Here is a 57671-nt window from a genome sequence, read left to right as displayed (position 1 = left end):
CGAATCAAACACCAGCACACTGGGGAGCGACGCTTCGTTCACCGATTCGCCCCGCCCGCAATGTCCGCCAGAATTTCCTCAGCCATATCATGAATCAACTGCCCGGAAATAGTGGTTAATGGCGGTATTGGCGGCGTGTGATCTGGCACAAACCAGCCTGCGTCTGCCAACTCATCCTGCTGCAAAACCAGCTCGCCACTTTCATAGTCAGCAAAAAACCCGGCCATCAGCTGATGGGGAAACGGCCAGGACTGTGACAACCGATAGCGTATATTGGACACCTGCAAACCGGTCTCTTCCTTAACCTCGCGGGCCACCGCTTGCTCCAGGCTTTCGCCGGGCTCAACGAAGCCCGCAATCAGGCTGTACATGGGCCTGCGCGTGCGGGACGAACGCGCCAGCAGCATGCGCTCGCCGCGGCGAATAACCACAATCACGCAGGGAGCAACCCGCGGATACCAGGGTATTTCACAAGTTTGGCACCAGCATGCGCGCTCGCGGGCGTGAATGACGGTGGCCGTGCCACAGCGTCCGCAGAACCGTTGGTCGCGCCACCAATGCGCTAGCTGCACCGCGATGCTGACCAGCGCTACCGGGGCGTCATCGGTGTGCAAAATCACGTCGCGCAGCAACAATGGCTCCAGGCCTGCCAGGGCGCCGTCTGTCTGATTGACCACAAACAGCGGCCGATCCTGGAACTGGCCCAACGAAACCGCACTGGCGGACAGCGAAGCCACCTCATCGGCGGCCACCGTCTGCAACCAACCGTTGGCGGGTTTCAGCACCATATCGCCGCTTACTCGCAACACCCAGTCACCAGTTTGCAACGGTTGTGGCGCCCAACCGGCAACCCAATTTGCTTCAAGCTCGCGACCGCTTTGATAGGGTGGAACGTTTCTCTTAGACATGATGACAACCCGATCCTGATATAACACCGGTGCATGCTGTTTGCGCCGGCCCTGAAATTGTTGGCTTTAATGTATCATAGCGCCTGCGGCCAAAGCACAGACAGCGTCCGCACCGTCAGCACAGAATGACGGGCCGCTTTGCCGCCGCGCGCCGAGCCGGTAAACTCGACAGCTGAATTTCTACGGAGCAACACCCCCCATGGCATTTTTCCAGGGCATTCGCCGCCTGATTCTCGCCATTTTTCGAAAAATCCTGTTTCTTTGGGTGCGCACCCAGGTTGCCGGTGCCACGCCCGAAGCCCTGGGCCTGAACCCAAAGCAGCCAGTGTGTTACGTATTGCAATACAGCTCGCTGTCCAGTTGCCTGGTGTTAGAGCAAGAAGTTCTGCGCGCAGGTTTGCCCCACAATACCCGCAAGAAAACGCCGAAGTCTGCTGCCGTGCCCTGGTTTGTTTTTCTGTACCACCGCGTGGGCAGGCTTCTTCGGGGCGGGCGCCAAACGCTGGTAGGCACTGATAACTTCAAGGCGGTGGTTCGGCACGCTATCAAAAACCCCGATCAAGATTGGCATATTGTTCCGGTATCGCTGTTCTGGGGGCGCTCGCCGGACAAAGAAAAGTCACTATTCAAACTTTTGCTATCAGACACCTGGTCGGTGGTGGGCCGCTTGCAAAAATTTTTAATCATTCTGGTGAACGGCCGCAACACTTACGTACAGTTCGACAAAGCGCTGCGCCTACAGCCGCTGTTGGAGGAATATCGCGACAGCGAAGAACTGGCCAGCCGCAAGCTAGCGCGGCTGCTGCGCACTCACTTTCGCCGGGTTCGCCAGGCCGTATTAGGACCAGACCTGTCGCACCGCCGCACACTGGTCGAAGATCTGTTGCGCACACAGGCCGTAAAGCAGGCCGTCCGTGACATCGCCGCGCAGCAAAACATGGCCGAAGACAAAGCACAGCTTAAAGCCTACAAATACGCCGACGAAATCGCCGCCAACATGTCGGTAGCGACCGTCCGCGTTATGGACGTATTACTAACCTGGCTGTGGAATCGCATTTATAACGGCGTTTCGGTGAATAATATTCAAGTAGTCAGAGACGTTGCCCGCGACAACGCGGTTATCTACGTACCCTGCCACCGCTCCCACATTGACTACCTGCTGCTGTCATATGTGCTTTACCAGAACGGCCTGGTACCACCGCACATAGCGGCGGGTATCAACCTGAACATGCCGCTAGTAGGCTCCATACTGCGCCGCGGCGGCGCCTTTTTTATGCGCCGCAGCTTTCGCGACAACCCGCTGTACGCCACTGTGTTCAACGAATACATGCACGTTATGCTAACCCGCGGCTACTCCGTGGAATACTTCGTTGAGGGCGGGCGCAGTCGCACCGGCCGCATGCTGCAGCCACGGCTCGGCATGCTGGCGATGACGGTGCGCAGCTTTTTGCGCAATCACCAGAAGCCTATTGTGTTTGTGCCGGTTTACGTGGGCTATGAAAAAGTGATGGAAGGCCGTTCCTATTTGGGCGAGCTACGGGGCAAGAAAAAACAGAAAGAAAGCGTATTTGGCCTCGCCAAAACCGTACGCAAACTCAATAATTCCTTCGGCCGGGTTGCCCTTAATTTCGGCGACGCCATCCCCTTGACCGAGGTGCTGGACCACACTCAGAGCGACTGGCGCGAACTATCCTATGGCACCGATTACCGGCCACCCTGGCTGAACCAGGCCGTCAGCGCGCTGTCTGCGCGAGTCGCGCAGAACATCAATGCGGCGGTCGCGGTCAATCCCATTGGCATGACCGCGACCGTGCTGCTGGGCAACGAGCGCCCGGCCATGGGTGAAACCCAGCTGGTTCGGTTGATGGACCAGTGCGCAGACCTTCTGCGAGCCTGCCCCTACGCCGACACGGTAACCCTGCCCGACGGCAGCGGCAGCGACTGGCTGGCGTATTCCGAAGCCATGGGGCTGGTGGGCCGTCAGCCGCAAAAGCTGGGGGACATTATCGTTCTGCAAGGCAGTAACGCAATCCTGATGACCTATTATCGCAACAACATTCAGCACCTGTTTGCCCTGCCCTCACTGATTGCCTGCCTGTTCGAAAATCGCCACTCACTGGTGCGGAAAAACATCGTGTTTCTGGCCAGCATTGCCTATCCCTATTTGCAGAGCGAGCTGTTCCTGAAGTACCAAGGCGATGAGCAGGTCACCCATATCATTAACCGCTGGCTGGACGTCCTGATCGCCCAGGGGCTGTTGCTAAAGCAAGAAGATGGACGGATTGCACGACCGGTTGACGGCACTGATGCCATGGTGCGACTCCGCTTACTGTCGCGGTTTATCATCCAGACGCTGGAGCGCTATCACATTGTGGTGGGCATATTACGCCGCTACGGCTCAGGTAAAATCACCACAGAGGCACTGGAGGAGCAAAGCACTCTTCTAGCCGAGCGCATGTCCATTCTGTTTGGTCTGAATGCGCCAGAGTTTTTTGACAAAAACCTGTTTCGCCACTTTATTACCGCATTGCAGAGCAACGACGTGGTTAACACTGACGAACACGGGGTGATTTATTACGACGACAGTCTGGACAAAGTCGCCAAAGATGCGCGATTGGTGCTCAGCGTAGAAAAACAGCAGGCCATTGAAAACGTAACCCGCATGGGGATTTGAAGGCAGATATTCAGGGTAAAGCTCGTAGACTGTAAATATCGTAACGACTGCTCTTGCCTTCTACCCGGGTGGTGGGTGTGACGCCATCTATAGCCGGAGCTTTGCGCGGGCGCTTGACCACCACACGGTAGCGCGCGGCGTTTAGCGCCAGCTGAAGCAACTGTGGCGTATCTTCATCTTGCCCGACGAGGTGGCGGAACACCTGCATTTCCTTTTTCACCAGAGCGGTTTTGTCCTGGTGGGGAAACATTGGGTCCAGATAAATGACATCCGCCAACGCATGTTCCGGCTCGCCGGATTCGGCCTGGCTTAGAAAATCCAGACTGCTGCCGGCACGCAGGTCCATGCGCGCAATTACCGGCGCGCACTCAACGTTGAGTGCCGCGCGGGCCAAGCCGTCTTGCAGCAAGGCGTGAATAACGGGGTGGCGTTCAAACAGAGTCAACCGGCAGCCCAGGCCCGCCAGAATAAACGCGTCCTGGCCCAGGCCTGCAGTGGCATCCAGCACGTGCAAAGGGGTGCGGGTTTTATGCAGACCCACCGCCCGCGCCACCAGTTGCCCGGTGCCACCGCCGTGTTCGCGACGAAAGCCCATTTTACCGCTAACGAATTCGGCCCGAACAGGGCCTGGCGCGCCCTTCCCCGTTAACTGCAAGGCCAGCCCTTGCTCATCCAGGGTCAACAGCAAAGGGACACTTGTCACGCGGCGCGGATCTGTGGCGGCCACCATAGACACACCTAGCTCTGTGGCCAACTCCTGTGCACGGTGCTTGTCGCCTAGCGCAGAACAGGCTACGGCCAGAGAATCCTGCATTATTCGCGGCCGGGCAGTTTTTGCCAGGTTACTTCGTCGCGCAGGTACACAGGCTGGGCCTGCTCTGCCGAAACACCGGCACCCGCGGCAAACTGTTTGGCAGCCAGGCGGGCAACGCACGCAGCTCTTGGCACCAAATCAATGCTGGGCAAGGCCGCCAACGCAGAGGTCACAGCCACGGGCATCTGTTCGCTCAACGCCCAACCGGAACCTGCGCCAAGCCAATCGGCGTTGTCGGCTCTGGCATGGGCACCTCCAACGTCGCCGGCAGAGCTTTCTGCTGCTGGCATTGCCAGCGCGGCTGGTGCGCAAACCCGCTCTTTTCCGAGCAGTACCGGTGCGCCATCAAGCAGCTGATAACAGCCCCAGTACACTTCGCCCATACGTGCGTCAAAGGCCACCGCCACGCGCTGGCCGTGAGCGGCACCTGCCTGGGTAAGAGCATCCAAAGCCACAGCCGCCAATGATGAAACCGATATTACCGGTATATTCAGGCCCCATGCCAGGCCTTGCACTACGCCGGTGGCAATACGCAACCCGGCAAACGAACCCGGCCCGCAGGCGAAAGCGACTACATCAAGGTCAGCAGGCTCCAGCCCGTGTTCCTGCAACAGGCTGCGAACCATAGGCATCAGCAAGCGAGTATGGCCCCGTGGGGCAATTTCAAAACGCTCGTGGGCTAAACCCGCCTCTGCACTGCCCAGCCAGAGCGCCGCCGAGCAGCCTGCGGACGAAGTGTCCAGTGCCAGTAATTTCATTGGTTTACCTCAGCTTGGCGCTGATCTGGGCGCGAATATCGTCCAGACTGCCAATGCCTTCAACTTGAACATAACGTGGCGCGCTGTCCGCATCTTTGGCAACCCAATCCTTGTAGTAACCTATAAGTGGAGCGGTTTGCTGGTGATAAATACCCAGGCGTTTACGCACGGTTTCTTCACTATCGTCTTCACGCTGAATCAACGCTTCGCCAGTTTCGTTGTCTTTGTCTTCCACTTTTGGTGGATCGTATTTGACGTGGTAGATGCGGCCACTGCTTTCGTGCACGCGCCGGCCTGACAGGCGGCTGACAATTTCTTCATCGGCGACGGTGATCTCAACCACGTAATCGATAGCGATGCCCTGGTTTTTCAGCTCTTCAGCCTGAGGAATGGTGCGCGGAAAGCCGTCGAGCAGAAAGCCGTTTTTGCAATCCGCTTTCTGGATGCGCTCGTCAATCAAAGCGATGATAATGTCGTCTGACACCAAACCACCCGAGGCCATCACTTCCTTGACCTTACTTCCCAGATCCGACTCGGCCTTGACCGCGGCGCGCAACATGTCGCCGGTGGAGATCTGAGGAATATCGAACCGCTCTGTCATGAACTGAGCCTGTGTACCCTTCCCGGCGCCCGGGGCGCCCAACATGATGATGCGCATAATTTATGCTCCTGAAATGATGACTAAATTGAAAAAGCTATGGCAAAAACAGGTGCCTTTGCCACAGCCTCTCGACTTTTTTTACCCGAGTTAAAGGTTTAGGGTGGCGCATTATACGAAGTCGAGCCGGCAAGCGAAAGCCGACCTCAGTATCATGCCCGTTTGTATACCGTGGAATACCGAAATGAAGTCTGCCTTGGCCCTGTAGTGATGAAAAAAGCATTAATAGATGATAAGAAGAGCGATAAAGAATAATAAAGATTAGTCAGGAGCAGTCAACCGTGGTTCGCGCTGTTAACTTAGCGCCGCCGCCATAGCGTCGAGATCATCGGCCACATAGGCAATTTCCCCACGGGCCTGTTCCAGATCGCTCTGTTTCAAGCCCAGCCTAGCGGCCAGAGCGTCAGTATCGTCGGGGACAAATTCATCACCAATACCGATGTCTTTAAGAAGGGCGTTTGCCAGCATCACTGCATTCACATAAAGCTGATGCTCGCCGCTGTATTCGCCGCACTGGTGCATGGCTGCCGCCTTTATGACCGGCCCGGGCAAGTTCCACAGCCGATGCAGAACACCACCGATGGTGCCGTGGCCCACAGCCATCATGGATTGGTCAGCGCCGCCGAATATCTCCTGCTCCAACTGCTGCATACTGGCTTCTGGTTCGGCGTCACGCAACTCGCTGAGGCGAGCGTACTCTGCCGGAAACAGATGCCCAATAAGAAGCAGCCCGAAATTATGCAAAAGCCCACACATATAGGCCATACCGGATTCGGCACCGCAGCGGCGGGCCAAGCCTGCGCTCAGAAAAGCACAATACAACGAATGGCGCCAGAATTGATCGACCCCTAACGGCCCCTCACGGGGCACATCAAAGGATTTTACTGCGGCAATACCCATAGCCACATGAGCGACCCGCTCAAATCCCAACACGCGTGCAACCGCGTCTTGCACCGAATTGATCTGGCCGCGATAGCCGAACAGCGCCGAGCGGGCGTAACGCAGCAGCTGCGCAGTCATGCTTGGATCTAGCTCAATCACCTCGGCCAACTGTTTTGCAGTCGCCTCTGGCTTGGCCGTCAGTTCCAGAATCCGGAAAGCCAGAGCCGGCATCGGCGGCAGTCGATACAGCTTTTGCAGCCTGGCAGCAATCTCATCCAGCGTTAGCTGGCTTGTGCTGACATCAGGCGCCAGCTCTGTCGCCAGCGGCCCTTTGCGGGCGCCAGCCAAAGCCAGGCGCAGGCCACGCCCCTCCAGCACCAAAAGCCGGCAATTGGAGCCACTGGTGAAGATCGCCTGGGGCAAGTCGTCCACCTGGCTGTCTGCCAGCATAGGCAAATCGTAAGCAGCACCCAGCGGCGGCAGAAAACCCGAATCGCAGTCGTCAAACAGACGGGCAACCTGGCGTTCGGTCAGCACCTGCATCTGACGCCCCGTCAGCCGGTATACCGCGGCTAGATTTACCTCGCCGTGCAGGCGGTGGGTGACCATTAGTGCACCCTTGCTGTCAATCAGCACCGTGCCAGTAATGACCGTCGACAGCGACTGACCGGCGGCGCTGACGGCCGTCTCCAACGTGGTCGCCGGCAACAAGTCAAGCGTCTGAAACGCAATTGCCTTGCGGGCCAGAAACAGCTCAATTCGCGTTGCAGATTGCAAAATTCAACTCCAGCGATGTGCGTTACAAAAACGGCGGAGGTATTTTCGACACCTTAACCGGTGTTGCGCATACCCGCTGAGATCCCTGCCATGGTGACCTTTAGAGCCCTCTCAACCAGTTCCGGCACCTTCCCGTTACGGTCGCCATTATGGCCGCCCTTGCCTTCACTTTGGCGCTCGCGCCGCAGCAGTTCTGCCTGCAGATAATGCAATGGATCGGTGTACGGATTGCGCACATTCATGGAATGAGCAAATACTGGCTCGTCTGCCAGCAGGTGATCCTGCTGTTTCAATTCCAGCACCCGATGAATGCAGCGGCTCAAGCGCTGGCGCAGATTTTCACCCAGGGCCCGCAACGCCGGGTCGTCCACCAAGGTCTGCTCGTAATAGCTGGCGATGCGCAGGTCGGCCTTTGCCAAAACCATCTCCAGCATATCGATGTAAGTGCGGAAAAACGGCCAACCCGCCATCATTTCCCGCAACTGGTCTATACGCTGATCTTCGGCGGCTGCTTCCAGAGCTACGTCGCTGCCCAGCCAAGCCGGCAGCATCAGGCGCATTTGAGTCCAGGCAAATATCCAGGGTATGGCTCTTAGGCTTTCAACGCCACCACCGGCTTTGCGCCGCGCCGGGCGACTGCCCAAGGCCAGCTTGCCCAGCGCCTGCTCCGGGGTAACTTGGCGGAAATAAAGCACAAATTGCGGGTCGTCCCGTACCACGTCGCGATAAGCCTTTAACGAGCGTTCAGTCAACCAGTTCATGGTTTCTCGCCAACTGTCTTCGGGCTGGGGCGGCGGCGCCAGTGTGGCCTCGATGACTGCGGTGGTGTAAAGCGTCAGACTTTGCACGGCAAGATCCGGCATACCGAATTTGAAGCGAATCATCTCGCCCTGCTCGGTAATGCGGAAGCTGCCGTTGACCGATCCCGGCGGCTGCGACAGGATAGCCCGGTTAGCCGGGCCGCCTCCACGACCAACCGTGCCGCCACGGCCATGGAACAAGGTCAAGCGCATATCGTATTCTGCGGCCACTTTTGTCAGCGCTTCCTGGGCTTGGTACTGGGCCCATGCAGCCATCATCTGGCCGGCATCTTTCGACGAATCGGAATAGCCGATCATGACTTCCTGCTTGCCGTCGCAGTATTCGCGATACCAGTCAATCTGATAAAGCTCGGTCATGCTTTGCGGCGCACCGCTCAGGTCATTCAATGTTTCAAATAGCGGTACAACCGCCATCGGATACTGCATGCCCGCCTCGCGCAGCAGCAGAATAACGCTCAGCACATCGGACGGCTTACTGGCCATGGAAATCACATAAGAGCCCAACGCCTGCGGCGTTTGCTCGGCCACCACCTTGCAGGTGGCCAGCACTTCCTCCACTGCTTCACTGGGCTGCCAGTTACGCGGAATCAGCGGGCGACGGCCTTTAAGCTCGCGCACCAGAAACGCCTGCCGTTCTACTTCTGACCAGGCCTGATAATCCCCAAGCCCCAAATAACCCACAATTTCGGCCACAGCCTCAGCGTGACGGGCCGCTTCCTGGCGAATATCGAGACGGCTCAATGGCAAGCCAAAGGTATGGGCACGGCGAATAGTGTCCAGCAGAGGTCCATTGGCGATGTACTCAAGACCACACTCAACCAGTGAGCGGTAGCACAGTTCCAGGGGTTCGGTGAACTCACTGTTGGCGAACAATATGCCGTTGCTGTCGGCGGCAGCGCCGCTAATACTGGCTTCGGCCCAGTCACGGGTGCGGCTGAGCTGGTCGCGTAGCTCGCCCAGAATCTGGCGATAAGGTTCACGGGTATCGCCTACCTTTGATCGCAGCTCATCGCTGGCCTGCCACATAGACAGTTCGGCGCGCAGCGCTGTGATGTCTTTCATGTACAGATCCGCAGCCATCCAGCGGCCCAGCAAAAACACCTTGCGCGTAACCCGGTGGGTGACGTTAGGGTTGCCGTCACGGTCACCGCCCATCCAGGACGCTACCCGCACTGGAGTGGCTTGCAGCGGAAGGCCTTTGCCGGTGGCTTCCAACAGAGCGGTATCCAGGCTTTCGAGGAATCTCGGTAACGCTGACCACAGGCTATTTTCGATCACCGCAAAGCCCCATTTGGCTTCGTCTACCGCGGTGGGGCGATCGTAACGAATTTCATCGGTGTGCCAGGCCTCGGCAATCAGCCGGGTCAAACGGCGCACGATTCCGTCGCGCTCGCTGGGCATCAGATCCTGGTGGTCCAGCTGCTCCAGGCAGTCAGACATGTCGTCGTACTTCATAATCAGTGTGCGGCGGGTCACTTCTGTTGGGTGAGCTGTCAGCACAAACTCGACCCGCAAATTGACCACCTGACGGTGCAGTTCGTCAGCTCTTATGCCGCCAGCTAGCAGACGCTGGAACACCTCGGAGAATGATTCCACCATCAGATCAGCGCTGTGACCGCGATTGCGACGGATGCCATGATATTGCTCGGCCAGGTTGGCCAGGTTCAGAAATTGGTTAAAGGCGCGGGTCACCGGCAGGATTTCATCGTCGCCCAGCTGGCCCAACAAATTCACCAGGCGTTGACCCGAGCCACTTTCCTGAAGCCGGTCTGCTTTGGCGGCAGCTCGCACTTGTTCAATTGTGTCAAAGCACTGCTGCCCGGGATGCTGGCGTATACTCTGCCCTAACAGCTCTCCCAGCATCCTCACGTTTTCCCGCAAATCCGGATGTAATTCAGTCACATTGGCATCCTTTTGTCCTGTTTAGGGCAGCATCAGACTGGTTCCTCGTTAAGATACTAAGGAACCACTGCCGAAGTCTACGCGGCTTGACCGTCTCAGCGCTGACGCTCCACACCTTTCACTGACTGCCAGATGGCGTCCAGCGCCTCTAGGGTTTCGCTGTCCATATCACGACCCTGAGCCACAAGCTCGGCCTCGATGGCGCGAAAACGCGCTTCAAATTTATGATTGGTGCGTTTCAAAGCCTGCTCCGGATTCACCTTCATAAAGCGCGCCAGATTCACGCACACGAACATCACGTCACCCAGCTCATCTTCCAGCGCATCGCGTTCGCCGCTGCCGTCATAGGCAGCCTGCCAGGCTTCTTTCAGCTCATCAATCTCTTCGTGCAGTTTGTCGAACACTGGGGCAATGTCGGGCCAGTCAAAGCCGTGGCGGGCAGCCCGATTTTGCAGCTTTTCAGCCCGCGCCATGGCTGGCAGAGTACGGGCAATAGCGTCCAGACGGCCCGCGGTTTCGGCGCTGTCAGGCGCAGGCTTTAGCGACCGTTCTTCCGCCTTGATGCGTTCCCAGCTCTGTTTGATCCAGTCTTCGCCTGGGCGATTGTGTGGGTCTATCCGGCTCGCCAGCGTGCCTTCGGGGAACACATGGGGGTGGCGGCGGATCAGTTTACGCACCAGATTGTCCACCACCGAATCAAAATCGAAATGCTGCGATTCCTGCCCGATCTGGCTGTAAAAAATGACCTGAAACAGTAGGTCACCCAACTCGTCTTCCAGGTGGGGATAATCCTCGCGTTCGATGGCGTCAGCCACTTCGTAGGCTTCCTCCAGGGTGTGGGGCACGATGGACGCAAACGTCTGGCGGGCATCCCAGGGGCAACCGGTGTCTGGATCGCGCAGGCGTGCCATCAGGATTTTCAAGTCGTCCAGCGAATAGCTCATCAGCGTTTTCTCTTAGCCTCAATGACGTTGGGCAGGTTGCGGATCTGGGACAGCAGTTTGGCCAGTTGTTCCAGATCGGAGATTTCTACAGTGACCGTCAGGTTGGCCGTGTTGTCGTCACGATTGCTCTGGGTGTTTAACGCCAGCACATCGCAGCGCGATGCCGACAGCACCTGGGTGATATCGCGCAAAAGGCCCGAACGGTCGTAGGCGTCAACGCTGATATCCACCGGGTATACCGAGGCCTGGCGCACGCCCCAGCTGACCTCGATAATGCGGTGTGGCTCTGTTTCCACCAGTCCCATGTAGGTGTTGCAGTCCTGCTGGTGAACGGTTACACCGCGGCCAACCGTAATGTAGCCGCCAATATCATCACCCGGTAGGGGCTTGCAGCATTTAGCCACCTGGGTTTTCAGCTGGCCCACACCCACAATGCGAATGTCAGATTCGGTATCGTAAACTTTGCTTTGCTTGCGCAGCTTCAGTTCGGGCTGTTCATGTTTTGGCTCCAGCATTTGCTGGGCCAAATTGGCCACTTGGGCCGGGCGCAGGTCGCCCGCGCCAATGGCCGCACACATGTCTTCAGCGCTGTGGTAATTCACCTTTTTGGCGAGCAGTTCCAGATTGCAGTCATGCAATGACAAACGCTTGAATTCGTCGTCCAGAATGGTACGGCCGTCGCTGATATTACGCCCGCGGTCCTGCTGTTTAAACCAGCTAATGACCTTGGCACGGGAGCGCGAACTCCGAATGTAGCCCAGGTTGGGGTTGAGCCAATCGCGGCTGGGTGTCGCACTTTTAGACGTCAGTATGAACACCTGATCGCCGGTTTTCAGCGGGTAGATCAAGGGCACGATACGCCCGTTGATGCGCGCGCCTCGGCAAGCGTGACCGACTTCTGTATGTACCCGGTAGGCGAAGTCTACGGCGGTGGAACCCTGGGGCAGATCAACCACGTGGCCCTCAGGCGTAAACACGTAAACCCGATCCGATGTCACCTCGGATTTCAGGTGCTCCGTCAAGCCGGACAGATCGCCCAGCTCTTCTTGCCACTCCAGCACCTGGCGCAGCCAGTTTATTTTGGCATCGTAACCGGTAGATTTGTTTTTGGTGTCGGTACCTTTATAAAGCCAATGAGCGCAGACACCCAGTTCGGCTTCTTCGTGCATGTCATGGGTGCGAATCTGCACTTCCATCACCTTGCCTTCCGGGCCGATGACCGCGGTGTGCAGAGACTGGTAACCATTTTCTTTGACGTTAGCGATGTAGTCGTCAAATTCGTTAGGAATATGGCGCCAAAGGCCGTGGACTATGCCCAACACGGCGTAACAGTCGCGTACCTCCGGCACCAGAATACGCACAGCGCGCACGTCATACACCTGGCTGAAATCTATGCCTTTTCTGCGCATTTTGCGCCAGATACTGTAGATGTGTTTGACGCGGCCCGAGACATCGCCTTTGATGCCGGTGCTGCCCAGCTCCGACTCCAGCGCAGCCACCACCCGTTTGATGTAGCTTTCCCGATTCAGGCGCTTTTCATCCAACAGTTTGGCAATTTTCTTGTAAGCGGTTTCGTGCAGGTAGCGGAAAGACAGGTCTTCCAGCTCCCATTTGATATAGCCAATGCCCAGCCGGTGCGCCAACGGGGCATAGATATCAGATACTTCCCGCGCAACCCGCATGCGTTTTTCCGGCAATGCGTCTTTCACTCCGCGAATGGCGCAGGTGCGCTCAGCGAGTTTGATCAGCGCAACCCGCACGTCGTCAACCATAGTCACAAGCATTTTACGCACGTTGTCGAGCTGACCTTCGCTCTGGCCCAGAACATTGCCCTTCAGGGGGTGATGGATAGACGAAATCGCCGCCATCTGCAGTACGCCGCTGATCAGGCCAGCCACTTCGTCGCCAAACTCTTTACGCACGGCTTCCAGCGTTACCCGTTCTTCGCGTACAGCGCGATACAGTACAGCAGCCGTCAGGCTGGCCTGGTCCAGGTGCAGCTCTGCCAGCACTCGAGCCATTTCAATGCCGGTGCGGAAACTGCTGGCGCCGGGGGTCCATTGTCGGTCTTCCCGATAGGCCTGAAGGTCAATGGCCGCGGCTCTTTCGCAAGCCTGGCGCAGCAGGCTGTTATCCTCAAGTCGGGTCTGCTCGGCCAGCTGGCGCACGCATTGGGCAATGTCTACTTCACCGCTGCCGGTCACGGCGTAATCTTCGCGAACTTTTACCATGTCGACTCTTTTCCAGATTAGCCAGAATCGCGTTTAACCAGAATCACGCTCAAAAAGCGCGATGGATTCCACGTGAGTAGTATGCGGGAACATATCCATGACACCCGCTTGCACCAGGCGGTAGCCATTACGCACCATAACACCCGCATCCCGCGCCAAAGTGGCCGGGTTGCAAGACACATACACAATGCGGCTGGCGTTAAAGGCGGTTAAGTACTGGCAAATGTCTTCGGCGCCAGAGCGCGGCGGGTCAATCAGGATTTTGTCGAAACCCTCTTTGGCCCAGCTCTGGCCGGTAAAATCGCCGTGCAAGTCGGCGCCAAAAAAGGTGACATTATCCAGGCCGTTTAGCGCGGCGTTCTCGCGGCCGCGCTCAACCATGGCGTCGTCGCCTTCAACACCGACCACCTGGCCACCACGGCGGGCCAGCGGCAGGGTAAAATTGCCCAAGCCGCAAAAAAGATCCAAGACTCGCTCGCCGGGCTGCACGTCCAGCCAGTCGATGGCGCGCTTAACCATTACCTGGTTAATGCTGGCATTCACCTGGGTGAAGTCGGTTGGGTGAAACGCCAGGGTCAAATCAAATTCCGGCAAGCTGTAACTCAAACGTTCATCCTGGTGACCTGCAGATTTCGGCCAGATACGGTGAACCGTGTCCGGGCCTTTAGGTTGCAAATAGATGTGCAGATCGTGGTTTTGACCAAACACAATCAGCTTGCTGCGGTCGCCGGCGCTCAAGTCTTCCATATTACGGAACACCATCACTGCTACATCATCACCGCAGGCAACCTCTACCTGGGGAATGCGGTCAAAAGCATCCATACCGTGCAGCAATTCGCGCAGCGGCATAATGCGTTCGCCAATACGTGGGTCCAGCACCAGGCAGCGGTCAATATCCGTCAAAAAATTACTGCTCTTTTCGCGGAAGCCAACCAGCACTGATTCACGTGCTGTTACAAAACGCACACCCAGCCGCGCTTTGCGGCGGTAACCCAAGGTGTCAGCACGCAGCGGTTTAACCCACTGTTCGGGCTCGATACCACCAAAATGGGTAAAGTGCTCTTTCAGAGTGTTTTCCTTGAACGCAATCTGCGCCTCTACACTCATGTGCTGCAGGCTGCAGCCACCGCACACGGCGGCAAAGTCGCAGGGCGGAGTCTGGCGGTCGGGAGCCGCACTGAGTACCTCAAGGGTACGCAATTCGTCAAATTTGCTGCGGCTGCCAACCATCTTGGCCATCACTGTTTCGCCTGGCAGCGCGCCGCTGACAAATTGCACTTTACCCTCGCTACGGGCAATACCACGGCCATCATGGCCGAGCTTTTCGACCTCGCAGCGGACAGGTTCCTGGGGCAACACTTTTCTGCGTCTTCTACTCATCAATTCTTCTCTTTTTTAATCAGACTCAGGCGCCAGGAAATACGCCGGTAGACAGGTAGCGGTCACCACGGTCACAGATAATGCCCACGATAACGGCGTTTTCAAGCGTTTGGGAAAGTCGCAGCGCCGCGGCGATGGAACCGCCAGACGATACACCGCAAAAAATACCTTCTTTTTCGGCCAGCGCGCGCATCGTGGTTTCGGCCTCGACCTGACCAATATCCATTACCTGATCAACCGCCTTGGCATCAAAAATTTTAGGCATATAGGCTTCTGGCCAGCGCCGAATGCCCGGTATGGCCGCGCCCTCGCTCGGTTGCAGGCCAACAATGCGGACGTCGGGGTTGCGCTCTTTCAAATAGCGGGACACGCCCATAACCGTGCCCGTGGTGCCCATAGAGGCCACGAAATGGGTTACCCGGCCATTGGTCTGCTGCCAGATTTCAGGGCCGGTGGTGCGGTAGTGCGCCAGTGGGTTGTCAGCATTGGCGAACTGGTCCAGAACCTTGCCTTTGCCTTCGGCCTGCATGCGTTCGGCCAGATCGCGGGCGCCTTCCATACCGTCTTCCTTGCTCACCGCAATAATTTCGGCGCCATAAGCGCGCATGGACGCGCGCCTCTCTTCGCTCATATTGGAGGGCATAATCAACACCATGCGGTAACCCTTTATCGCCGCCGCCATAGCCAGGGCAATACCGGTATTACCGCTGGTGGCTTCGATCAGGGTATCGCCGGGCTTGATGTCGCCGCGGATTTCGGCTTGTTGGATCATGCTAATCGCGGGCCGATCTTTGACCGAACCGGCCGGATTATTACCTTCCAGTTTGGCAAGGATGACATTACTGGTATCGCCTGGCAGGCGCTGCAGGCGAACCAGCGGGGTTTTACCAACATAATCTTCAATGGTTGGAAAATACATAATGAGTCCCTGTGGTATACTTTTGGGGTTAAATCATACGCTTTATAGCAACTCCAGCCCAATACCGCTTATTGCTATCGCAAGAGCCTGGCGCTATAGCACGAATTAGGTTAACTGCTGCCGGCAACAACACCCGTCGGGCGCAAACACCGAACCAACAGACTGATGCCCGTAGTACGCGGGCAAAATGCCATTTTCAGGAATTGTTTATGGGGCGCTGGGGTTTTACCAACCGGGGTATTCGTCACTGGGGCATTCGCAACAAGGTACTGATGGCCACACTGGTGCCCACGCTGGCTACCACTTTACTGCTGGGCCTGTTTTTCAGTTCAAGTTGGGTTAACCAGATTGAAAGCCTGCTGCGGGACCGTGGCGAAGCCTTGTCGCGGCAACTGGCGGCGGGCTCAGAATACGGCCTGTTTACGGCCAACCGGCACTTGTTATACAGCCTTTCCAGTGCCTTGCTGCAAGAGCAGGATGTGCGCTCCATCAGCTTTTTCGATAGCGGCGGCGAGCGTCTTCTGCACACCGGCCCAGACACCCACAAACGCGATATAGCCGAGCGGCTGCAGGATCAGGTCGCGCAGCAGCTGCCGCGCCAGCAGAGCACATTTTTCATTACGCCGGTGACCCTGCAGGGCCTGATGATCGAGAATCTGCTCAATGGCGAGGCTGAGGTGCCCAGTGTCCAGCAAACTCTGGGCTGGGTAGCAGTGGAAATGTCCCATATCCGCACCGAAAAAGAAACCTACAAAGCGCTGCTGATTTCCCTGCTGTTAGTCCTTTCCGGTGTGGTGTTCAGCATGCTGGTGTCGCTGCGCCTGAGCCGGGCTTTCACCAGTCCCGTTTATAAACTTAATAAAGCCGTTGCCGAGCTTAAAGAAGGCAAATTGGAAACCCGGGTTTGTACTCAAGCGGGACCCGAATTTGAACAGCTTGAGTCTGGCCTGAACGCCATGGCGGCTGCCTTGAGCAAGGCCCAAGCAGACATGCAGCAAAACGTGGACCAAGCCACCGAAGACCTGCGGGAAACGCTGGAAACTATTGAAATCCAGAATATTGAGCTGGATTTTGCGCGTAAGGAAGCGCTGGAAGCGAGCCGCATAAAATCGGAATTTCTGGCCAATATGTCCCATGAAATCCGTACTCCGCTCAACGGTATTATCGGATTCACCGAACTGCTGTTAAAAGGCTCTCTGGCCCGCCAGCAAAGAGATCACCTGAACACCATTCGCAAGTCATCGGAAATCCTGCTGACCATCATCAACGACATTCTCGACTTTTCCAAAATCGAAGCCGGCAAGCTAACGTTTGACCGAGTACCGTTCCAGCTGCGGGATATTGTGGAAGAAGTCATGGTGATGCTCGCGCCGGCAGCGCACGACAAAAACCTGGACCTGGTAACCCTGGTTTACAACGATGTGCCCAACAACCTGATGGGCGACCCATTAAGGCTGAAACAGATTATTACCAATTTGCTCAACAACGCCATCAAGTTTACCCACACCGGCGAAGTCGTCCTGCGTGCCAGCCTGGAAGAAGAGGACGCCAGTAATGGCTCCGTTACCCTGCGTGTCAGCGTAGCGGATACAGGTATGGGACTGTCACGCGCACAACAGCGATCATTGTTTGATGCATTTAGCCAGGCCGACGCATCAACCGCACGGCAATATGGTGGTACCGGGCTCGGGCTGGCTATATCCAAACGCCTGGCAGAGGAAATGGGCGGCAAGATCGGCTTGGAAAGCGAGCTGGGGAAGGGCTCTACATTCTGGTTCACCCTGACCAGCACACGGGCCAGCCAACACGATAGCGACAGCCCCCGTAACGGCCTACGCGGTGAACGCATGATTTACCTGGAGCAACAAAAAACCACCGGCCTGGCGATGGAGCACCTGTTGCGGGACTGGGGCGTTGCCGTAGAGCGGGTTAGCTCTCCGGGCGCCATGCAGGAGCGCATCGAACAGGCGCAGCGAGAGCAGACCGGCTTTGCCGTCGCGCTGATTGGTATTAATCGCCATCTGCTCAATTCCAGCCAATATCGCAGTCTGGTGCACAGTATTGAGGTTGACCGCGATTGTCGCACCCTGTTGCTGACGCCAACCCTGGAAAGCCACGACACACCCCTGGTGGCCAAGGTTAGCAGCCACCTGACCAAACCCGTTCTGCGCGGGGAGCTCTACAATGAACTGGTGTTACTGGTGCACGGCATCAACGCTAACGACCATACGGCCGATCGCGGTTACGGTCTGGCAACACCACCGCCGGAACCCTTCAGAGAAAGCCTCAACCCTTGGGTTCTGGCGGTAGACGACAACGAAGCCAATCTTAAACTGGTACTGACCCTGCTACAGGATGCGGGCGTAAACACGGTAGGCGCCGCCAGCGGCTTTGAAGCGCTGACAAAGGTCCGCTCCCGTCAATTCGATCTGGTATTCATGGACCTGCAGATGCCAGGTATGGACGGCGTGGCTACCACCCAAAGGCTAAGGCAACTGGAAACCGCCGGCTGCCAGCGTGCCGCCATTATTGCACTGACCGCGCACGCCATGAGTGACGAACGAGGCCGGTTAGCACGGCAGGGATTCGACGGCTATATGACCAAGCCGGTCAGCAGCCGCCAACTGCTGGACGCCGTAGAGCAGCACACAGGATTGGTATGTTGCGACGGCGCAGGTGACGGCGGTCGAGCTAACGAAGTGCGCGGCAGCCGCAGAGCACTGCGACCGTCGAGTCGAAAAATGACCAGGGAATGCATCAGTATTGAGGAAAGCCTGCGCCTGGCAGCCGGCAAAGCAGACCTGGCCGAAGAGTTGTTCAGCATGCTGCTGGAACAGATAACACCCACCGTTGAAACCATTGAACATCATTGGCGCGGTGGCAACAGACTGGAACTGCTGGAGTGCGTGCACAAGCTGCACGGTGGCGCCCGCTACTGCGGCGTACCGGAAGTTCGAGCCGCTGCCAATCAACTGGAGACCGCGTTAAAAACGGCTGACAGCGATATTGATACCCTGACCGATCAGCTGTTGAAAGCAATGAAGCGGCTATTGAACTGGGGCGACAACACCCATTGGCAGTTACTCTTCAGACAACACGGCAGCCCTACGCACTCTTAAAGCCGACGCACTCCTAACGCCGGCAAGCGTTATCAATCAGTGTTTTCATATCCCGCACTGCTTCTTTCAGACCGGTGAAGACCGCCCGGGCGATAATAGCATGGCCGATATTCAACTCGTTAATCCCGGCAATCGCTGCCACCCGCTCGGTGTTGTGATAATTCAGACCATGGCCTGCGTTAACCACCAAACCCTTCTTGCGAGCGTAGGAGACCGCTTCCACCAATACTTTGAAAGCCGCATCCGCAGCCGCGCCACTGGCCTCGGCGTACTCGCCGGTGTGCAATTCAATCACCGGCGCGCCACAGCGCACGGCGGCATCAATCTGAATTTTGTTCGGGTCGATGAACAGGGATACTTCCGCACCTATGGCCGCCAGGCGTTCGCAGGCTTTGGCGATGCGGGCTTCCTGGCCCTCAACGTCCAAACCGCCCTCGGTGGTCAGTTCTTCGCGCTTTTCAGGCACCAGGCACACGCAGGCCGGGCGGATTTGTTCAGCAAAATCCAGCATGGCGTCGGTAACCGCCATTTCAAGGTTCATTTTGGTCTGCAAGGTATCGCGTAACAGCAGCACGTCACGGTCTTGAATGTGACGGCGATCTTCCCGCGGGTGAATGGTTATGCCGTCGGCGCCGGCTTCTTCCGCCAGCAATGCAGCCTGTACCGGATCGGGATAACGTGTGCCGCGGGCCTGACGCAAAGTGGCCACGTGATCAATATTCACACCAAGCAATACTCTGGAGTTCATTTTACTGCCCCTGACTGGATAAAAAGTTGGCGGCTGTGCAACGGTCGCCCCTGTAACAAATAGTCTACAAGCGCACGCATCACCCGCTTGGCGCTGCGGCGCGCTTCAATTTCACTGTAATCATTGGCGGCTAGCGCAAGCAGCGCATCGCCACGAAGTTTTTTCACCCGCACATCAGCACCCGGGCGCTCAACAATGCCCTGCTGCGGATGGTATCCGTAAAACCAGCCCGATTGCACCGGTGCACAGCTATCGGTAGCCAGGTCCCAGGCAAAATCATACCCCAGGGCCAGCGCCAGACTGCGCTCGAAACGCCGCAGCACGGGTTCCAGCTCAGCAGCAGCGGCCAACTCGGCCATGGCATCAAGATAGGCAGCAAATAACAACGGATAGGGGTCAGCTGCGGGCAGAATGCGCTGCAGCAATTCATTCAGATAAAAACCGCTGAACAGCGCTTGCGATTGCGCCAGAACCGGCGCATGGCGAACGTCTACCTGGGTCAGGGTTTTCAGGCCCCCGCGGCCAACCCAATCCAGCAATAGCGGTTGGAAAGATTGCAACTGGGCTTTGAGCGGGCTTTTGCTGGTGCTGGCGCCGCGAGCAATCAAGTCAACACGGCCATAGTTCAGGGTGAACACATCTACCTGCAAGCTGGTTTCACGCCAGGGCCGGCGGTGGATCACATAGCCCGGCTCCTGAATCACCTTACCGCTCATGGCAGAAGCACCTTAGCCCTCATGGCAGGCTCAGAAGTCGTTCATGCCCAGGCTTTTCAAAGCCCGTTCACTGTCGGCCCAGCCGCGTTTGACCTTCACCCAAAGCCGCAGCATAACTTTGTTGTCGAACATGCGTTCCATATCGATCCGGGCATCCTGGCCAATGCTGCGCAGGCGGTCGCCCTTATCTCCAATAATGATTTTCTTCTGGCCTTCACGCTCCACCAGTATCACGGCCGCCACGTGCAAGGTTTTACCATCATGCTTGAACTCTTCAATTTCCACCGCCACCGAATATGGCAACTCTGCACCCAGCTGGCGGGTGATTTTTTCACGCACCATTTCCGAGGCCATAAAGCGCTCACTGCGGTCGGTAATCTGGTCGTCCGGGTAAAAGTGCACGCTCTGCGGTAGGAAGCGGCCGACACATTCTTCAAGCGGTACCAGATTCGTCTCGCGCAGCGCCGAGACGGGAATCATCTCGGCGAAATCGCGCTTGCGCGACAGCATGTCCAGATGCGGCAGCAGGGTTTCCCGCTTTTCAATCTTGTCGACCTTGTTGATCGCCAGAATCACCGGGCATTTCAAACTAGAAAGTTTCTCCAGCACCAGTTCATCGGCGGTGGTCCAGGCCAGCTGGTCAAGCACAAATACCACCACGTCGACACCTTTCAAGGCCGAGGTAGCAGCCTTGTTCATGTATCGGTTTATCGCCCGTGGTTCTTCTTCATGCATACCCGGTGTGTCGACATACACAGCCTGCACCGGGCCAATGGTTTTTATACCCAAAACCTGGTGACGGGTGGTTTGCGGCTTGCGCGAGGTAATACTGAGCTTCTGGCCCAGTATGTGATTCATCAGGGTAGACTTGCCCACGTTGGGGCGCCCTACGATGGCCACAAAGCCACAACGGCTGTCAGGGTCTTGCGGGCGGGTTGTATCCGTCATCAATCGTTCTCCACACCCAGTTCTTTTAGGGCATTACGGGCGGCTTGCTGTTCGGCTATGCGGCGACTGTTGCCGCTGCCTGTGGTTTTGCGCCCCAATGAGGACAGCGCGCAGGATATGTGAAATGTCTGATTGTGGGCTTCACCGTCAACCGACAGAACGTCATAAATCGGCAGCGGAAACTGGCGCGACTGAAGATATTCCTGCAGGCGGGTTTTCGGGTCTTTTTGGGTATCCTGTAAGTCAAGATTCTGCAGGCGTAAATCAAACCAACGCAATATCTGAGCCTGACAGGTAACAAAATCACTGTCCAGATAGATAGCGCCGATGACGGACTCTACCGCATCCGCCAGTATGGATTCACGGCGAAAGCCGCCACTTTTGAGCTCACCTGAGCCCAAGCGCAGATAGGAGCCTAGATCAAACTCCCGCCCAATTTCCGCCAGAGTTACGCCCTTGACCATGCGCGCCCGCAAGCGGCTTAGCTGCCCTTCACGGGCTTTGGGAAAACGCCTAAACAAATGCTCGGCAATCACCATGTTTACAATGGAGTCTCCCAGAAACTCAAGGCGTTCATTGTTCTGATTGCCAAAACTGCGGTGGGTCAGAGCCAGCAGCAAACGTTCCTGGGATTTGAACTGATAACCGATACGGCGCTGCAAAGGCTCAAGGTCGGGCTGTACGCTCATTGGCCACTCATATCGTAAGCGTGCTTGAAGTACATCACGGCATCTATATTACTAATTACCGGCGAGCGCACTTCATAGTCCACCACAATCAGTATCCGGTCACCGTCTTTGTCAACGGTAATACTCTCGGAGCTAAGATTGCGAACATTATTCACACTCAGGCGCTTATTAATGAGTGAACGCACTTCAGCCGGCCCCATTTCTGACAATCCTTTGGTATCGTTCAGGCTTTCGAGTGCCTCCTGAATGGTGTAATCATCCATGTACGCTGGCCCAAGTTTCAGCAACAGAGTCAGCAGGCTGCCAAAAAACAGAACCATGACCAGCATGACCAACCCGGATGCGCCGCGCTGCCTGTTTATATCTGATCCATTGTTGTTCATCCCCTGCATCCTCATTAGGTTTTCCATTATTCTATGCCACCCACCCGACGAAACGATGGCAAGCTGGCCAGCGACTCCCAGTGCATCCAGATAGCAAAGGCCTTGCCGACAACAAGGTCGTCTGGAACCGTGCCCCAGTAGCGGCTGTCATTACTGTTGTCACGGTTGTCACCCATTACAAAATAGTAGCCTTCGGGCACTTGCCATTCGCCTTCACCGCCGGTGCCCAGGCGGCCCTTGGTCAGAAAAATATCATGCTCCACCCCACCTAGCTGTTCGCGCCTGTATTCATTGGGCGGCAGACGCGCCACAAATCGCGAGTCCACTTTTTCACCGTTTATGAACAGAGTTTTATCGCGGTAGCGAATCTGGTCACCAGGCAACCCAACCACTCGCTTTATGTAGTTGGTTTTGCGGTCTTCAGGGTAGCGGAATACCATCACATCACCGCGGCCTGGATCGTCGATGCTGACCACTTTTGAGCCCAGAACCGGCAGCCGAAGGCCATAAGCAAACTTGTTCACCAGAATGAAATCGCCCACCTCCAGGGTAGGCAACATAGAGCCGGAGGGGATCTGGAAAGGCTCTATCAGAAACGAACGCAGAACCAACACAATGGCCAATACCGGGAAAAACGAACGGCTCAGCTCGACCAGATAAGGCTCGTTTACGGCTGAGTCTTTCTCTGGGGCCACGGCACTCGCTTTTGCGACGCGGCGCGGGCGTAAAAACAGCTTGTCGGCAAGCCAGACCAAACCCGTTGCAAAGGTCAGGATGACCAAAATTAGCGGAAAATCGATATCCATTCGGATGCCTACTTATCAGATGCCTGTTTATCAGGCGCCTGTTTATCAGGCGCCCATTTTTCGATTTTCTAGTTGTCGATTTTCAATACCGCTAGAAATGCATCTTGCGGCACTTCCACGTTACCCACCTGCTTCATGCGTTTTTTACCATCTTTCTGCTTTTGCAGCAGTTTCTTTTTGCGACTGACATCGCCGCCGTAACATTTGGCTGTCACGTTCTTACGCAAGGCTTTCACCGTTACTCGTGACACTACCTGGTTGCCAATAGCCGCCTGAATGGCAATATCAAACATTTGCCGTGGAATCAGCTCTTTCATTTTTTCCACCAGTTGACGGCCCTTGTGATTCGCCAGTTCACGGTGAACAATCAAGGCCAGAGCATCCACTCGCTCACCGTTGATCAGCACGTCCAGACGCACGAGATTAGCGGCCTGAAACCGAATAAAGTGATAATCCAGTGAAGCAAAGCCTCGGCTGACGGATTTTAGCCGGTCGAAAAAGTCGAGAACCACTTCGGCCATGGGCAGCTCGTAGGCGAGCTGCACCTGCCTGGTAGTGAAGTGCATACTTTTTTGTACGCCGCGTTTTTGCTCGCACAGGGCAATCACATTGCCCAAATGCTCTTGCGGCACCAAAATGTTGGCTTGCACAATGGGCTCACGCATTTCCTCAATTGAGCCAATATCCGGCAACTTTGAGGGACTGTCTACCGATAATGTCTCACCTTGTTTAGTGAGCACTTCATAAATAACCGTGGGCGCGGTGGTGACCAGGTCAATATCGTACTCACGCTCCAGCCGCTCCTGAATAATTTCCATGTGCAGCATACCCAGGAAACCACAGCGGAAACCAAAGCCCAAAGCGTCGGAGCTTTCCGGCTCGAAAAACAAGGACGCGTCATTCAGCGTCAATTTATCCAGAGCATCACGGAAATCGTTGTAATCGTCGGAGCTGACCGGAAATAGACCGGCGTATACCTGCGGCTGAATTTTTTTAAAGCCCGGCAGCCTGGGGGTTTCGTCGGCAAATTTGTGATGCACGATGGTATCGCCCACCGGCGCACCGTGAATGGCTTTGATACCGGCAATCACAAAACCGACATCACCCGCTTCCAAAATGTTGGTGTCGTAAGGCTTTGGATTAAAGATACCCACTTTGTCCGCATTCCAAGCCTTACCCGTCGACTTGATAACAATTTTTTCGCCCTTTCTCAGCACGCCCTGGGTCACCCGCACCAGCGACACGACGCCCAGGTAATTATCAAACCAGGAGTCGATAATCAGTGCCTGCAGCGGTGCCGAACGATCACCTGTTGGCGGTGGAATTTTCTGGATCAGATCTTCCAGCACATCTTCCACACCCATGCCACTCTTTGCCGAGCAGCGCACGGCGCTGCTGGCATCTATACCAATGATGTCTTCGATCTCGGCGGCTACCCGCTCCGGTTCTGCCTGCGGCAAGTCCATCTTGTTCAGCACCGGCACCACTTCCAGACCCTGTTCAATGGCGGTATAGCAGTTGGCCACCGACTGAGCTTCAACGCCCTGCCCGGCATCCACCACCAGCAGCGCGCCTTCGCAAGCGTAGAGTGAGCGTGACACTTCGTAGGAAAAGTCCACGTGCCCCGGCGTATCAATAAAGTTGAGTTTGTAAACCTGGCCGTCACGAGCGGTGTAATTCAGGGTCACGCACTGCGCTTTGATAGTAATACCGCGTTCACGCTCAATATCCATGGAGTCAAGCACCTGCTCCGCCATTTCACGGGAGGTCAGGCCACCACAGATCTGGATAAACCGGTCTGCGAGTGTGGATTTGCCATGGTCAATATGGGCGATAATAGAGAAGTTACGGATTCGGCTCAGTTCAGTCACAGACAATGAATACTCGTATAAGACACAGGATTGAGCCCGGGAAGGGCCGCTGCCGGATACGGCAACGGCGAGATTTTACAGTTTACCGGCCGCCATTGCCATTGCTGTCGGCGGCCGGGTTTGAAGAGATGTTAAGGTTTCATGACCAGATAAAGCGCACGACCCTGGCGCACTACGCGCACTGGCACGGCGCGATCGTCGGCCAGATTGCCGGCAATGTTGCGGAAGTCCGCCACCGACGTCACTGCTTTGCGATCGATTTCTGTGATCACGTCATTGGGGCGTATGCCTGCGTCGAAAGCAGGGCCGCCCTGAACATCAACCACAAATACGCCGGCACTGACGCCCTGGGCGTCGGTCATGTTCGCCGGCAGCGGCTCAACGCTCAGGCCGAACAGCGACGAAGCACTGTCGCCGGGGGTTGCGGGGCTCTGCGCCTGGGCGCCACGCTCATCCGGCAGCTGACCAATTTTCACATCAATAGACATTTCATTTCCGCCACGCAGCACCGTCAAACGCGCTGACTCACCAATCGGCGTGCGCCCCACCATCGGCGGCAATTCAGATGACAGCTGCAATTCTTCGCCGTCATAAGCCAGTACAATATCACCAGACTGCAAGCCAGCAGCTTCTGCCGGTGAACCACCGAGCACTTCGGCAACCAGCGCGCCGCGCGGACGCTTTAAGCCAAAACTCTCGGCCAGGTCAAGGTTCACTTCTTGAATAAGCACGCCCAGCCAACCGCGGGACACGCTGCCATTGTCGCGGATCTGGCGGAATACGCTCATGGCGTCATCGATCGGAATGGCGAAAGACACCCCCATAAAGCCGCCGGAACGGGTATAAATCTGGGAGTTAATGCCAATCACATCGCCGTCCATGTTGAACAACGGCCCGCCGGAATTACCGGGATTAATAGCGACATCGGTCTGGATAAAAGGCACGTAGTTTTCGCTCGGTAGGGAGCGGCCAAGAGCGCTGACAATGCCGGCGGTAACGGTATAGTCAAACCCGAAGGGTGAACCGATGGCAAAAACCCACTCGCCCACTTTCAAATCTTTCGATTTCCCTACCTGAACCACAGGCAGGTCGTCACCATTTTCAATTTTCAACACGGCCATATCCGAGCGCGGATCCGTGCCAATCAGGCGAGCGGGCAGCTCACGGCGGTCGTTCAAACGTACAATAATTTCGTCAGCGCCCTCTACTACGTGGTTGTTGGTTAGCACGTAGCCATCGCGGGACACAATAAAACCGGAGCCCATAGACTGGGTTGGCTGGGCGCGACCACCGTGGGGGTTACCGGAGCCGGGGCCACGGAAAAAATCCTGGAAGAATTCTGGCATCTGCTCAAGCTGTCGCTCATCAAACGGCAGATTCTGGAAACGACTTGTATTTTCCGGCGCTGCCGAGGTGGTGCTGATATTCACCACCGCACCGGCATTGTCTTCGACCAATTCGGTAAAGTCAGGCAGGCCGCGGGCTTGGGTGGCTTGGCTCCATACCAGCAGTATCATCAGACTAGTGGCCAGCAGCGCCGCCCACATCGAAGTCACAAGGTTGGTGGACTGTCTGGCAGCCACAACCGGAGGTGTTTTTGGCATCGAGCAACTCCCGTAATAAGTTCTGAGCTGACCTAAACAGCCAGCGAACAGGGTTAACAAGTTAATGTGTGAGGGCAAAGCCCGCTATTTCAATATACGGACGCTGGAAGAAATTATAACGCTTGGGCACGGACGTGCTTATTAACCTTCATTAAGTGTGGCTGATAATCGCCAGGCATGCGGCGCTGCCATAGCCTTGCTACGAAAAAGCCCGCACCTAGGCCAAGGCCAGCGGCCAGGATAGCTACGCCGTCGCTGCCCGGCACCAGCTGGCTTGCGGCCATGCTCGCAGCGACCATTAACAGCAGCGGTAACGCATACACCAATAGCGACGCCTGCAATAACGCCTGTTCCGCAATGCCCAGAGTTACATCATCGCCCACGCCCGCGTGCAGAGTGTTCAGAACTTGCACCTGATTGGCCCGACCACCGCTGGCAGCCGCCAGCACACGCTGACCACAGCCACTGCGGGCGGAGCAACTCTGACACGCGCTCTGGCGAATGGTTTGCACCCAGACGGTGCTGCCAGACACCGCGACCACCCGACCGCTTTCGGTGATCATCGGCTCGCGCCCTGATGTTCTATTAGGCTTGCCGTGGCGCTGTCAACCGCAGCGCTGTCAAAACGCACCGACTCTGCCACTTTACGGGCGGTAATCGGAGGCACTTCGCCGACCACCGAAATCAACACCTGGCGACCGTCTGACTGCACCGGCCGCAAATACACCGTGGTAGCACCAATGCGCGATGCACCAGTCGGCATATCCAGGCTGGCAACGTCTTCTACAAACACCGAAAAAGCCGCCAAACCATCACTGAACGCAATCACCTGGCGTTTATCCGATCGCGGCGTAGCCGCAGGCTCAAAACCCGCAGGCAGCCAATCCAGCGACCAACCTTGCAGACGGGTCACCAGCTCGGTGACCGAATTTGAAGGTTCAAGGCTCATGGTAGTGGTCTTATTCTTGTCTGCCGTTGCTATCTGAAGCTCGCTATCGGCAATATCATCGGTAATATCAAGGCTGGTGAACTGAAAATGTTCCAGGATCTGGTCGTCGGCGTTACGGGTTTGGCTTTTCACCAGCAGGCCGGTGTCTTTTTCTAGCCACAAACGATAGCTGTAGCGGTAAGGGTCATTAGCGTTCAAGGCAATTTTTACAACGGCGTAGCCTGCTACGCGGCCCTCTCCCAGCATTTGCGCCTGGTACCAGCGCGTCGCAGGCAATAGCTGATCACTAAACGAATCAGCCAGCGGCCCAGAGGGAATAATAGCATCTAGTGTAATGGTGTCCTGGGCTGGCAACACGCAAACAACCTCCATGCCACGACGCACAATTTCGCCGCTGCCGCCGTCCTGAATAACCAGTCTTTCCTCCACCATACTGCCGTTGTAGCGGTGGGCCACTTGCATGGATTGCACCTGCTGGCCGCGGCCATACACAAACACACCCCGGTAGGAGGTCATGTTCATGGCCGGGCCCAGGCGCTGCAACCACTCGACCGCTTCTGCGCTATTAGCCGTTTGGGGCTGCGCCTCGGTCGCCCGTGTCGCCGCCGGCATCCACAAAACCATAACCGCAAGGGCCAGGAAAAAACGCAACCATACTGTGCCTGCCTGCCCGTTCACGGTTTAATAACCCCCTGCATCAACGCTGACCAGACGCGCATAGCCCACTGAGCCCCGACCGGCACCCACGCTGTTATGCTGGGCGTGTTCCAACAGATAACGGTGAATCTGCTGCCGCTGCCTGTCATCCAGGCTCTGCAGCGATACTTCGCTGACCGAAGTAGCCGTTGCAGCCGCGTTTGGTTCCGCTGAGGTCTGAGCAGCAATCAGCTCCGGATCAGCGGCACTTTGCCAGCCCGAACCCGCGCCAAAACCCACCACCAGCGCCATCGCAATCATGGCCACCGCGGGCCAGTGCCAGCGCTGACGGCCGGTTGTCTTTACCGCACGGTGTTCTGACGCTGGCACCCCGCCGTCAAGGCGCTGCCAAACACCGGCACTAACATCGGCGGCCGGCGAGACCGAGTCGGCCGCGACGCCTGTGCCATGCATCAGGTCGTGAATCTGCTGCCAGCGTTGCCACTGGCCGCGCACTTCATCCTGGTCGGAAAAAGACAGCAAACGCCGTACAGCGAGTTCGTCTGCTTCGTCGTCCATCATGGCCGACAGGGTTTCTCTGAGACGATCATCCATGGGATGCAACCTCAATTGCTTGCAGAATAGTTGAGCAAGGGGCCAAGATGGCGATCTACCGCATCCCGGGCCCGAAAAATACGGGAACGCACCGTGCCAATCGGGCATTCCAGTATGCGGGCAATGTCTTCGTAACTCAGGCCATCATATTCTCGTAACAAAAACGCCGAACGCAATTCTTCCGGCAGTGCGTCTATGGCTTTGTTCAAGGCCTGCTGTAGCTGGTCGCGCTGCAGCAGCTTCTCAGGTGACGCAATATCCCGCAGGCGTTGGCCATCGACGTAGTTTTCCGCGTCCGCCGAATCCGCACTGCTCTGAGGGCGCCGGCTGCGCGCTTCCAGATAATTTTTGGCTGTATTAACCGCTATGCGGTAAAGCCAAGTGTAAAATGCGCTGTCACCGCGAAAACGGTCAATAGCGCGAAAGGCTTTAACGAAAGTTTCTTGGGTAAGATCCATCACTTCGTGGCTATCGAATACATAGCGACTGATGATAGACGCCACTCGCGACTGGTATTTCAACACCAGCAAATCAAAGGCAGCACGGTCGCCATTGCGTACCTTGCGCACCAACTGCAAGTCAGTCTGGCTGTCGCCCTGGTCGGGGGCTGTCTGATCGATACTGGACGTCATGGACGGTTTGCCGGCACTCGCTGGTTCGGTGGCCTGAGTTCCGGCCTGCTTGAGAATGGAATGCATCATGCTGCTGCCTGGCGTCCGTTAATGGAGTCTTCGGGAAAAACGACCGCTTAAAAGCGACTTCCCGGTTCTGGCAAATGGACAGCGAGCACAAAGTTTAGTTCAATACACCTCCACATTATGGCCTGTGATACCAACCCAATGCCACAATCCTTCGAGTTCGATGTACTGGTGATCGGCAGTGGCGCTGCCGGTTTGACGGTGGCTCTGAATCTGCCACCCCATTTGCAAGTCTGCGTCCTCAGCAAGGCGGCCATCAGCAGTGGCGCCACGCTTTGGGCCCAAGGCGGAATTGCGGCGGTTCTTGACGGGGAAGACTCCGTTGAAAACCACATTCAGGACACCCTGGACGCCGGAGCGGGCCTCTGCCACAAAGACGCGGTACGCTTTACCGTAGAGCACAGCAAAGCCAGCGTTGACTGGCTGGTTGATTCCGGCGTGGACTTCACCCGCGATAACAACGCCGCTTTCCACCTGACGCGCGAAGGCGGCCACAGCCATCGCCGCATTATCCACGCTGCAGATGCCACCGGGCAGGCGGTATCTACCACTCTGGTGGCCCAGGCCGAAGCACGGGCCAATATCACGCTGATGTCCGGCCGGGTGGCGGTAGACCTGATCACCAATCGCAAACTGTCGCTGCCAGGCAATCGTTGCGTGGGCGCCTACGTGCTAAAACTGGATGACAATCACGTTGAACTGGTCCGTGCCCGCTTTACGGTAATCGCCACCGGCGGGGCCTCTAAAGCCTACCGCTACACCACCAACCCAGACGGTGCTTCTGGTGACGGCATTGCTATGGCATGGCGTGCGGGCTGCCGCGTCGCCAATATGGAATTCAACCAGTTTCACCCGACCTGCCTTTACCACCCCCACGCCAAATCGTTTTTAATCAGCGAAGCTCTGCGCGGCGAAGGTGGGCATTTGAAGTTACCGGACGGCAGCCGCTTTATGGACCGTTTCGACAGTCGTGCGGAACTGGCACCCAGAGACATTGTTGCCCGCGCGATCGATCACGAGATGAAACGCCTGGGCGCAGACCACTTGTATCTGGACATCAGCCACAAGCCGGCAGATTTTATAAAACATCACTTCCCGACCATTTACGAAACCTGCCTGACCTATGGCATTGATATTACCTGCGAGCCAATTCCAGTGGTGCCAGCGGCCCATTACACCTGTGGTGGCATCATTAGCGACCAACGCGCCAGAACCGATATCAACCAGCTTTACGTGGTCGGCGAAGCCGCTTTTACCGGCCTGCATGGTGCCAACCGCATGGCCAGCAACTCTCTGCTGGAATGCCTGGTGTATGGCCGCGCTGCCGCGGAAGACATTACCCGCCGGGAGGCCGACATACCGGCCGTGCCAGATGTTCCGGAGTGGGATGAAAGCCAGGTTCGCGATTCTGATGAAGACGTAGTGATTTCTCACAACTGGGACGAACTACGCCACTTTATGTGGGACTATGTCGGCATAGTTCGCACCACGAAGCGCTTGCAGCGGGCCAAGCACCGGGTCGATTTGCTGTCTCGGGAAATCGGTGATTTTTACAGCAATTATCGAGTATCCAACGATTTGCTAGAATTGCGCAATCTGGTTACCGTGGCAGACCTTATTATCTGTTCCGCGCTGCAAAGGCACGAAAGCCGTGGCCTTCACTACACCCTGGATTATCCGGGGCTGCAGGCAGAAGCCCGTGACACCCTATTGGTACCCACCACGTACCGTACCTCTGAACCCTGACTCTCCATAGGGATGACACCAAGTAGCACCAAACCCAAAACTGACAGGATGCGATATGTCTGAAACCCAAATCACTTCAAACTCTCCCGAGTTCAAGCGCTTATGGTGGCACAGCCGCCGCGGCATGCTGGAACTGGATAATCTCCTGGTGCCGTTTCTGGAGCAGGCCTACTGTGATTTGAACCCAAATGACCAAGCCTGCTATGAAAAACTGCTGACGTGTGAAGACAGCGACATGTTCGAGTGGTTTATGCAACGCAACAAGTCTGACGACCCGGACCTGCAGCGCATCGTTGAGGTTATTCTGAAACGTGTCCAGCCGGATTAATATCAGACTGTGTCCAGCCGGGCTAGTGGGTGCTATCGCCGCCCTACCCTGGTTGGTGCTAGCGGGTTTTGTGAGTTTGCTGTCCACTGACGGCCATGTGTGGTTGTTGGCGATGATTCCTCTGGCCGCCGTTGGTGCGTTTCATGCCGTTCGCAGCCACGGCTTGCTGCTAGGGCAACATTGCGTGGTCGGATTGCGCCTTCATGACGGCCAACTCTGGGCCTTACACCACGACAGCGCGGCGGTCGCCGTCAATCCGGGCCCTGGCAGCCGCATCGGCGCCCGCTTCAGTGTTCTGCAATTACGCCAAGCCCACAGCAACCGCTATTACACAACGGTATTGCTGCTCAGCGGCAGCCGTGGCAACCTGCCCTCAGACGATGCGCGCCGTTTGCGCCTGTGGCTGAGGCTCGGGCAAAAACCTATGCCCGCCACCGTTTGACCCCATTTGCATTTGTTTTGCGGAGTTTGTAATGAGTGATACCACCACCTACCCATCAGTTGACAGCCCAATTGCACCCTCCATTGCAAATGGGATAGCAGAGCAACCACTGCCAGAAAACAACTGGGCAGAGCTGAGTGACCGGCTGATGCTGACGGTCAGTGGAGCTGGCACCGATAAATTTTTGCAAGGCCAGTTCAGCCAGAACATGAGCGAAGTCACCGCGGGTAAGTCCCTGCATGCAGCTGCCAGTAATCGCAAAGGCCGGGCCTACGCCCTGGTGCGTATGGTGCGCCACGATGACGATATTCTGATGGACTTTAGCCGCGAGCTGGCGGATGCCACTGAGGCCGAGCTGCGCAAATATTTGATGCTGTTTCGCGGCACCACCATGGCCCGCCTGGAAGACAGCAAAATCATCGGCATCTTTGGCAGTGAACTGGCGCAGGCGGTTGCTGGTGAACAGGCTGCGCTAGTCACCGATCTGCGGCAACCCGGAGACACTCTGGCCACTGGGCACGGCCATCTGATTTTGCTCGAGCCTTCCATCGAAGGCCCGGCGCGCTATGAGCTCTGGTCACCAGATGGCGCCTTGCCAGATGTACTGGACGCCCACAATCAAAGCAGTCAATGCAGCCTGGCTACTTGGCAAGCCGGACAAATTGCCGCCGGGGTGCCATGGCTGACCAGCGCAACCGCCGGTGCCTACGTGCCACAGATGCTGAACTGGCAACATTTGGGAGGCGTCCACTTCAAGAAAGGCTGTTACACCGGCCAGGAAATTATTGCGCGCATGCACTTTCTCGGGCAGCTGAAAAAGAGCCTTTACCGGCTGGCCGTTACCGCCGATGCAGAACCGGCCGTTGGCGACGCTATCAGCAATGGCGAACGCAACGTGGGCGAAGTGGTCAATACCTTGCAGACCGGGCCGCAGCAGTATCATTTACTGGCGGTCATTCGCCATAACGCCGCAAACGGCCCGCTCACACTGGCCGATAGCGGCGGTGCCAGCCTGCAACTGTGCCCGCTGACGTATGCCGTGCCGGAACGTGAACAACCGCAAAAGGCGGCAGATACATAATGTGACAGGCAAGCGTCGCCGAATTTGCTATAAACTAGCCGACGGTGCAAATACCCATCAGGCCACAGGCCCGCGCTTCATCGCTTAACCGCTTAATTGCTCAACCGGATCTGATCACCCTATGTCGAACATCGCTGACACCATCAAAAACGACCTGATTACCGCCATCAACCGCGACAAGCTGGTGCTGCCCACACTGCCCGAAGCTGCGCTTAAAGTTCGTGATATCGCACAGTCTGAAGACTCGGCAATCATAGATCTGGTCAAGGTGATCAGCAACGATACAGCGTTGTCTGCGCGTCTTATTCGTGTTTGTAACAGCCCGTTGTTCCGCGGTAATCGCCCGATCGAGAACCTGAATATGGCGGTTAACCGTCTGGGCATGACTTACACCAGCAGCCTGGCCATGGGTCTGGCCATGGAGCAGATGTTTCAGGCCACCTCGGATATGATCGACAAACGCATGCGCGCGACCTGGCAGGCCAGCATAGAGGTCGCTGGCATTTGTCACGTTCTGGCCCAGAATTACACGCGTCTTAAGCCCGAACAGGCCACCTTGGCGGGCATGGTGCACTTGATTGGTAAGCTGCCGATACTGCGCTATATCGAAGACAATGACATTAAATTCAGCGGCATTGTGCTGGATGAAATCATTGCTGAACTGCACCCGCAGATTGGCGCCATTATCCTCAAGCGCTGGGATTTCCCCGCCGACCTGCAGGATGTTCCGTTATTTTATAACCAGTTCGACCGCAGCCCTGCCAAGGCCGATTACAGCGATCTGGTGATGATAGCGAATCTGCAGAGAGTTGCCGGAACCGATCACCCCTGGGCTCAGATGGACTGGAGCACCATTAGCGCGTTCGAACGGCTTGGGCTAGATACTGCAGGAAGTGACGATGAAAACCTGGACGCCCAGATGGCGGCCGCCATGGCGATGCTGCAGTAGTGAGTGTTTATTCGGAAACATGCATTTTCAGCCAGTTCAACTCACTTTTGGAAGTAGGACTGAGCTGAGTACATTCAAAAAATCGGAGGCGGCGAAATAACGATCCGTTTGGCCGTTACGTTATCGATTCGTCCAACTTAAGGTTATAGGGGTGCATTTTGTGGCCGGAGAGAATTTCTTTTCGGGCTGATGATGGTGTCTCAACAAAAAAATGTATAGGCTTCTGTTGTCTTAAGACACGCCGGTTTTCGGAGTAAAACCGGTGATCACCCAAGGAAGGAATACCTCATGAGCAACCTCATGGTCGCCTGCGTTGGCGACAGCCACGTTTGCCCCCTGCACGGCCACGGCAGCAGTCCCATTATTGCAAATGGCGCGACCGCCAATGTGGATGGCGTACCCATCGCCCGAGTAGGCGATACCTGCGGTTGCGGTGCCGTGATCGTTCAGGGCTACCCGCTGGCCCTACTGGACGGTCGCCCTATGGCCCACATGGGCAGCCCTACCTCCCACGGTGGCCAGATCATCACCGGCAAACCCCGTGTCCTATTAGGCGTAGCCACCTTCACGGCACCGGTGGTGGATTTCGCCAAGGCTGGCGCCTTGAACAGCCAGGGCCAACTGACTCCGGAAGCTGAACAAGCGCTGAACAAAGACCCTTTCGGTTTTGTTGAATGGGCCAAAGCCAAAGGCGCACTGGTAGACGAAGGCCTGGAAGGCGCGACCCCGGAAGAAATCGAAGCTTCGAAGCACTATTCAGAAGGCCGGTCTGACCTGCGCCCCAAAGTGACCGTTGAAGCCGGCGTGTTCTTCGACGGCACCGGCAACAGCATCGGTAACACCGGTGCCTTTGAACGAAAAGTAGATGAATGCCTGACCGCTCAGGCAGCAGGAGCCATCAGTGAGGAAACCTGCAGCGCTGAAATCTCGCAACTGATGGAGGGGAGTTATCTTAATGCTGAGACCAATGTGGCAAAGCTGCGTGATCTCTATCAACCCTTTTCCACCGACACGGTCACCGTAGAGAATCACCGTATTCCCGTATACGTCTCGGGCGTTGGCACCAAATCCGGTAAAGAGGACGATGCCTGGGCCATGGGCACCGGTATGGGGGAGCGAGGGGTTCTAGCCAAGATTATCTTGGGCTGCCAGAACCTAGCCGACGAAATATATAAGGGTGCAGGTACTCGGATAGACAACCTTGTTTTGGATATTTTCGGCTTTAGCCGGGGCGCGGCCACCGCCCGGCATTTTGTGAACGAAGTGCAGGATGGCGTTGGTGGTGCGTTGGGCCAAGCATTTCAAGAGCAGGGCATTGCCTGGCCAAAAAACGTCACCATTCGTTTCTTGGGACTGTTTGATACCGTCGCAGCAGTTGTAGACGTGCGGAGTGGCGACTTTTCAGCTCACAATGCCAACAATGGTGACGTACGAGTGAACATCGCCGCCGACGCAGTCCAAAGAGCAGTACACCTGACCGCTCGAGACGAATGGCGCTACAACTTTTCCCTTAACAGCCTGCGAGGGCCGGATGGCCGCCTGCCGGGTCATTTTGACGAGTGGGTGCTGCCCGGCGCCCACTCCGACATTGGCGGTGGCTACCCCGAAAATTTCCACGAACACATCCAGATAGTCCAGCCCCGTAAGTTCCTCGGCCGCCACCCCAGAGAAAGCTATGAGTACGCAACAGTACTGATGGAGCGCAGGCAGTTGATTGATCAAGGTTGGCTGGGGCCAAATAACCCTGAAGCCACGTTAACGGTTGAAGAAGCTTACCGGCGGAGGCTAAAAGAAGGCGAAGTCGAATTGCAGTTCCAACTCTGGCTGGACCGGCGAGTACAGGCCGACTATTCCCGTGTAGCCCTGCGGCAAATGTATCGGCTGGCGAAAGATGCAGGTGTGCCACTGAATACCGTGAAACCAACAGATATCGGTTTTTCATTATCTGACGAACTCCAACCCATCGCCACCCAGATCACTCGTCACATCAACGAAGGTCGGCCACTGCAATTGATGCCCAAAGAAGAAGCCCTGCTTCGCCAACGCTACATTCATCACTCGGCCCATTATCAGACCGCCGGGCCACTTTTTCCATTCAAACCCGCACCCGGTGGCATGCGGAACATCCATCCAAACAGGGGACTCAAATGATGAAAAGGTTCGTGATGTTTGCAACGATACTCTTTATGAGTGCGTTGTCGGGCGGCTGCTCCATGGCGGGGACACCTGAATGGGATCGCCCTGTAACGTACGGTGTTCGAGTGGCTGTCCCACGCCATTATGATGTCTTCGTCAAGACATTACAGTTCGAAGCGACAGGTGAGCGAGCCTGGTGGTGGCCGGTTGGCATCACTAGCTGTTGCTGGAAAAGCCGGGGAACGGGGGGGGGAGAACTGGAGCCCATGCCCGATTACATCCACGTAACATGGCATTCCCTCGCCGAACAGCAATCCTATACCCGGCTGATCCACATCTCTGACCCGGATGCCTTGCGCGAGCGCATGGAACAACCCGCGCCCGTGCATAAGTGGGGCAAACTACATAACTTGCCTCGATATGACTTGGTTCTGGGGCTCGCCCCCGGGGGCACGGTCGTCATGTGGATTATGAATTGGGGTGAGACCGCCATCGAAGTGGGACGTTATAAGGCGGTGCCTTTTGACGATGATGACAGATACGAGGGTGCCCTGGAGTCTTATATGGAGCGTGAGGGTGATTACCTGAAAGAACACGGCCTTCAACTTGACCGATGGTAAAGATGGTTTTCTACCGGTGCGCGTGGGTGTTGCCCGGAGCCCACTCCGACATAGGTGGCGGTTATCCCGAAAATTTCCACGAACACATCCAGATAGTCCCGCCCCGTAAGTTCCTCGGCCACCACCCCAAAGAAAGCTATGAGTACGCAACGGTACTGATGGAGCGCAGGCAGATGATTGATCAAGGTTGGCTGGGGCTAAATAACCCTGAAGCCACGTTAACGGTTGAAGAAGCTTACCGGCGGCGGCTAAAAGAGGGCGAAGTCGAACTGCAATTTCAACTCTGGCTGGACCGGCGAGTACAGGCCGAGTATTCCCGTGTAGCCCTGCGGCAAATGTATCGGCTGGCAAAAGATGCAGGTGTACCACTGGATACAGTGAAGCCGAACGAAACGGGATACTCGTTACCTGACGAACTGCAACCCATCGCCACCCAGATCACTCATCACATCAACGAAGGTGATCCACTGCAATTGATGCCCAAAGAAGAAGCCTTACTTCGCCAACGCTACATCCACCACTCGGCCCATTACCAGACCGCCGGACCACTTTTCCCATTCAAACCCGCACCCGATGGCGTGCGGAGCATCCATCCAAACAGGGGACTCAAATGATGAAAAGGTTCGTGATGTTTGCAACGATACTCTTTATGAGTGCGTTGTCGGGCGGCTGCTCCATGGCGGGGACTCCCCAATGGGATCGCCCTGTAACGTACGGCGTTCGAGTGGCTGTTCCACTTCATTACGACGCCTGGGTCAAGAGATTACGGTTTGAAGCGACAGGTGAGCGAGCCTGGTGGTGGCCGGTTGGCATCACCAATTGTTGCTGGAAAGATCTGGGGAGAGGCGGTGGCGAACTGGAGCCCATGCCCGATTATATCCACGTAACATGGTTTTCCTTTGCCGAACAGCAATCCTATACCCGGCTGATCCACATCTCTGACCCGGATGCCTTGCGCGAGCGCATGGAACAACCCGCGCCCGTGCATAAGTGGGGCAAACTACATAACTTGCCCCGATATGACTTGGTTCTGGGGCTCGCCCCCGGCGGCACGGTCGTCATGTGGATTATGAATTGGAGTGAGACCGCCATCGAAGTGGGACGCTATAAAGCAGTCAAAATAGACACTCACCCTGAGTATTATGAGAAGAGAACTGAACGCTATTTATCGGATAATGGCTCCTATCTCAAGGAGCACGGCCTTCAGCTTGACCGTTGGTAAAACTCATAGGCCAACGAATTACGGGAGGGCTCTAATAGTGAGTTGCTCAGTGACGAGAAAGTACGGGAGGCTTATTTGAGTATGTGATTGTGTGCAGCCGCCGGCTACAAATGAGGCATTTTTCATCAATCAGATTCTGCCTGTGCCCGATTAGGTCTTTTGTCATTACACCTCTGTGGGTTTTGACCTCCCAATGCAATGACAGCCAGCAACAGATTGCGAGCGAGCATTGTCCTGTTATGCTCGTCGGTGGAGAGATCAAATATCTCCAGCCCATCTTCAATATTTGCACCAAGTAGAAAAGGCATTTGGTCATCTGAGGTGGCGCTCGGGCGCTGGCCGTTTCACAAAGCCAAAAAGAGAAAAATCACGAGCGCTGGGGCAGCGCCCAGTCAATAGCGCCAAGACCCCTCTCACCCAGCCATTGATTGGCCCGGGAAAAATGTTGGCAACCAAAAAAGCCGCGATAGGCGCTCAGGGGTGATGGATGCGGCGCTTCCAGCACCAGATGTTTTTGATGATCAATACCGCGGCCCTTTTTGTGGGCGTAACTGCCCCAGAGCATAAACACCACTCCCTGGTCCTGCTCATTGACTGCTGCGATCACAGAGTTGGTAAATTCTTCCCAGCCCATACTTTGATGCGCACTAGCACGGCCCTGCTCGACGGTTAAGACGCTGTTCAGCAGCAATACGCCTTGGTCGGCCCAGGCCTGCAAACACCCGTGCGCTGACGGCTCTATGCCAAGGTCACTGCGAATTTCCTTAAACATATTAACCAGCGATGGCGGCGTGCGGGTACCGGGCAACACCGAAAAGCTCAAACCGTGGGCCTGGCACGGCCCGTGGTAGGGGTCCTGCCCCAGAATCACCACTTTCACCTGTTCCAACGGCGTACTGTTCAGCGCGTTAAATACCTGGCGCGCCGGTGGGTAAATGTTCTTACCCGCCGCTTCCTCTGCTGCTAAAAACTGCACCAAAGACACCATATACGGCTGCCGGAACTCTTCTGTCAGCCGTTCTGACCAACCGCGGCCGGGCAGCAGTTGCTGCGCCAGCCCCTGTAGCGGCGCCATCGCTTAGCCTTCGCTCTTTTTGCTGTCCGCTTTATGTTCCGGGCGCATGGCCGGGAACAGGATAACGTCGCGGATAGACGCGGAGTTGGTGAGCAGCATAGCCAAACGGTCGATACCAATGCCTTCGCCCGCGGTGGGCGGCATGCCGTATTCCAGCGCCATCACATAGTCTTCATCGTAGAACATGGCTTCGTCGTCGCCGGCGTCTTTTTCCGCCACTTGGGCGCGGAAACGCTCGGCCTGGTCTTCAGCGTCATTCAACTCGGAGAAGCCGTTGGCAATTTCACGGCCGCCGACAAAGAACTCGAAGCGCTCGGTGACAAACGGATTGCTGTCTTTGCAGCGGGCCAGCGGTGACACTTCTTTCGGGTATTCGGTAATGAACGTGGGCTGCATCAAGCGGTGCTCGGCGGTTTCCTCGAAAATCTCGATGTGCACTTTGCCAAGGCCCCAGCTGTTTTTCACCTTAACGCCCAGGTCTTTCGCCATCTGCCGCGCAAAGGTTTCGTCCGCCAGTTGTTCGGCGCTGACGTTTTCGTTGTAGCGCACAATAGCGTCAACGACGGTCAGCCGATCAAACGTTTTGCCAAAGTCGTATTCAATGCGGGTTTCGTTACCGTCGGCGTCAACCGCCGTATTCACCACCAGGCTGGAGCCCAAAACCTGCTCGGCGATGCTGCGCAGCATGTCTTCGGTCAGATCCATCAGGTCGTTGTAGTCGGCGTAAGCCTGGTAGAACTCGACCATGGTAAATTCCGGGTTGTGACGGGTAGAAAGCCCTTCGTTGCGGAAGTTACGGTTAATTTCAAACACCCGCTCGAAACCGCCTACTACAAGGCGTTTCAGATACAGTTCCGGCGCGATGCGCAAGTACATATCAATGCCCAGAGCGTTGTGGTGTGTCATAAACGGCCGCGCTGTGGCGCCACCGGGGATCACCTGCAACATGGGGGTTTCAACTTCCATGAAGTCACGATCAGCAAGAAACTGGCGCATGGCGGTAATGATTTTCGAGCGCGCCAGGAACACCCGGCGACTGTCTTCGTTGACCATCAAATCTACATAGCGATGACGATAGCGGGACTCGGTATCGGTCAGGCCTTTGTGTTTTTCCGGCAGCGGGCGCAGAGATTTTGTCAGCAGTAGGTAATCGTCCATGGTGACGTACAGGTCGCCCTTACCCGAGCGCGCCAATATGCCGCTAACCCCGATAATGTCCCCCAGATCCCAGTGCTTTGTGGCCTTTTGCACATCTTTGGAGGCGTACACCTGCATTCGGCCAGTCACGTCCTGAACCACCTTGAACGCCTTGCGATCCAACATCATGCGACCGGCAATGGCCACAGGAATCGCCATGTCTTCCAACTGTTGTTTGCTATAATCCGCGTACTTTTCCAGCAGCTCGGCAGCGGTACTGTCGCGACGAAAATCGTTGGGAAACGCATTGCCCTGCTCGCGAATATCCGCCAGTTTAGCGCGGCGCTCGGCAATCAGCTTGTTCTCATCAGGCTGGGCATCGGGCTGGGCATTGTGCATCTGTTCAGTCATTTTGGCTCACTGGGAATAAGAATCGGGTTAGTCCGGATCAAAGGGATGGGCGCTGGATCACAGCGCCATTTTCAGGCTGGCTTCAATAAACTTGTCGATATCGCCATCAAGTACCGACTGGGTATTGCTGGTTTCTACCTTGGTGCGCAAATCCTTGATACGGCTGTCATCCAGCACGTAAGAACGGATCTGGCTGCCCCAGCCGATGTCGGACTTGGAGTCTTCCAACTTTTGTTTCTCGGCGTTACGGGCCTGCATTTCGTGTTCGAACAGCTTGGCTTTCAACTGTTTCATGGCCTGATCTTTGTTCTGATGCTGGCTACGACCGGCTTGACAGGCTACAACAATGCCAGTTGGGTTGTGAGTCAGGCGCACGGCCGACTCGGTCCGGTTAACGTGCTGGCCACCGGCACCAGAGGCACGATACACATCCACCCGCAGATCCGCCGGGTTGATTTCAATAACAAAGCTGTCGTCTACCTCAGGTGCCACAAACACTGATGAAAACGAGGTGTGGCGGCGGTTACCAGAATCAAACGGCGACTTGCGTACTAACCGGTGCACGCCGGTTTCGGTGCGCAGCCAGCCAAAGGCGTAATCGCCCTGAATGTGAAGTGTAGCGCTCTTGATGCCCGCCACTTCGCCTTCCTGCAACTCGACAATCTCGGCTTTAAAACCACGGCGCTCGGCCCAGCGCAGATACATGCGCAGCAGCATATTGCCCCAGTCTTGGGCTTCGGTGCCGCCAGAGCCGGCCTGAATGTCCAGATAGGCATTGTTGGGGTCCATTTCACCGGAAAACATGCGACGGAATTCGAGCTTTTCCAGATTTGCATCCATCTCGGCAAGATCGTTTCCGATGTCGGCAACCGTGGCTTCGTCGTCTTCTTCAACGGCCATCTCAAGCAGGCCTTCGGCATCGGTCAGGCCGCTGGTCAGTCGATCAATGGTGGACACGATCAGCTCCAGATCGGAGCGTTCTTTACCCAGAGATTGCGCCCGCTCAGGATCTTCCCAAACGCTGGGCATTTCCAGTTCGCGCTCTACTTCGGTCAGACGTTCGCTGCGCTGGTCGTAGTCAAAGATACCCCCTGAGCGCTTCAGTGCGCTCACGAAGTTCTTTGATCTTCATAACAATGGGATTGATTTCCATGAAATGCGGACTCGCTCTGGCAAGTGATGATTAAAACAATGGCATGATTCTACCGGAAATCCGCCGTTAAATCAGCCGCCACAAAACCACACACAGCGTGCTTTTTTTTGCGTTTGGGACACACCCTTCTGCCTGATCCACTAATTCAGCACGAAATTGGCAAGGGTTTCTCAAAAACTGGCACAAGTTTCGCTAGTTCTTCATCAACACACGGTTAAATGCCGGCATAACTGCAGGGTTTTGCCGCTTCTTATGCGAACACGAGGTGCCCCATGCACGCACAGTCCGAAACCCGCCACAATCCCGATCACCAAATCGAAACTGCCCGGCTGCTACTGCTGGCCAATGAGACATATGGCCGCTCTAACCAAAGCGACACGGCCTACGCTCAGCGCGTGGCCGCGCGTATCGAATGCCGCGAACAGCTGCAAAGCCTGTTAATGCGAACACCCGAAAATGCTCAGGCGCAAGGCTTAATGGGCAGAGTGGAGATGGACGATGGCAATCTGCAAAAAGCCCGCAACTTATTTGACAACAGCCTGAAACTGCAATCCGACCAAGCACAGCAATACATCAACCTGGGTTACTGGGCGCTGAAAGTTGAGCGCCCAGCTCGTGCCGAGCAGTATTTTTCCCAAGCGTTGCAGCACGAACGGCAATCTGCTTCCGCATTTGGTGGCATAGCCCATGCAAAACGGCTTCAGAATCAATTTGATGTTGCCTATCTACATTACCGCACGCTGATTCGCAGCGGCCACGCCAACACCAGGGTTTACAGCGCGATGTTGGAATGTGCCAGCCACCTTAGCGTTCATAACGCTGACCCGCTGCTGCGTGCAGACGCCATTACTTTGCTCAACCAGGGCCACCTGGCGCACCAGAAAATCGGACGATTTATATGTGAGATACTACGCCAGCACTATGCACCAGCCACAACCGGAGCAATGGATGAGCTTGCTGCTGCAGCCAATGACGAGTTGCTGCTTCTGGCGTTAAACCAGATCCTTCTGCCCGACCCTGCTGTGGAATCATTGATTACCTCATTGAGACGCCAGCTGGTAAAGCACATTGCCGACAGTGGCGAGTTAGAGGATGGGCTGCAACAGCTCGCGCTCGGGCTGGGTCGCTACGCCGAACGAACCGGTTACGCGCTCGCCACCAAAGATGACGAACAGCAACTGGCAGCGATTATAAACTTCAATCTGCAAGCACAATTCAATCAGGGAGACAGCCCGGAGGCCGTGGCCGGCTCGGTTATTATCAGCGCGCTTTACGGCGCACTGTTTCACCAGAATTTTGCCGCGAAACTGGGTCAGTGGAATCTGGTGGATTGGCCGTTGGCAATGCAACCACTAATGGCCGCAAGCTATTACGACCGTGCCTGGGAAGAGGCCGTGAAACAGAATTTTGCAGAGAAAGCGGACGAGCTGCACCTGGATCGCGACGACACGCCCCAGGCTTGGCCGGCCTGGGCTGAGCTCAACAACAACACGGAAACCAGCCTGCGGGTGCTGATGGCCAACGAGTTAGGCCTGTCGGTCGAGCAGCTGCCGGCCACATTGCGGCTGATGGTGTGCGGCTGCCAGAGCGGCCAGCGAGCATTGGAGTTGGCGCGTTATTTAAGCGATGTAGAAGTCATTGCGGTGGACGAATCTCTGGCAAATGTGGCCCGCGGCAGCGCCATGGCCGAGGCGACAGATATTGATAACATTGTGTTCTGGCCATGGTCGTTGGCGCAGCGCTTTATTGCCGATGGCCACCAGGTGCACTGGGTTGAAATAGGCCGCCTGCCCTCGCCAGCAATGGCAGACCTGTCGCTGGCAAACCTGGTGGACCAGGTTGCCGCTTCTGGCGCAGTCGTCCATCTGCACACCGATATGGCCGAGCAAACTCGTGGCGATAAGCAGATACGCCGGCTTATCAGCGAGCACAACTTAGAGCCCCGCCGTAATACGTTGCAGCAACTGCGACGCATGGTACTGAATAATCGCTCAGGCGACCTATGGCAGAGCCTGCTGCAAGATGAAAATTTCTACAGCCTGGGCGGTTGTCACGACCGCTGGTTTCGGCCACAGAGCGAGCAGCAACTGAAATCTGTGCTGGCCATGGTCAGTAACGAAGTGCAATGGAAGCTGATTAAAGCCCGCGACGAAGACGGTCACAGCTTGGCCACCGGCCCGGTGCAGCAGCAGATTCGCGAGGAAGCTCTAGGCAGTCACGTTCAAAGTCTGCTGGGCCAGCAACTGAGCGTGTATTTTCAGCGTCGGCGCTGATTGCGACAACTCTGACTATCGCAAATCAGGAAAACACAACGGGCCTTAACGGCCCGTTATTCGTTGGCTCTACAAGTAAGGGGAAATAGCTTCACCATACAGGTGCAGTTCTTCGAGAATATGCCGCTGTTGCTGAGTGACATCTGGCTTAGCCATTAGGCGCTGGAGTTCCGCGCCATATTCGGCAAGTGACAACCAACCTTTCGCTGGTTGGGTCAATCTTTGCTCGCGGAACTGCTCCCAACGCTCCATGTCCTCACCACTCAAGGTATCCGGATAATTGCGAGCACGATAACGAAATAGCATTTCGGCCAAGCGTTGGTCGGTAAACTGGAATTCGCTTTCGGCAAGCTGTTGCGGCGTTATTGCCAGCGCCCGATCCAGTTGCGTGCGGTCACTCGGGCTGAAAAAGCCGCCAGCGTATATCTGCTCGTCTGGATCCGTCAGCTTGGTGTCGTAATCACGTTCGAAGGCAGCGGCCACACGCTGCCCAAAATCTGGCCCTGCCTGGCGCAGAATGGCCAGATGGCGACGCATTTGCTCACCATCGAGGTTCAGCTGTTGCAAACGTTCCGGCGAGAGCGCTGCCAGCATAGTCGCCGGCGCCAATACCGGGCACTTGTTCAGCTGAATCGCCTTTAGCGGGAATCGGCGAACACCTTCCGGTAACGCGGATTGCGCGGTAAAAACCCGCTCGCGAATCTGATCAACGCTGGCGTTAATCAATTCGTCAGGGTTTTCACGCAAATCATAAACAATCACCTGGTTTTTGTTGCTGGCGTGTTCGGCAACTGGCGCCACCAGTGCGCAACTGCCTTGGCTGGCCGGGTACTTTCCGGACACGTGAAAAACCGGCTTTCGTGTGGAGGTATCCAGCATTTTTCGGGCCGCCTGCTTGGATTTGTTGGCCCGCGCGAATTCAAACAATCGGGGTTGGCGTTCCTTGATCAGTCGCGCCAGCGCAAGCGTCGCGGTTACATCAGACATGGCATCATGGGCTTGGCCATGCTCAAGGCCATTGGCTCGGGCCAAATCCTCTAGGCGAAAGCTCGGGCTACCATCGGGCTTTAGCGGCCATTCTATGCCTTCTGGACGCAGCGTATAAGCCAGGCGCACCACATCAATCAGGTCCCACCGCGAATTACCATTTTGCCATTCCCGGCCGTAAGGGTCACGCAGGTTGCGATACAGGGTATTGCGGGTTACTTCATCATCAAAGCGCAAACTGTTATAGCCCACCACACAAGTGCCAGGCTGACTGAAGGCGCTGTTGATCATCGTAATGAATTCGGCCTCGGGATAGCCTTCCTGCGTGGCTTGCTGCGGCGTTATCCCGGTAATCAGACAGGCTTCAGGGGCCGGCAGATAATCATCAGCGGGCCTGCAGAAGATAACCAAAGGCTCTTCAATAATATTGAGCTCGCTATCAGTCCGCACACCTGCAAACTGACAGGGTCTGTCGTGCAATGGGTCGACACCGAAGGTTTCGTAATCGTGCCAGTAAAATGTGGGGGTCAAAACCGCAAGCTCCTGCAAATAATACGGCGCTGATTCTGACAGAAAATACTGCCAACGCCCGGTTGTAGCCGGCATACACAAAAACACCGGCCATTTATATGTATACAGATCTCATACGATTAACGTAGCACCAATGTACATACGAGGCTTCACTGTTATAGTATCCAGACACTTCCATTTTGCCTGGGTCTGCATATGTTACCTGACATACTGATTTGCGACGATTCCGAGATGGCTCGCAAACAGATGGCACGAGCTTTGCCAACCGCACTGCGTCACCAGGTCAGCTTCTGCCGCAATGGTAGCGAAGCACTTGCGTACATACGCAACAGCGTGCCAGACCTCCTGTTTCTGGATTTGAACATGCCCGACCTGGACGGCTACGAGGTGCTCGAACATCTTCGCAGCGAACAGATCGAGCTGCTAACCATTGTGGTGTCTGGTGACATTCAGCCCCAGGCAAAGGCCCGGGTTTTTAGTTTGGGGGCCGTGGCTTTTCTCAATAAGCCGACAGCCCCGGAAAAGATTACCAACCTTCTTGCCCAATACGGCATTTACCGCGAGCCAGAGGAATCACCACCTTCGGGCTCGCAGCCTGAAACCGACACCCCGAGCCACCCTGCAAGCACCAACCCTGACCCGCAATTATTGCTGAATGACTACCTGCGGGAAATCGCCAACGTCGCCATGGGGCGCTCGTCAGACCTGTTAGCGCGTTTACTGGGTATTTTCGTGCGCCAGCCGATACCGAAAGTGGCTTTTATTGCCAGTTCCGAACTGCACATGACCATCGCCGCAGCGGATGATGAAGCGCATTATTCGGCAGTCTGCCAGGGCTTCACGGGCGCCGGAGTTGCCGGCGAGGCCATGCTGCTGTTCGCAGACAGCAGTTTTCGCGAAATGGCAGAAATGCTGCACTATGACAGTCTGGACGGCCCGGCGGTCAATATTGAAGTGCTAATGGACATGTCCAGTATTTTGTTCGGCGCATTTTTGAAAGGCATTGGCGATCAGATGGATTTACGGCTGGGCCTTAGTCATCCAACGGTACTGGGCCAGCATCGACAGATTGCCGAACTGTTGGACCACCATCATAATCGCGAGCAGCAACTGTTGTGCATTGAAATCACTTACACCATTGAAAACCATAATATCCAGTGTGACATGCTTGTGCTGTTTACCGAAGATTCGCTGCCATTTTTGCAGCAACGTCTACAATACCTGGCGGAGTAACGAATGCCATCATTAAACCCGGAAAGCGTAAGCTCGTTCCACTGGATGGCTGACATGGTTGAGTCTGTGGAGGTTGGCCTGGTCGTGCTAGACTTGGAGTTCCGCGTGCAGATGTGGAACGGCTTCATGGAGCATCACAGCGGCATGACCGCCAGCAAAATTCACAATCAGGTGTTGTTCGAGCTGTTCCCGGACATCCCTCGCGCCTGGCTAAGCAGCAAAGTTGAAGCCGTGACCCAGCTGAACACTCGCGCGTTTACGTCGTGGGAGCAGCGCCCTTACCTGCTGCGCTTTCGCAATACCCGGCCAATTACCGGTACCGAAGAATTCATGTATCAGAACCTCACCATCAGCCCGCTATGCGGCCCGTCTGGGAAAGTAGAAAAAGTGTGCCTGATGATCTACGACGTTACCGATATTGCCAGCAGCAAACGGGCACTAGAGCGCGCTAACGATCAACTTGCCAAGCTAAGCATGATCGACAAACTGACGGGACTGTTTAACCGCGGCTCCTGGGAAAATCTACTGGATGCGGAATTTTCACGCCATCGGCGCTACGGTGGCAACAGCACGTTGGTGATGTTTGATATTGACCACTTTAAAGCCATTAACGATAGCTTCGGTCACTTGGTAGGAGATAAAGTGATTCGCCACACCGCGGCAACAACCCGCAGACACTTGCGCCATTCAGACAGCGCCGGGCGTTATGGCGGCGAAGAGTTCGCTATTATTCTGCCAGAAACCGACACGGCAGGGGCTCTCACTATTTGTGAGCGCATTTTGAGCGCCATTTCACGGGAAACGGTCACCGTAAATAGCCACAACATCAGCTACACCGTCAGCATGGGCATCGCGCCACTCAGCGATAGTCCAAAAAATTACTTAGCTTGGTTAGAACAGGCAGACCAAGCCATGTACTCGGCAAAACAGGGTGGACGCAATCAAATTGTCACTTTCTCTTAGCCATTTTTGATGTCAGCTGCGGCTAATCAATAACCACTTGAGCCCGATCGTAATACTTGCCACCAGAAACGCAAAACGGAGCGCTGGTAAATAAGCGCTCCGTTTTGTTGCACACTATGACTGCATACAGATTATGGCGGGCAGACTAGTCCTGCCAGCTCTGTACCGCCTCTTTTCCGTGCTTTTCACGCCACTCATTAAGAGTCTTGTGGTTGCCGCCGCGGGTTTTCACCACTTCGCCGGTGTGCGGGTTGCGATAGGTTTTTTCAGGACGCTTAGCGCGATTTCCACCGCCAGTGGTGGCGGTTGATGCCGAAGCAATAGACGGATCAATCGCGGCCAGAATTTGCAGGACATCTTTCGGCGATTTGCTGTATTCGCCCATCAGTTCACGGACTTTGTTTTCAAACGCCAATTCGCTTTTCAACGCTTGATCTTCTTCCAGCTTCTCCAGCTCGGCTGCCAGCTTTTCCATCAGCTGTTTCTTTTGATAATAGTCGTTAATTTTCGCCATGAAATTTAAACCTTAAGGTCTGAAGTGCCTGATATGAACGATGACAATATACCAATTGTATGTAGCCACCAAAATTCCAACATCAATAGTAATGAATCAGTAACGCCAAATCAAAGCATTAATGAACTATCTGGCGTATTAAAACTTACAATCACTTCAGATTCCAAAAACTTTGACGTTTTTGTTAAAGCATTATCAATTATTACTGATTTTTTAATGACGATATCGGCACAGATATACGCTGACTTTTCTGCATGAACTCAATCAACACAATTGCCCGCTCATCACCATCGTAACATTGGAATATTGCCCGCATTCCCGCAAAAGGGCCTTCTGCAACGTCTACATCGTCGCCACTTTTAATCCCACCCGCGGAAGCAACCTTGTCAAGACTCGCACGCAAATGATCGATCACTTCATCTTTAACTGGCAGAGGTTTGCCACCGAACCCAACAATTCTTATCACACCGCGAGTAGAACGCAGTTTTGACCAGACTGGATTCAATTGCGACAAATTGATAAAAATATAGCCCGAGAACAGCGCCTCCAGCTTGCAACTACGCTTTCCCGAGCGCAGCTTCTCCACCATCACTTTCGGATAAAAACAGGGAATGTCCTGATTTTGTAAATGCATAAGAGCACGATCTCCTTGACCGGGCTTGCACTGCAGGACATACCACTTCATAACAGAGCCTATTAGTAATACTTAGTGGATTATACCTACGGCGAGATTGCTGATATGGCGCGCCTACCTACAACCCATCTTTAACAGTCAATAGCAGCCAGTCGCAACGACCGCTGTCGCCACATAGGCGTAGAGCGTAATTGTAACGCGAATGTGGCGGCAAGATCATTGGCAAATACTACTCATAAACAGACCGTGAGCTACACTGAAGTAGACACCGACTGGATTAAGGATGACATCATGAAGCTGAGATTTCTAGGCGGCACCGGCACCGTTACAGGTTCACGCTATCTTGTTTCAGATGAACAGCATCGCCTGCTGGTAGACTGCGGCATGTATCAAGGCGTAAAGATCTTGCGTCTGCGCAACCGGGCACGCTTTCCGGTAGAGCCAGGCAGTATCGAAGCCGTTGTGCTGACACATGCCCACATCGACCATTCCGGCTACTTGCCAGCGCTGGTCAAAAACGGCTTTCATGGCAAAATTTATTGTACTCGCGCCACCCACGAACTGTGCAAGGTTCTACTGCCAGATGCCGGGTTTTTGCAGGAAGAAGACGCCCGTTATGCGGCGCGCAAAAAGTTTTCGAAACACGCCAACCCGGAGCCACTGTTCACGGTAAAAGATGCCCAACAGGCACTCAAGCATTTCGAATCTTTGGACTATCACCAACCCTTTGAGCCGGTGCCCGGCTTCACCGTAAATTTCACGCCAGCAGGGCACATATTGGGATCGGCCTGTGTGCACATACACCATGAAAATTCGAATCGCACTGTTGTTTTCAGTGGCGATGTGGGCCGCCAAAACGACATCATCATGCGACCTCCGGAACCCCTAAGCCATGCAGACGTTCTGGTGTGTGAATCCACCTACGGTGACCGTACTCACGGCACCAGCGACCCGGAAACCGAGCTTGCAGAGATCATCTCGGCAACAGCGGCCCGCGGTGGCTTGACGCTGATTCCGTCGTTTGCGGTAGGCCGGGCGCAAATGCTGCTGTATGTAATACACAAACTGATCGCTGAAAAGCGCATACCGGATTTGCCGGTATTTCTGAACAGCCCCATGGCGATCAAAGCGACCGAGATTTTCTGTCACTTTCACAAAGAGCACCGGCTCAACCCCGCCCAATGCCAAAGCATTGATGAGCACACCGTGTGTGTGCACAAGGTCGAAGATTCCATCAAACTCGATGCCGTTCGTTATCCCTGCATCATCATTTCAGCCAGCGGCATGGCAAGTGGCGGGCGGGTACTGCACCACCTGAAAACCCTGCTACCCAATCATCGCAACAGCGTTGTTTTTGCAGGTTTCCAGGCGCCGGGCACCCGTGGTGATAGCCTGGTTAACGGGGCCAGCGACGTAAAGATTCACGGTGAATATTGGCCGGTGAAGGCGCAAATACACAATCTGACCTCACTGTCGGCCCACGGCGACTACAACGAGATCCTTCAATGGTTGCAACAGGACCCTGCACTAAAGCCAGACAAGGTGTACGTCACTCACGGTGAACCGGTTGCCAGCGACCAAATGCGCCGTCGCCTGCATGAAACCCTGGGTTGGGACGCTGAGGTGCCAGAGCTGGGCGCTGAAGTAGATATATGATGTGACACGCGCTCTGGGTGCGCTTTTTGTAAGCCTGGACTTACGCAATAAAGGGTAAAAGGCTTACAACAAAGCGTCGCAGGATTGGTTACACTTTAAAGGTCAAGGATGACGCGCTGGCATGGAATGCCAACACACGGAAGACACCCCACGGAACCGGGGGCGCTCGAAGGAGTCGGGCATACAAGGATGGAATTCAGGGAAGATGCGCCCAGGATGGGCGAAGCCTGAAGGATCAGGCCGGGGTCATAGTCACGGGCAACGCAGCTGGCAAGGATGTCAGCTGCGCCGTGCGCCCCGTAGCAACCTACTTTCTTATCTCTTGAAACTGCGCCGGCCCTTTTCGGCTCTGGTTTAGCGCTGTGTTGCCGTGTGGATACTAACCACAACAACCGACGAGAACGTCCGGAGTTAAATCATGAAACGCAGCTCACTGCTCGCTACGCTTACTCTTTTGTTAAGCCTTATGTCCGGCTTTGCTTTTGCTCAGGCCGCAAGCATCAATATCAATACCGCCGATAGTACCAGTCTGGCCTCGCTTTCAGGCATTGGCCAAAGCAAAGCCGAAGCAATTGTGGAATACAGAGAGGCTAACGGCCCGTTCACCAGCACCCAAGACCTGGCAAACGTTAAGGGCATTGGCGCACGAACGGTCGAAAAAAATGCAAACCGACTGACGACTCAAGACACAAATAGCCCCAAGGCACCCTAACAAAACGGGTGGTTGCACTTAAGCAACCACCCGTTTTGTTAACGCCAGCCTGACCGCTGCCTTATAACATTTCGATCGCCATCGCAGTTGCTTCACCACCGCCAATACACAGGGCCGCAACACCTTTCTTCTTGCCGTAGCGCTGCAGCGCGTACATCAGAGTAACCAAAATTCGCGAACCTGTTGAGCCTACAGGGTGGCCCTGGGCACAGGCACCGCCATGAACGTTCACTTTATCCGGGTCAAGCCCTAGCTCTTGAATGGGCATCATCGCAACCATGGCGAAAGCCTCGTTGATTTCGTACAGATCAACGTCGTCCTTACTCCAGCCGGTTTTGGCAAACAAGGTTTCCAGCGCACCCACCGGGGCACAGGTGAATTCTGACGGATGCTGGGATTGCGTGCTGTGGGCAACCACTCGGGCCAAAGGTTTGAGCCCGCGCTTTTCAGCCTCGGATTCGCGCATCAGTACCAGCGCAGATGCGCCGTCAGAAATAGAAGAGGCGTTGGCAGCCGTGATGGTGCCGTCTTTGCTGAACGCCGGACGCAACGTCGGGATTTTCTCCAGGTTGGCGTTAAATGGCTGCTCGTCATGCTCTACCAGGATGTCACCCTTGCGGGTTTTAACGGTTACCGGGACAATTTCGTCTTTTAGCAGGCCCTGTTCAATAGCGCGTTGCGCACGCTTGAGGGAGTTGATGGCGTAGTTATCCATGTCCTCTCGGGTATAGCCTTTTTTATCAGCCATTTCCTGCGCAAAAGCACCCATCAAACGGCCCGTTTCAGCATCTTCCAAACCATCAAAAAACATGTGGTCCTGAGGCGCATCGCCTGGCCCCATACGGTAACCACTGCGTGCTTTTAACAGCAAATACGGAGCGCTCGACATGTTTTCCATACCGCCAGCCACCATGATGTCGTTGCTGCCTGCTTTGATCAGGTCATGGGCAAGCATCGCCGCCTTCATACCCGAACCACACAACTTGTTGATGGCGGTTGCACCAGTGCTATCTGGCAAGCCGGCTTTCCGCATGGCCTGTCGCGCGGGGCCTTGGCGCAAACCCGCAGGTAATACGTTGCCCATGATCACTTCTTGCACGTCACTTGGCTGTAAACCAGCGCGACGCACGGCTTCAGCAATGCACACAGCACCCAGCTCCGGTGCAGGCACAGAGGACAAACTGCCCTGAAACCCACCCATTGGCGTACGCACTCCACTGACAATCACTACCTGATCGCTGCTGTTCATATTGATTCCTTATACCCTTGATATTGACATCGTTGTTCTCGACGCAGGCCGGCTCGCCCAAGCGTATCTCAGTGTTCAAGCCACTGCACGAACGCTTACGGTTTATGGGGCGCGGCCAGATAATCTTGAGATTGCATTTCCAGCAAGCGCGATTCAGTGCGCTCAAATTCGAAATTCAACCGACCACCGGCGTATAATTCTACAATTGGCACCGCCGCCGAGATAATAACCTTTACATTTCGATCGTAGAATTCGTCGATCATATTGACAAAGCGTCGAGCCTGGTCGTCTTTGTTCCTACCCAACAACGGCACGTTGCTGATGATAATGGCGTGGAACTGGCGGGCCAACTCGATATAGTCATTCTGGCTGCGAGGACCGTCGCACACCGCTTCAAAATCGAACCACACCACGTCATCGGCATGGGCACGGGCTGGAATCTTGCGGCCGTTTATTTCCATCGATTTACTGTGCTTGCCTGCTTCCACCGCCAAATTTTCAAAACTCTTGGTCAGACTGGCATCGGCTTCAGCCCCCAGAGGTGAATGATAAAGCTCGGCTTGTTCCAGCGTGCGTAAGCGGTAATCTACGCCGCCATCTACATTGACCACATCGGTATGTTTTTTTACCAGCTGAATGGCCGGAAGAAAGCGCGCGCGCTGCAGACCGTCTTTGTACAAGCCGTCAGGAACAATGTTAGACGTGCACACCAAAGTAACGCCACGTTCAAACAGACCTTGCATTAAGGTTGCCAGTATCATCGCGTCACCAATGTCGGACACAAAGAACTCGTCAAAACAAATAACCCGGGTTTCATCAGCAAATTTTTTGGCCACGAGCTCCAAAGGATTCTTCTGCCCCTTCAACAGCTTGAGTTCATTATGAACACGTTGCATAAAGCGGTGAAAATGCACTCTCATTTTGCGATCGAACGGCAGGGCCTCAAAAAACGTGTCCATCAGATAGGTTTTTCCGCGGCCAACGCCGCCCCAAAAATACAGACCTGTGATCGGCTTCTTTTTGCCCGTTCCCTTGCCCAGCTTGCGACGCAATTTTGACATCTTGCTGTCACGGGAGCTTTCCGCTGCCACCAGTTTGTCGTAAAGTGATTGAAGACGCTTTACCGCATCCTCCTGCGCAGCATCACTCAGGAACTCCGGACGCTGGAGGTCCTGCTGGTAGCGTTGCCAGGGTGGCATATTGATTGAACTGGCAGTGGGCATAGACGCTGTCATCAGTGGTTTCCAAGGGTTACTGGTTTATTTTGGCGCTGCATTCTCGCGCAATTTGAGTTTTTTCGCCATGTGGTGCCACAACGCGACAATAAGACGATTGGCTCAAGCTTTTGTCGTGGGCGTATGGAGTCAGTGACGTTATACTCATTACCTGTTCTACGGTTCACTATTTTTAAAAGGACAAAGCAACTTATGACAAACCTGATTATGGCAGCAGTTGCCGCCCTGGTGGTTGGCATTCTGATCGGGGTATTGCTGGGCCGCTCTACCGGGCAAGGCTCATCTCTGCGGCAGCGTCGCACCGAGCAGCAAGTTGATGAGCTGCGCAACGAATATACCCGCTATCAGGCGCAGGTTAACGAGCACTTTATGGAGTCTGCCCACCTGCTGCGCCGCTTCAATGACAGCTATCGCGATGTGAATCAGCACATGGCCAAAAGCGCAACTCGCCTGTGTAACGACGACGAACTGATCCATGAGCTGGAGCAGAACTCAGCCCAACGCCTGAAAGATGAGCGCAAAGAAGGTTCGGAACCGCCTCGCGACTATGCGCCAAAAGACCCTGACGGTTCTGGCACGCTGGCAGAAGATTACGGTCTGAAAGAAAAAGCCAAAGCTAAGGCCAAAGCAAAAGCATGAGAACATGCTGGCCTAAGCCGGGTTATCGCACTCGATAAACCGGTGGGCCAACCCCAACTCCTGCGCCAGGGCTTGCCCTAACGCCTGAACGCCGTAACGCTCGGTGGCGTGATGGCCAGCCGCAAAATAGTGAATCCCCCGCTCTCTGGCGGTATGAGTCGTGGGTTCTGAAATCTCTCCGCTTATGTAGGCATCCAGCCCCGCATCCGCCGCAGTATCAATAAAACCCTGCGCACCACCGGTGCACCAAGCCACTGTTTTGATCAGGTCTGGCCCACCCTCAATATGCAAAGGTTGCCGCTGCAAACAACCCGAAATACGCTCGCTTAGCGCCTGTGGCGTTAACGCCTGAGCAAACTCACCACGCCACACCAGACCATTCAAAGGCTCCGGGCTATCGATACCCAACACCCGGGCCAGATTGCGGTTGTTGCCATACAGCGGATGGTCATCCAATGGCAGGTGATAACCCACCAGATTGATCTCGTGAGTCAACAGGGTTTTCAAACGATTGCGTTTTATGCCCACCACGCGCTGGTCTTCACCTTTCCAGAAATAACCGTGGTGCACCAGAACCATATCTGCTTTCAGCTCCACCGCCGCATCCAGTAGCGCCTGTGAGGCTGTAACACCCGTAATCAGGGTCTTTATCTCGGCCTTGCCTTCCACCTGAAGACCGTTGGGGCTGTAATCCTGAAATTTTTCGGGCGTCAGCCAGCTCTCCAGCAGCGCCATAATCTCGTTTCTATGCGCCATAGCAGTGCCAGACCTCGATAATCAGCGTGTATCGCAGAGTGTTTTTAACGCCTCCAACAGAGCATCATTCTGCGGCGCTTTAGCAATGGTGATACGCAGAAACTCGTTGATTCGCGGCTTGTTGAAGTGCCGAACGATCACACCCTGCTCGCGTAAACCGTTCGCCAAATCAAATCCAGCCCATTGCGGATGGCGGGCAAACACAAAGTTGGCTCTGGACGGAAGCACCTCAAAGCCCAGTTTATGCAGACCTTCGCTAACCCGCTCACGCTCACGAATCACCCCGTTTCGGCTGTCCTGAAACCAGTCATCGTCTTCATACGCGGCCTGTGCGCCCGCCAAAGCAAGGCGATCAAGAGGGTAACTGTTGAAGCTGTCTTTCACCCGGTTCAGAGCCTCTATCAGTTCCGCATTACCGGCAGCAAACCCGACCCGCAAACCCGCCAGCGAACGTGATTTCGACAGGGTTTGAGTAACCAGCAGATTTGGATAAAGGTCAATTAAGTCAATGGCGGTTTCGCCGCCGAAGTCAATGTAAGCTTCGTCAATAACGACGACTCGGTCGGGATTGGCCTTTAGCACCACCGCAATTTCGGTAAGGTTCAGGTAGCGGCCAGTGGGCGCATTCGGATTGGGAAAAATGACGCCTCCGTTGGGCTGGCTGTAATCATCAGGGTCAATCGCAAACTCGTCATTCAATGGCACTTTGCGAGCCTTGATGCCGTAAAGACCGCAATACACAGGATAAAAGCTGTAGCTGATGTCCGGGTAAAGTATCGGTTGGTCCTGCTGAAACAGTGCGAAAAAAACGTGCGCTAAAACTTCGTCGGAACCGTTACCCAGAAACACTTGGTCGGTTTTAATACCGTGGTAGGTGGCAATGGTTGCCTTCAGCGCCTGACCCTCGGGATCCGGATACAGGCGCAGATTATCGTTAAGCTCGGCCTGAATGGCTTCGATGACCTTGGGCGACGGGCCAAAGGGGTTCTCGTTGGTATTGAGTTTTACCAGGTTAGCGATTTTGGGCTGTTCGCCGGGAATATAAGGCACCAAATCGTGAACCAGTGGGCTCCAGAATTTGCTCATGGGTTTTCTCCGTAGCGGTGGCCGTTGGTAATGCGGCGTCTAATCTTGCTGAATCCGGTATTCTGCCGAGCGCGCGTGGGCGGTCAGGCCCTCGCCTCTGGCCAGTACGGAAGCCACTTGCCCCATACGGCTCGCACCTTCGGCGCTAAATCCGATAACAGATGAGCGCTTCTGGAAATCGTAGACACCCAGAGGCGATGAAAAGCGCGCGGTACCGCTAGTAGGCAGCACGTGATTCGGGCCGGCACAATAGTCCCCAAGGGCCTCGGCGGTATACCGGCCCATAAAAATAGCACCGGCATGGCGAATGTCCGCCAACAACGCTTGCGGATCAGCAACGGACAATTCCAGATGCTCCGGCGCAATTCGATTTGATACTTTGGCCGCTTCTGCCAGATCGGCAACCTGAATCAGAGCCGCGCGATCGGCCAATGAGGTGCGGATAATCTCCGCCCGCTCCATGGTAGGCAGCAGTCGTTCAATACTGGCTTCCACCGCATCCAGAAACTCGGCGCTGGGGCTGATCAGAATCGACTGGGCCTGCTCGTCATGCTCGGCCTGGGAAAACAGATCCATCGCAATCCAGTCCGGATTGGTCTGACCGTCACAAATCACCAAAATTTCCGACGGCCCGGCAATCATGTCGATACCCACGGTGCCAAACACCTCGCGCTTGGCAGTAGCCACAAAGATATTACCCGGGCCCACAATCTTATCCACCGCCGGCACCGTGTCAGTGCCATAAGCCAGCGCAGCCACTGCCTGAGCACCACCGATGGTAAATACCCGATCTACTCCGGCAATCGCCGCCGCTGCCAGCACCAAGTCATTCACCACGCCATCCGGTGTCGGTACCACCATAATCACTTCGGCCACGCCGGCGACTTTTGCCGGTATGGCGTTCATCAGAACCGACGATGGATAAGCCGCTTTACCGCCGGGCACATACAGCCCTGCCCGATCCAGCGGCGTAATCTTCTGCCCGAGCACCGTGCCGTCGGCTTCCTCATATTGCCAGGACTCCTGACTCTGCCGCTGGTGATAATCCCGCACCCGGCGAGCCGCATGCTCCAAGGCATCACGCTGGTCTTGGGGAATGGTTTTCAAAGCATGCTGCAACCGTTCCTGACTCATTTCTAACTCGGCTACGCTGCCAACGCTCAAGCGGTCAAACTTGGCCGTAAACTCCAGAACAGCCGCATCGCCGCGGGTTTTCACCTCGTGCAGAATATGACGCACTGACTCGTTCACCTGATTATCCACGCTGTCATCCCAGGCCAACAGGGCAGATAGCGCGCTGTCAAAGTCTGCATCGGAGGCGTTCAATCGCTGGATGTTAACGGTCATGTGTAAAATCCTGTAGTGGTTGAAGAGCTGTGGATAAAAGAGCGGAGCGAAAAGTGAAGTTGCCGCAAGCGCTCAGATTGGGCTTGCTGTTCTGCACTTAGGAGCT

At 55.5% G+C, this 57671-nt stretch carries 52 protein-coding genes (1 of these 52 running past the window's edge); 18 read left to right on the top strand and 34 right to left on the bottom strand.

What is annotated here, in order from left to right; all coding sequences use genetic code 11:
- Both murI and nudC read right to left on the bottom strand, forming a co-directional pair.
- Positions 1-42, bottom strand: the 5' end (the start) of a protein-coding gene (gene murI / locus MELB17_RS13725) for a glutamate racemase (protein ID WP_007350871.1). It extends 801 nt beyond the left edge of the window; 42 of the gene's 843 nt are visible here — the first part of the coding sequence; the start codon lies at positions 40-42; the stop codon falls past the left edge of the window.
- On the bottom strand, positions 39-908 hold the full coding sequence (gene nudC, locus MELB17_RS13720; protein ID WP_007350870.1) for an NAD(+) diphosphatase: 870 nt from the start codon (positions 906-908) through the stop codon (positions 39-41). Before nudC ends, murI begins: the two co-directional genes overlap by 4 nt.
- A 199-nt stretch (positions 909-1107) precedes the next feature.
- On the opposite strand from nudC, the gene plsB reads away from it, so the two are divergent.
- Positions 1108-3582, top strand: a complete 2475-nt coding sequence (plsB, locus tag MELB17_RS13715; protein ID WP_007350869.1) for a glycerol-3-phosphate 1-O-acyltransferase PlsB — start codon at positions 1108-1110, stop codon at positions 3580-3582.
- Positions 3583-3592: 10 nt separating this feature from the next.
- Here the strand turns inward: plsB and MELB17_RS13710 are convergent, their stop codons facing one another.
- The 9 genes from MELB17_RS13710 to cysM all read right to left on the bottom strand — a co-directional run bounded on the left by MELB17_RS13710 (position 3593) and on the right by cysM (position 15668).
- Positions 3593-4396: a class I SAM-dependent methyltransferase gene (locus MELB17_RS13710; protein WP_007350868.1), complete on the bottom strand. Its 804-nt coding sequence runs from the start codon at positions 4394-4396 to the stop codon at positions 3593-3595.
- Positions 4396-5154, bottom strand: coding sequence for a tRNA (adenosine(37)-N6)-threonylcarbamoyltransferase complex dimerization subunit type 1 TsaB (gene tsaB, locus MELB17_RS13705; protein WP_007350867.1), 759 nt, complete (start codon positions 5152-5154; stop codon positions 4396-4398). The genes MELB17_RS13710 and tsaB overlap by 1 nt, the downstream gene beginning before the upstream one ends.
- Before the next feature lie 4 nt (positions 5155-5158).
- On the bottom strand, positions 5159-5812 hold the full coding sequence (gene adk / locus MELB17_RS13700) for an adenylate kinase (RefSeq protein ID WP_007350866.1): 654 nt from the start codon (positions 5810-5812) through the stop codon (positions 5159-5161).
- A gap of 294 nt (positions 5813-6106) precedes the next feature.
- A complete protein-coding gene (locus tag MELB17_RS13695; protein WP_007350865.1) occupies positions 6107-7471 on the bottom strand; it encodes an HDOD domain-containing protein in 1365 nt (454 codons plus the stop codon).
- Between the two features lie 53 nt (positions 7472-7524).
- Positions 7525-10194: a phosphoenolpyruvate carboxylase gene (gene ppc / locus MELB17_RS13690; RefSeq protein WP_083796395.1), complete on the bottom strand. Its 2670-nt coding sequence runs from the start codon at positions 10192-10194 to the stop codon at positions 7525-7527.
- Positions 10195-10289: 95 nt separating this feature from the next.
- Positions 10290-11138, bottom strand: coding sequence for a nucleoside triphosphate pyrophosphohydrolase (gene mazG, locus MELB17_RS13685; RefSeq protein WP_007350863.1), 849 nt, complete (start codon positions 11136-11138; stop codon positions 10290-10292).
- Entirely contained in the window at positions 11138-13369 is a 2232-nt protein-coding gene (gene relA, locus MELB17_RS13680) for a GTP diphosphokinase (protein ID WP_007350862.1), read from the bottom strand. The genes mazG and relA overlap by 1 nt, the downstream gene beginning before the upstream one ends.
- A 33-nt stretch (positions 13370-13402) precedes the next feature.
- On the bottom strand, positions 13403-14749 hold the full coding sequence (gene rlmD / locus MELB17_RS13675) for a 23S rRNA (uracil(1939)-C(5))-methyltransferase RlmD (RefSeq protein ID WP_050774933.1): 1347 nt from the start codon (positions 14747-14749) through the stop codon (positions 13403-13405).
- A gap of 25 nt (positions 14750-14774) precedes the next feature.
- The gene (gene cysM / locus MELB17_RS13670) at positions 14775-15668 is read right to left on the bottom strand and encodes a cysteine synthase CysM (protein WP_007350860.1); all 894 of its coding nucleotides are present in this window, start codon (positions 15666-15668) and stop codon (positions 14775-14777) included.
- 209 nt (positions 15669-15877) lie between these two features.
- On the opposite strand from cysM, the gene MELB17_RS13665 reads away from it, so the two are divergent.
- Positions 15878-18787: an ATP-binding protein gene (locus MELB17_RS13665; RefSeq protein ID WP_007350859.1), complete on the top strand. Its 2910-nt coding sequence runs from the start codon at positions 15878-15880 to the stop codon at positions 18785-18787.
- A 13-nt stretch (positions 18788-18800) separates the two neighbouring features.
- On the opposite strand, the gene pdxJ is transcribed toward MELB17_RS13665, so the two are convergent.
- The 6 genes from pdxJ to lepB are packed head-to-tail and all read right to left on the bottom strand — an operon-like array spanning position 18801 to position 23077.
- Complete coding sequence (gene pdxJ, locus MELB17_RS13660) at positions 18801-19535, bottom strand: pyridoxine 5'-phosphate synthase (RefSeq protein WP_007350858.1); 735 nt, start codon at positions 19533-19535, stop codon at positions 18801-18803.
- Complete coding sequence (gene recO / locus MELB17_RS13655; RefSeq protein WP_007350857.1) at positions 19532-20251, bottom strand: DNA repair protein RecO; 720 nt, start codon at positions 20249-20251, stop codon at positions 19532-19534. The genes pdxJ and recO overlap by 4 nt, the downstream gene beginning before the upstream one ends.
- A 30-nt stretch (positions 20252-20281) precedes the next feature.
- Positions 20282-21199, bottom strand: coding sequence for a GTPase Era (gene era, locus MELB17_RS13650; protein WP_007350856.1), 918 nt, complete (start codon positions 21197-21199; stop codon positions 20282-20284).
- Positions 21199-21888, bottom strand: coding sequence for a ribonuclease III (rnc, locus tag MELB17_RS13645; protein ID WP_007350855.1), 690 nt, complete (start codon positions 21886-21888; stop codon positions 21199-21201). Before rnc ends, era begins: the two co-directional genes overlap by 1 nt.
- Entirely contained in the window at positions 21885-22271 is a 387-nt protein-coding gene (locus MELB17_RS13640) for a DUF4845 domain-containing protein (protein ID WP_007350854.1), read from the bottom strand. Before MELB17_RS13640 ends, rnc begins: the two co-directional genes overlap by 4 nt.
- A 26-nt stretch (positions 22272-22297) precedes the next feature.
- The gene (gene lepB / locus MELB17_RS13635; RefSeq protein ID WP_007350853.1) at positions 22298-23077 is read right to left on the bottom strand and encodes a signal peptidase I; all 780 of its coding nucleotides are present in this window, start codon (positions 23075-23077) and stop codon (positions 22298-22300) included.
- Between lepB and MELB17_RS26500 the strand changes: the two genes are divergently transcribed.
- Entirely contained in the window at positions 23066-23149 is an 84-nt protein-coding gene (locus MELB17_RS26500; RefSeq protein ID WP_157133310.1) for a pentapeptide repeat-containing protein, read from the top strand. The two genes, lepB and MELB17_RS26500, sit on opposite strands and share 12 nt — an antisense overlap.
- On the opposite strand, the gene lepA is transcribed toward MELB17_RS26500, so the two are convergent.
- The 6 genes from lepA to rpoE form a co-directional block, all read right to left on the bottom strand.
- On the bottom strand, positions 23146-24948 hold the full coding sequence (gene lepA, locus MELB17_RS13630; RefSeq protein WP_007350852.1) for a translation elongation factor 4: 1803 nt from the start codon (positions 24946-24948) through the stop codon (positions 23146-23148). The two genes, MELB17_RS26500 and lepA, sit on opposite strands and share 4 nt — an antisense overlap.
- A gap of 131 nt (positions 24949-25079) precedes the next feature.
- Positions 25080-26552, bottom strand: a complete 1473-nt coding sequence (locus MELB17_RS13625) for a DegQ family serine endoprotease (protein WP_007350851.1) — start codon at positions 26550-26552, stop codon at positions 25080-25082.
- Positions 26553-26665: 113 nt separating this feature from the next.
- Positions 26666-27115 (bottom strand): SoxR reducing system RseC family protein, encoded by a 450-nt coding sequence (locus MELB17_RS13620; protein ID WP_007350850.1) that lies wholly within the window; start codon positions 27113-27115, stop codon positions 26666-26668.
- On the bottom strand, positions 27112-28152 hold the full coding sequence (locus MELB17_RS13615; RefSeq protein WP_036184796.1) for a MucB/RseB C-terminal domain-containing protein: 1041 nt from the start codon (positions 28150-28152) through the stop codon (positions 27112-27114). The genes MELB17_RS13620 and MELB17_RS13615 overlap by 4 nt, the downstream gene beginning before the upstream one ends.
- Positions 28153-28182: 30 nt before the next feature.
- On the bottom strand, positions 28183-28752 hold the full coding sequence (locus tag MELB17_RS13610; RefSeq protein ID WP_007350848.1) for a sigma-E factor negative regulatory protein: 570 nt from the start codon (positions 28750-28752) through the stop codon (positions 28183-28185).
- Between the two features lie 11 nt (positions 28753-28763).
- Positions 28764-29450: an RNA polymerase sigma factor RpoE gene (rpoE, locus tag MELB17_RS13605; protein WP_007350847.1), complete on the bottom strand. Its 687-nt coding sequence runs from the start codon at positions 29448-29450 to the stop codon at positions 28764-28766.
- A gap of 141 nt (positions 29451-29591) precedes the next feature.
- Between rpoE and nadB the strand changes: the two genes are divergently transcribed.
- The 9 genes from nadB to MELB17_RS13560 all read left to right on the top strand — a co-directional run bounded on the left by nadB (position 29592) and on the right by MELB17_RS13560 (position 37974).
- A complete protein-coding gene (nadB, locus tag MELB17_RS13600) occupies positions 29592-31196 on the top strand; it encodes an L-aspartate oxidase (RefSeq protein ID WP_198136491.1) in 1605 nt (534 codons plus the stop codon).
- Positions 31197-31251: 55 nt separating this feature from the next.
- The gene (locus tag MELB17_RS13595; RefSeq protein WP_007350845.1) at positions 31252-31524 is read left to right on the top strand and encodes a succinate dehydrogenase assembly factor 2; all 273 of its coding nucleotides are present in this window, start codon (positions 31252-31254) and stop codon (positions 31522-31524) included.
- Positions 31508-31966 carry a hypothetical protein gene (locus MELB17_RS13590; protein ID WP_036184793.1) on the top strand — a complete coding sequence of 153 codons (459 nt, stop codon included), beginning with the start codon at positions 31508-31510 and terminating at the stop codon, positions 31964-31966. The genes MELB17_RS13595 and MELB17_RS13590 overlap by 17 nt, the downstream gene beginning before the upstream one ends.
- A 31-nt stretch (positions 31967-31997) precedes the next feature.
- The gene (locus MELB17_RS13585; protein ID WP_007350843.1) at positions 31998-33047 is read left to right on the top strand and encodes a YgfZ/GcvT domain-containing protein; all 1050 of its coding nucleotides are present in this window, start codon (positions 31998-32000) and stop codon (positions 33045-33047) included.
- A gap of 121 nt (positions 33048-33168) precedes the next feature.
- The gene (locus MELB17_RS13580; RefSeq protein WP_007350842.1) at positions 33169-33996 is read left to right on the top strand and encodes an HDOD domain-containing protein; all 828 of its coding nucleotides are present in this window, start codon (positions 33169-33171) and stop codon (positions 33994-33996) included.
- 288 nt (positions 33997-34284) lie between these two features.
- Positions 34285-36147, top strand: a complete 1863-nt coding sequence (locus MELB17_RS13575; RefSeq protein WP_007350841.1) for a phospholipase effector Tle1 domain-containing protein — start codon at positions 34285-34287, stop codon at positions 36145-36147.
- A complete protein-coding gene (locus MELB17_RS13570) occupies positions 36144-36752 on the top strand; it encodes a DUF2931 family protein (RefSeq protein ID WP_007350840.1) in 609 nt (202 codons plus the stop codon). The genes MELB17_RS13575 and MELB17_RS13570 overlap by 4 nt, the downstream gene beginning before the upstream one ends.
- 26 nt (positions 36753-36778) lie before the next feature.
- On the top strand, positions 36779-37366 hold the full coding sequence (locus tag MELB17_RS13565; protein ID WP_227498908.1) for a DUF2235 domain-containing protein: 588 nt from the start codon (positions 36779-36781) through the stop codon (positions 37364-37366).
- On the top strand, positions 37363-37974 hold the full coding sequence (locus tag MELB17_RS13560; RefSeq protein ID WP_007350838.1) for a DUF2931 family protein: 612 nt from the start codon (positions 37363-37365) through the stop codon (positions 37972-37974). Before MELB17_RS13565 ends, MELB17_RS13560 begins: the two co-directional genes overlap by 4 nt.
- 367 nt (positions 37975-38341) lie before the next feature.
- Here the strand turns inward: MELB17_RS13560 and ung are convergent, their stop codons facing one another.
- The 3 genes from ung to prfB all read right to left on the bottom strand — a co-directional run bounded on the left by ung (position 38342) and on the right by prfB (position 41750).
- Positions 38342-39049 (bottom strand): uracil-DNA glycosylase, encoded by a 708-nt coding sequence (gene ung / locus MELB17_RS13555; RefSeq protein ID WP_007350837.1) that lies wholly within the window; start codon positions 39047-39049, stop codon positions 38342-38344.
- 3 nt (positions 39050-39052) lie between these two features.
- Entirely contained in the window at positions 39053-40597 is a 1545-nt protein-coding gene (gene lysS, locus MELB17_RS13550) for a lysine--tRNA ligase (protein WP_007350836.1), read from the bottom strand.
- A gap of 57 nt (positions 40598-40654) precedes the next feature.
- Positions 40655-41750, bottom strand: a protein-coding gene (gene prfB / locus MELB17_RS13545) for a peptide chain release factor 2 (protein ID WP_157133307.1) whose coding sequence is annotated in 2 segments (ribosomal slippage) — positions 40655-41677 and positions 41679-41750 — 1095 coding nt in all. Because the reading frame shifts where the segments join, the coding sequence is not laid out codon by codon here.
- A 272-nt stretch (positions 41751-42022) separates the two neighbouring features.
- On the opposite strand from prfB, the gene MELB17_RS13540 reads away from it, so the two are divergent.
- Positions 42023-44023, top strand: coding sequence for a tetratricopeptide repeat protein (locus MELB17_RS13540; RefSeq protein ID WP_007350834.1), 2001 nt, complete (start codon positions 42023-42025; stop codon positions 44021-44023).
- A 69-nt stretch (positions 44024-44092) separates the two neighbouring features.
- Here the strand turns inward: MELB17_RS13540 and sbcB are convergent, their stop codons facing one another.
- Positions 44093-45616: an exodeoxyribonuclease I gene (gene sbcB / locus MELB17_RS13535; protein ID WP_007350833.1), complete on the bottom strand. Its 1524-nt coding sequence runs from the start codon at positions 45614-45616 to the stop codon at positions 44093-44095.
- A 120-nt stretch (positions 45617-45736) separates the two neighbouring features.
- On the opposite strand from sbcB, the gene MELB17_RS13530 reads away from it, so the two are divergent.
- Positions 45737-46774 (top strand): response regulator, encoded by a 1038-nt coding sequence (locus MELB17_RS13530; RefSeq protein WP_007350832.1) that lies wholly within the window; start codon positions 45737-45739, stop codon positions 46772-46774.
- 3 nt (positions 46775-46777) lie between these two features.
- The gene (locus MELB17_RS13525) at positions 46778-47737 is read left to right on the top strand and encodes a sensor domain-containing diguanylate cyclase (RefSeq protein WP_007350831.1); all 960 of its coding nucleotides are present in this window, start codon (positions 46778-46780) and stop codon (positions 47735-47737) included.
- Positions 47738-47882: 145 nt separating this feature from the next.
- Here the strand turns inward: MELB17_RS13525 and MELB17_RS13520 are convergent, their stop codons facing one another.
- A complete protein-coding gene (locus MELB17_RS13520; RefSeq protein ID WP_007350830.1) occupies positions 47883-48251 on the bottom strand; it encodes a histone-like nucleoid-structuring protein, MvaT/MvaU family in 369 nt (122 codons plus the stop codon).
- Between the two features lie 202 nt (positions 48252-48453).
- Complete coding sequence (gene rfaH, locus MELB17_RS13515; protein ID WP_083796394.1) at positions 48454-48936, bottom strand: transcription/translation regulatory transformer protein RfaH; 483 nt, start codon at positions 48934-48936, stop codon at positions 48454-48456.
- A 240-nt stretch (positions 48937-49176) separates the two neighbouring features.
- On the opposite strand from rfaH, the gene MELB17_RS13510 reads away from it, so the two are divergent.
- Both MELB17_RS13510 and MELB17_RS13505 read left to right on the top strand, forming a co-directional pair.
- On the top strand, positions 49177-50541 hold the full coding sequence (locus MELB17_RS13510) for an MBL fold metallo-hydrolase (protein ID WP_007350828.1): 1365 nt from the start codon (positions 49177-49179) through the stop codon (positions 50539-50541).
- Positions 50542-50959: 418 nt separating this feature from the next.
- Positions 50960-51253: a ComEA family DNA-binding protein gene (locus MELB17_RS13505; RefSeq protein WP_007350827.1), complete on the top strand. Its 294-nt coding sequence runs from the start codon at positions 50960-50962 to the stop codon at positions 51251-51253.
- Between the two features lie 61 nt (positions 51254-51314).
- Here MELB17_RS13505 and MELB17_RS13500 read toward each other — a convergent pair whose 3' ends face one another.
- Together MELB17_RS13500 and zapE are read right to left on the bottom strand one after the other, a co-directional pair.
- Positions 51315-52502 carry a thiolase family protein gene (locus MELB17_RS13500; protein ID WP_007350826.1) on the bottom strand — a complete coding sequence of 396 codons (1188 nt, stop codon included), beginning with the start codon at positions 52500-52502 and terminating at the stop codon, positions 51315-51317.
- A 95-nt stretch (positions 52503-52597) separates the two neighbouring features.
- Positions 52598-53701: a cell division protein ZapE gene (gene zapE / locus MELB17_RS13495; protein ID WP_227498911.1), complete on the bottom strand. Its 1104-nt coding sequence runs from the start codon at positions 53699-53701 to the stop codon at positions 52598-52600.
- Positions 53702-53929: 228 nt separating this feature from the next.
- Between zapE and MELB17_RS13490 the strand changes: the two genes are divergently transcribed.
- Positions 53930-54376: a YhcB family protein gene (locus MELB17_RS13490; protein ID WP_007350824.1), complete on the top strand. Its 447-nt coding sequence runs from the start codon at positions 53930-53932 to the stop codon at positions 54374-54376.
- 12 nt (positions 54377-54388) lie between these two features.
- Here MELB17_RS13490 and MELB17_RS13485 read toward each other — a convergent pair whose 3' ends face one another.
- From MELB17_RS13485 to hisD, 3 genes are read right to left on the bottom strand one after another with little or no spacing between them, the layout of a single operon-like run.
- On the bottom strand, positions 54389-55132 hold the full coding sequence (locus tag MELB17_RS13485) for a Nif3-like dinuclear metal center hexameric protein (protein WP_036184785.1): 744 nt from the start codon (positions 55130-55132) through the stop codon (positions 54389-54391).
- Between the two features lie 21 nt (positions 55133-55153).
- Positions 55154-56218, bottom strand: coding sequence for a histidinol-phosphate transaminase (gene hisC / locus MELB17_RS13480; protein ID WP_007350822.1), 1065 nt, complete (start codon positions 56216-56218; stop codon positions 55154-55156).
- Positions 56219-56257: 39 nt separating this feature from the next.
- Positions 56258-57565 carry a histidinol dehydrogenase gene (gene hisD, locus MELB17_RS13475; RefSeq protein ID WP_007350821.1) on the bottom strand — a complete coding sequence of 436 codons (1308 nt, stop codon included), beginning with the start codon at positions 57563-57565 and terminating at the stop codon, positions 56258-56260.
- Between the last annotated feature and the right edge of the window lie 106 nt (positions 57566-57671).

It is taken from the genome of Marinobacter sp. ELB17 (genome assembly GCF_000169375.1).
Taxonomy (GTDB): Bacteria; Pseudomonadota; Gammaproteobacteria; order Pseudomonadales; family Oleiphilaceae; genus Marinobacter.
The sequence above is the reverse complement of the archived record's forward strand: the minus strand, read 5'-3'. Positions and strand labels throughout refer to the sequence as shown.

Coding starts and splice junctions, on each gene's coding strand:
- MELB17_RS13620 (WP_007350850.1), bottom strand. CDS start 27,115: ATGATCACCGAAAGCGGTCGGGTGGTCGCGGTGTCTGGCAGCACCGTC.
- MELB17_RS13580 (WP_007350842.1), top strand. CDS start 33,169: ATGTCGAACATCGCTGACACCATCAAAAACGACCTGATTACCGCCATC.
- cysM (WP_007350860.1), bottom strand. CDS start 15,668: ATGTATTTTCCAACCATTGAAGATTATGTTGGTAAAACCCCGCTGGTT.
- era (WP_007350856.1), bottom strand. CDS start 21,199: ATGACGGATACAACCCGCCCGCAAGACCCTGACAGCCGTTGTGGCTTT.
- MELB17_RS13560 (WP_007350838.1), top strand. CDS start 37,363: ATGATGAAAAGGTTCGTGATGTTTGCAACGATACTCTTTATGAGTGCG.
- hisC (WP_007350822.1), bottom strand. CDS start 56,218: ATGAGCAAATTCTGGAGCCCACTGGTTCACGATTTGGTGCCTTATATT.
- rfaH (WP_083796394.1), bottom strand. CDS start 48,936: ATGAAGTGGTATGTCCTGCAGTGCAAGCCCGGTCAAGGAGATCGTGCT.
- tsaB (WP_007350867.1), bottom strand. CDS start 5,154: ATGAAATTACTGGCACTGGACACTTCGTCCGCAGGCTGCTCGGCGGCG.
- recO (WP_007350857.1), bottom strand. CDS start 20,251: ATGAGCGGTAAGGTGATTCAGGAGCCGGGCTATGTGATCCACCGCCGG.
- nadB (WP_198136491.1), top strand. CDS start 29,592: ATGCCACAATCCTTCGAGTTCGATGTACTGGTGATCGGCAGTGGCGCT.
- sbcB (WP_007350833.1), bottom strand. CDS start 45,616: ATGCCGGCTACAACCGGGCGTTGGCAGTATTTTCTGTCAGAATCAGCG.
- MELB17_RS13665 (WP_007350859.1), top strand. CDS start 15,878: ATGGGGCGCTGGGGTTTTACCAACCGGGGTATTCGTCACTGGGGCATT.
- MELB17_RS13595 (WP_007350845.1), top strand. CDS start 31,252: ATGTCTGAAACCCAAATCACTTCAAACTCTCCCGAGTTCAAGCGCTTA.
- MELB17_RS13505 (WP_007350827.1), top strand. CDS start 50,960: ATGAAACGCAGCTCACTGCTCGCTACGCTTACTCTTTTGTTAAGCCTT.
- MELB17_RS13500 (WP_007350826.1), bottom strand. CDS start 52,502: ATGAACAGCAGCGATCAGGTAGTGATTGTCAGTGGAGTGCGTACGCCA.
- MELB17_RS13485 (WP_036184785.1), bottom strand. CDS start 55,132: ATGGCGCATAGAAACGAGATTATGGCGCTGCTGGAGAGCTGGCTGACG.
- nudC (WP_007350870.1), bottom strand. CDS start 908: ATGTCTAAGAGAAACGTTCCACCCTATCAAAGCGGTCGCGAGCTTGAA.
- lepB (WP_007350853.1), bottom strand. CDS start 23,077: ATGGATATCGATTTTCCGCTAATTTTGGTCATCCTGACCTTTGCAACG.
- MELB17_RS13640 (WP_007350854.1), bottom strand. CDS start 22,271: ATGAACAACAATGGATCAGATATAAACAGGCAGCGCGGCGCATCCGGG.
- mazG (WP_007350863.1), bottom strand. CDS start 11,138: ATGAGCTATTCGCTGGACGACTTGAAAATCCTGATGGCACGCCTGCGC.
- MELB17_RS13585 (WP_007350843.1), top strand. CDS start 31,998: ATGAGTGATACCACCACCTACCCATCAGTTGACAGCCCAATTGCACCC.
- MELB17_RS13510 (WP_007350828.1), top strand. CDS start 49,177: ATGAAGCTGAGATTTCTAGGCGGCACCGGCACCGTTACAGGTTCACGC.
- MELB17_RS13540 (WP_007350834.1), top strand. CDS start 42,023: ATGCACGCACAGTCCGAAACCCGCCACAATCCCGATCACCAAATCGAA.
- MELB17_RS13610 (WP_007350848.1), bottom strand. CDS start 28,752: ATGGATGATCGTCTCAGAGAAACCCTGTCGGCCATGATGGACGACGAA.
- rnc (WP_007350855.1), bottom strand. CDS start 21,888: ATGAGCGTACAGCCCGACCTTGAGCCTTTGCAGCGCCGTATCGGTTAT.
- MELB17_RS13710 (WP_007350868.1), bottom strand. CDS start 4,396: ATGCAGGATTCTCTGGCCGTAGCCTGTTCTGCGCTAGGCGACAAGCAC.
- MELB17_RS13490 (WP_007350824.1), top strand. CDS start 53,930: ATGACAAACCTGATTATGGCAGCAGTTGCCGCCCTGGTGGTTGGCATT.
- relA (WP_007350862.1), bottom strand. CDS start 13,369: ATGGTAAAAGTTCGCGAAGATTACGCCGTGACCGGCAGCGGTGAAGTA.
- lysS (WP_007350836.1), bottom strand. CDS start 40,597: ATGACTGAACAGATGCACAATGCCCAGCCCGATGCCCAGCCTGATGAG.
- MELB17_RS13575 (WP_007350841.1), top strand. CDS start 34,285: ATGAGCAACCTCATGGTCGCCTGCGTTGGCGACAGCCACGTTTGCCCC.
- MELB17_RS13530 (WP_007350832.1), top strand. CDS start 45,737: ATGTTACCTGACATACTGATTTGCGACGATTCCGAGATGGCTCGCAAA.
- rlmD (WP_050774933.1), bottom strand. CDS start 14,749: ATGAGTAGAAGACGCAGAAAAGTGTTGCCCCAGGAACCTGTCCGCTGC.
- rpoE (WP_007350847.1), bottom strand. CDS start 29,450: ATGCATTCCATTCTCAAGCAGGCCGGAACTCAGGCCACCGAACCAGCG.
- MELB17_RS13570 (WP_007350840.1), top strand. CDS start 36,144: ATGATGAAAAGGTTCGTGATGTTTGCAACGATACTCTTTATGAGTGCG.
- MELB17_RS13525 (WP_007350831.1), top strand. CDS start 46,778: ATGCCATCATTAAACCCGGAAAGCGTAAGCTCGTTCCACTGGATGGCT.
- adk (WP_007350866.1), bottom strand. CDS start 5,812: ATGCGCATCATCATGTTGGGCGCCCCGGGCGCCGGGAAGGGTACACAG.
- pdxJ (WP_007350858.1), bottom strand. CDS start 19,535: ATGAACTCCAGAGTATTGCTTGGTGTGAATATTGATCACGTGGCCACT.
- ung (WP_007350837.1), bottom strand. CDS start 39,049: ATGGCGCCGCTACAGGGGCTGGCGCAGCAACTGCTGCCCGGCCGCGGT.
- MELB17_RS13625 (WP_007350851.1), bottom strand. CDS start 26,552: ATGCCAAAAACACCTCCGGTTGTGGCTGCCAGACAGTCCACCAACCTT.
- zapE (WP_227498911.1), bottom strand. CDS start 53,701: ATGCCACCCTGGCAACGCTACCAGCAGGACCTCCAGCGTCCGGAGTTC.
- MELB17_RS13520 (WP_007350830.1), bottom strand. CDS start 48,251: ATGGCGAAAATTAACGACTATTATCAAAAGAAACAGCTGATGGAAAAG.
- hisD (WP_007350821.1), bottom strand. CDS start 57,565: ATGACCGTTAACATCCAGCGATTGAACGCCTCCGATGCAGACTTTGAC.
- plsB (WP_007350869.1), top strand. CDS start 1,108: ATGGCATTTTTCCAGGGCATTCGCCGCCTGATTCTCGCCATTTTTCGA.